The sequence below is a fragment of the Paenibacillus dauci genome (assembly GCF_000971985.1).
Classification (GTDB): domain Bacteria; phylum Bacillota; class Bacilli; order Paenibacillales; family Paenibacillaceae; genus Saccharibacillus; species Saccharibacillus dauci.
The window spans coordinates 1,499,454-1,557,124 of the sequence record NZ_LAQQ01000001.1 but is presented as its reverse complement, the minus strand read 5'-3'; the positions used below and the strand labels follow the sequence as shown (position 1 = coordinate 1,557,124).

31 protein-coding genes (1 of these 31 only partly in view) are annotated in these 57,671 nt (G+C 49.6%); 25 read left to right on the top strand and 6 right to left on the bottom strand.

Going from position 1 to position 57,671, the window contains the following annotated elements; genetic code table 11:
* The 9 genes from alaS to WH46_RS14090 form a co-directional block, all read left to right on the top strand.
* Positions 1–393: the 3' end of an alanine--tRNA ligase gene (gene alaS / locus WH46_RS14130; RefSeq protein ID WP_046227117.1), read on the top strand. Its footprint begins 2,235 nt before the window's first position; the window shows 393 of its 2,628 coding nt (coding positions 2,236–2,628); the start codon falls outside the window, past its left edge; it ends in the stop codon at positions 391–393.
* Positions 394–906: 513 nt separating this feature from the next.
* Complete coding sequence (locus WH46_RS14125) at positions 907–1,167, top strand: IreB family regulatory phosphoprotein (RefSeq protein ID WP_017813465.1); 261 nt, start codon at positions 907–909, stop codon at positions 1,165–1,167.
* A gap of 16 nt (positions 1,168–1,183) precedes the next feature.
* Positions 1,184–1,600: a Holliday junction resolvase RuvX gene (gene ruvX, locus WH46_RS14120; protein ID WP_017813466.1), complete on the top strand. Its 417-nt coding sequence runs from the start codon at positions 1,184–1,186 to the stop codon at positions 1,598–1,600.
* Positions 1,601–1,611: 11 nt separating this feature from the next.
* Entirely contained in the window at positions 1,612–1,908 is a 297-nt protein-coding gene (locus tag WH46_RS14115) for a DUF1292 domain-containing protein (RefSeq protein WP_017813467.1), read from the top strand.
* A 4-nt stretch (positions 1,909–1,912) separates the two neighbouring features.
* The gene (locus tag WH46_RS14110) at positions 1,913–2,221 is read left to right on the top strand and encodes a DUF1292 domain-containing protein (RefSeq protein WP_017813468.1); all 309 of its coding nucleotides are present in this window, start codon (positions 1,913–1,915) and stop codon (positions 2,219–2,221) included.
* A gap of 110 nt (positions 2,222–2,331) precedes the next feature.
* Entirely contained in the window at positions 2,332–3,393 is a 1,062-nt protein-coding gene (gene mltG, locus WH46_RS14105; RefSeq protein WP_269430611.1) for an endolytic transglycosylase MltG, read from the top strand.
* 215 nt (positions 3,394–3,608) lie between these two features.
* Positions 3,609–4,538, top strand: coding sequence for a peptidase U32 family protein (locus WH46_RS14100; protein WP_046227115.1), 930 nt, complete (start codon positions 3,609–3,611; stop codon positions 4,536–4,538).
* Between the two features lie 29 nt (positions 4,539–4,567).
* Positions 4,568–5,926: a peptidase U32 family protein gene (locus WH46_RS14095; protein ID WP_017813471.1), complete on the top strand. Its 1,359-nt coding sequence runs from the start codon at positions 4,568–4,570 to the stop codon at positions 5,924–5,926.
* A 253-nt stretch (positions 5,927–6,179) separates the two neighbouring features.
* Positions 6,180–8,918 carry a methyl-accepting chemotaxis protein gene (locus WH46_RS14090; protein WP_046227114.1) on the top strand — a complete coding sequence of 913 codons (2,739 nt, stop codon included), beginning with the start codon at positions 6,180–6,182 and terminating at the stop codon, positions 8,916–8,918.
* 224 nt (positions 8,919–9,142) lie between these two features.
* On the opposite strand, the gene WH46_RS14085 is transcribed toward WH46_RS14090, so the two are convergent.
* The 4 genes from WH46_RS14085 to WH46_RS14070 all read right to left on the bottom strand — a co-directional run bounded on the left by WH46_RS14085 (position 9,143) and on the right by WH46_RS14070 (position 13,930).
* Positions 9,143–10,258 (bottom strand): AI-2E family transporter, encoded by a 1,116-nt coding sequence (locus tag WH46_RS14085; RefSeq protein WP_046227113.1) that lies wholly within the window; start codon positions 10,256–10,258, stop codon positions 9,143–9,145.
* A 244-nt stretch (positions 10,259–10,502) separates the two neighbouring features.
* Complete coding sequence (ilvD, locus tag WH46_RS14080; protein ID WP_026136204.1) at positions 10,503–12,176, bottom strand: dihydroxy-acid dehydratase; 1,674 nt, start codon at positions 12,174–12,176, stop codon at positions 10,503–10,505.
* Between the two features lie 295 nt (positions 12,177–12,471).
* The gene (locus WH46_RS14075; RefSeq protein WP_017813475.1) at positions 12,472–12,720 is read right to left on the bottom strand and encodes a KGG domain-containing protein; all 249 of its coding nucleotides are present in this window, start codon (positions 12,718–12,720) and stop codon (positions 12,472–12,474) included.
* Between the two features lie 121 nt (positions 12,721–12,841).
* Complete coding sequence (locus tag WH46_RS14070; protein WP_231584338.1) at positions 12,842–13,930, bottom strand: acyltransferase family protein; 1,089 nt, start codon at positions 13,928–13,930, stop codon at positions 12,842–12,844.
* Positions 13,931–14,142: 212 nt separating this feature from the next.
* On the opposite strand from WH46_RS14070, the gene WH46_RS14065 reads away from it, so the two are divergent.
* From WH46_RS14065 to mgrA, 6 genes are all read left to right on the top strand, one after another.
* Positions 14,143–15,105, top strand: a complete 963-nt coding sequence (locus WH46_RS14065) for a sugar kinase (RefSeq protein WP_046227111.1) — start codon at positions 14,143–14,145, stop codon at positions 15,103–15,105.
* 147 nt (positions 15,106–15,252) lie between these two features.
* A complete protein-coding gene (locus WH46_RS14060) occupies positions 15,253–15,915 on the top strand; it encodes a bifunctional 2-keto-4-hydroxyglutarate aldolase/2-keto-3-deoxy-6-phosphogluconate aldolase (protein ID WP_046227110.1) in 663 nt (220 codons plus the stop codon).
* A 415-nt stretch (positions 15,916–16,330) separates the two neighbouring features.
* Positions 16,331–17,143 (top strand): alpha/beta fold hydrolase, encoded by an 813-nt coding sequence (locus WH46_RS14055; protein WP_046227109.1) that lies wholly within the window; start codon positions 16,331–16,333, stop codon positions 17,141–17,143.
* 254 nt (positions 17,144–17,397) lie between these two features.
* Positions 17,398–18,171 (top strand): HAD family hydrolase, encoded by a 774-nt coding sequence (locus WH46_RS14050; RefSeq protein ID WP_046227108.1) that lies wholly within the window; start codon positions 17,398–17,400, stop codon positions 18,169–18,171.
* Between the two features lie 91 nt (positions 18,172–18,262).
* Complete coding sequence (locus WH46_RS14045; RefSeq protein ID WP_046227107.1) at positions 18,263–19,003, top strand: NAD-dependent protein deacylase; 741 nt, start codon at positions 18,263–18,265, stop codon at positions 19,001–19,003.
* A 78-nt stretch (positions 19,004–19,081) separates the two neighbouring features.
* The gene (gene mgrA / locus WH46_RS14040; protein WP_046227106.1) at positions 19,082–20,092 is read left to right on the top strand and encodes an L-glyceraldehyde 3-phosphate reductase; all 1,011 of its coding nucleotides are present in this window, start codon (positions 19,082–19,084) and stop codon (positions 20,090–20,092) included.
* Between the two features lie 270 nt (positions 20,093–20,362).
* Here the strand turns inward: mgrA and WH46_RS14035 are convergent, their stop codons facing one another.
* Positions 20,363–21,226 (bottom strand): AraC family transcriptional regulator, encoded by an 864-nt coding sequence (locus WH46_RS14035; protein ID WP_046227105.1) that lies wholly within the window; start codon positions 21,224–21,226, stop codon positions 20,363–20,365.
* A 250-nt stretch (positions 21,227–21,476) separates the two neighbouring features.
* Here WH46_RS14035 and WH46_RS14030 point away from each other — a divergent pair, with 250 nt between their 5' ends.
* The 10 genes from WH46_RS14030 to WH46_RS13985 all read left to right on the top strand — a co-directional run bounded on the left by WH46_RS14030 (position 21,477) and on the right by WH46_RS13985 (position 56,084).
* Positions 21,477–22,649 (top strand): galactokinase, encoded by a 1,173-nt coding sequence (locus WH46_RS14030; protein ID WP_046227104.1) that lies wholly within the window; start codon positions 21,477–21,479, stop codon positions 22,647–22,649.
* A 273-nt stretch (positions 22,650–22,922) separates the two neighbouring features.
* Positions 22,923–23,915 (top strand): UDP-glucose 4-epimerase GalE, encoded by a 993-nt coding sequence (galE, locus tag WH46_RS14025; protein ID WP_017813485.1) that lies wholly within the window; start codon positions 22,923–22,925, stop codon positions 23,913–23,915.
* On the top strand, positions 23,908–25,515 hold the full coding sequence (locus tag WH46_RS14020) for a UDP-glucose--hexose-1-phosphate uridylyltransferase (protein WP_046227103.1): 1,608 nt from the start codon (positions 23,908–23,910) through the stop codon (positions 25,513–25,515). The genes galE and WH46_RS14020 overlap by 8 nt, the downstream gene beginning before the upstream one ends.
* Positions 25,516–26,449: 934 nt before the next feature.
* A complete protein-coding gene (fabI, locus tag WH46_RS14015; RefSeq protein ID WP_017813487.1) occupies positions 26,450–27,223 on the top strand; it encodes an enoyl-ACP reductase FabI in 774 nt (257 codons plus the stop codon).
* A 12-nt stretch (positions 27,224–27,235) separates the two neighbouring features.
* Positions 27,236–28,720, top strand: a complete 1,485-nt coding sequence (locus WH46_RS14010; protein WP_407944409.1) for a class I adenylate-forming enzyme family protein — start codon at positions 27,236–27,238, stop codon at positions 28,718–28,720.
* A gap of 120 nt (positions 28,721–28,840) precedes the next feature.
* Positions 28,841–30,064, top strand: coding sequence for an aldehyde dehydrogenase family protein (locus WH46_RS14005; protein ID WP_046227102.1), 1,224 nt, complete (start codon positions 28,841–28,843; stop codon positions 30,062–30,064).
* On the top strand, positions 30,061–31,764 hold the full coding sequence (locus WH46_RS14000) for a thiamine pyrophosphate-binding protein (RefSeq protein ID WP_046227101.1): 1,704 nt from the start codon (positions 30,061–30,063) through the stop codon (positions 31,762–31,764). Before WH46_RS14005 ends, WH46_RS14000 begins: the two co-directional genes overlap by 4 nt.
* A gap of 29 nt (positions 31,765–31,793) precedes the next feature.
* Entirely contained in the window at positions 31,794–33,035 is a 1,242-nt protein-coding gene (fabF, locus tag WH46_RS13995) for a beta-ketoacyl-ACP synthase II (protein ID WP_046227100.1), read from the top strand.
* A gap of 20 nt (positions 33,036–33,055) precedes the next feature.
* Complete coding sequence (locus WH46_RS13990; RefSeq protein WP_026136206.1) at positions 33,056–33,454, top strand: 3-hydroxyacyl-ACP dehydratase FabZ family protein; 399 nt, start codon at positions 33,056–33,058, stop codon at positions 33,452–33,454.
* 28 nt (positions 33,455–33,482) lie between these two features.
* The gene (locus tag WH46_RS13985; RefSeq protein ID WP_046227099.1) at positions 33,483–56,084 is read left to right on the top strand and encodes a non-ribosomal peptide synthase/polyketide synthase; all 22,602 of its coding nucleotides are present in this window, start codon (positions 33,483–33,485) and stop codon (positions 56,082–56,084) included.
* A 292-nt stretch (positions 56,085–56,376) separates the two neighbouring features.
* On the opposite strand, the gene WH46_RS13980 is transcribed toward WH46_RS13985, so the two are convergent.
* On the bottom strand, positions 56,377–57,471 hold the full coding sequence (locus WH46_RS13980) for an alpha/beta hydrolase (protein WP_046227098.1): 1,095 nt from the start codon (positions 57,469–57,471) through the stop codon (positions 56,377–56,379).
* Positions 57,472–57,671 lie beyond the last annotated feature (200 nt).

Sequence of the window (57,671 nt, the reverse complement as noted above, 5' to 3'; positions counted from 1 at the left end):
AACGAATCTCTGCAAAGCAAGCTGAGCCTGATCGAAGCCGGACAGCTGACCGACAAAGTCGAAATGATCGGCGAGACACAATTGCTGGCAACAGCAGTCAGCGTATCCAGTATGGATGCACTGCGTGGTCTGGCAGACGAGCTCAAAGGCAAATTGCCGGAAGCTGTACTCGTACTAGGCGCAGCGATCGATGATAAAGTAAACTTTGTCGTTGTTGTACCAAAATCCGGTATCGAGCGCGGACTGCATGCCGGCAAACTGGTCAAAGAAGTCGCAGCTATCTGCGGTGGTGGCGGTGGCGGCCGTCCGGATATGGCTCAAGCCGGTGGTAAAGATGCTTCCAAGCTGAACGAAGCTATCGAAGCAGCCAAGAAGCACGTTGCATCGATCTAATTTATAAGTTCTGCAATCTGCCATATAATCATCCCAAAGTACAGATATCCAATCTGTCACCAGTGATTATGGGAACAGGTGTACAAATGATCTTGTAAATGCCTAAAACATTTGAATATCTGAACGATCTATCATGTTGTATGCTTTACCCACAATTCAATTTAAAAATCTGTTGTACCACCGGCTGATGCAATAAACGCAGAGCGGAGGCAAGGGAATAGGGCAAAAGACGACATTGGAGCACAGGAATCTTCATTTCCACCTGCTCCAAAGATTCCTGTGCTCCGCCGGAGGACGTGCCCTATCCCTTTCCGCAGCGCTTGTTGCACCTAGCCGCATTTCTCTGCACAAACTTTCCAAAAAAATGTAACTTTTTGATTTGTTTTAGCGTAAATATTTCTTGTATATCCCTTGATGTGTTATGATGAGGAAGAATCAACATGATCATCAGGGGATTCCATTTTGAGGAAGCGTGTGAGCAAACACTTTTTCCGAAAAGCGAGGTGTCAGCGAGTGGACTCCATGGACAAAACAGTCAAGTTTAGCGTGAAGGGCGATGAGCACGAGAGCTCCTCACAGGAAATCCTACTCACCGTGTACGATGCACTGGTTGAGAAAGAGTACAATCCGATTAATCAGATTGTCGGCTATCTTATTTCGGGGGACCCCGCTTATATTCCCCGTCATAATAATGCACGCAGCCTGATCGGCAAAAAAGAGCGGGATGAATTAATAGAAGAACTGGTCCGTTCCTACCTGGCCAGTCATCGGTAGAGACGGAGCGTACGCAATGAAAATATTAGGACTGGATTATGGAGACCGCCGGATCGGTGTCGCTGTCAGCGACGCATTCGGTTGGACCGCTCAGGGAGTCGAAGTCATTGATCGTCAGCGCAATCCCCAGGTTGACGAGCGTATCGCTGAACTCATACAGGAATATGAGATCAGTGAGATTGTGGTTGGACTGCCCAAGAATATGAACGGTTCTGTCGGTCCCCGTGGTCAAATATGTATCGATTTTGCAGAACATCTTCGGGAATCTGTGCAGCTGCCTGTTCACCTATGGGATGAGAGGCTTACAACGATGTCAGCCGAGCGCACATTGATTGAGGCTGATGTAAGTCGCAAGAAGCGCAAGCAGGTCGTTGATAAAATGGCCGCAAGCTTGATACTACAAAATTACTTGGATTCTAAAAGTAAAAGGTGAGGGTGGTTAATATGGCGAAGGATCAAAATTTGCTTGAGGACGAACCAGAAATTATTTACATTCCTGATGATGAGGGTAATGAAGAGGAATTTGAAGTCATCATGAAATTCGAAGTCGACGGTTCGGACGCCAAATATATGATGGTCGTGCCTATGGAAGCCACAGAGGACGATACCGATGAAGTATATGCGTTCCGATATGAAGAGGAAGAAGACGATCTGAAGCTCTACATCATTGAAGATGAAGCGGAATGGCAGATTGTTGAAGAAACTTTCAATACATTAGTTGCTGAATTGGATGGTGAATAAACCGATGAGTGATCTTTCTGCGAGTAGCGTCAAGTTAACAACAAGACTGCTGGAAGCCTATGGTGTGCTGATCGAATTGACAGATGAGCAGGACCAGACAACAGTTTATCGTCTGATCAGTGAGTTTGAGACGGAGACCGGTGCTTATGCTGTACTGCAAAAAGACACAGGTCTGCCGGAGGATGAAGTAGAGATTCTCAAAATTATCGACTCCACCGAAGGTCGTCCGGAGCTGGTAACAATCGATGATGACGATGAATGGGAAGATGTAGCCGAGCTGTATGACGAACTGACATTACCGTTTGAAGATTAATCACGGCTGGTTACAGCACGCAGTCCTATCAAGTGCTCAACTCATGTACTTACCTGAAAAGAGCGGAATCTTTCCGCTCTTTTTGGCTGTCAAAGGAGATGTTATATCTATTGCGTAGGCGAGCTGGAAAATTGGGTTGTCTGTTTTTGATCATTATCGTTATTATTGTGGGAATCGTAGTATACGGCTGGAGGGCGATGCAGCCAACTGCCGCATCGGAACAACCGGTCGCTTATACACTGGAACAGGGAACCTCCAGTGCAACACTGGCCAACCAGCTGGAAGAGAAAGGCCTGATCCGGAATGCAACAGCATTCAGGCTGTATCTGAAAATGAACAGTCAAGGCAGTCAGTTCAAGGCAGGCGATTATGAATTCATACCAGGAATGACATACGAGCAGATTATTACCAAGCTGAACAATGCAGAGGTCATCGTGCCCAAAACGATGAAATTTACGATTCCGGAAGGATATACGGTCACGCAGATTGCCGATAAGCTGAGCGGCGAAGGATTTGTGGATCGTGCCAAATTCATGGCACTGGTCGATGACCCTTCCCAGTTTAAGCAGGCACGTGAATGGAATGTACCAACCGGCAAAGGAATTCTTCATCCGCTGGAAGGCTATCTGTTCCCTGCCACTTATAATCTTCCGATTGAAAGCACCGAAGAAGATGTTATTGCCAATATGCTGGCAGGTACACGTACCAATCTGAACAGCATAAAGGAACTGGATGCCAAGCTCAAAGTACGCAAAATGACCCTTCATGAACTGCTGACTGAAGCATCTCTGGTCGAACGTGAAGTGGTTGTACCGGAGGAGCGCGCTGAAGTCGCAGGGGTTATCGATAACCGTCTCAAAAAGAATATGAGATTGCAGATTGACGCGACTGTCCAGTATGCACTGGGCAAGCAAAAAGCGCGTCTGTTATACTCGGATCTTGAAATCGACAGTCCGTACAACACGTACCGGAATGAAGGGCTTCCGCCGGGGCCGATTGCCAATCCGGGGATTGAAGCGATCCGGGCAGCTTTGGAGCCGAAGACTTCCGAATACCTGTACTATGTTACCAAAAAAGATGGTACAGGCAGTCATCTGTTTGCGAAGACCTACCAGGAGCATCTGAAAAATATCGAGATCAGCAAAGCAACCAGCTCGACTAACGGTGGATAGACAGTAGATCCAGAGAATACACATACACAGGGATATAGTCCGGCAGGTCCGGGATATATCCCTGTCTGTCCGTCCTTTACTATAAATTAGACAATATATATTCACTACCCTGCAGTCAGAACCGTAGAATTACTGGTACAATGAACAATGTAGCAAGACAGGGAAACGCAGATAGGATTAATATACAGCCGCACAGGCTGGGAGGTGGGCTTTACATGAGTAACAAACCTGAACTGTTGGTGACAGTCTCCTCGATGGAGGAATTGCGCCGTCTGGCAGAAGCAGGAGCCGACGCATTTCTGGTCGGTGAGGAGCGTTATGGCATGCGTATGCCGGGGGAATTTACACGAGAAGATGTTGCCGAAGCAGCAGCCTATGTACATGCACAGGGCAAGCGCATCTATGTAGCTGTCAATAATTTGATGACGAATGATGTACTGGATGAACTGCCGGCTTATATTGCCGCACTGCGCGATGCAGGAGTCGATGGAGTCGAGTTTGGTGATCCATCGGTGCTGGCAGTAGTACGCGAAGTTGCACCGGAGATGGCGCTTCACTGGAATGCAGAGATGACGTCGACCAACTCATCCACAGCCAATTACTGGGGCCGTAAAGGGGCAACCCGAGCGGTACTGGCACGTGAGCTGAATATGGATGAAATCACAGGCATGATGGATAAAATGCAGGTAGAAGCCCAGGTACAGGTGCATGGAATGACCAATATTTATCATTCCAAACGTCAGTTGGTACAGAGCTATATGGAGCATCAGGGTAGACCGGTCAGCGGCGATCTGGGATTGCAGCGAGGATTATTCCTGATCGAGGCAGAGCGCCGGGACGAGAAATTCCCGATCTATGAAGACAGCAATGGAACCCATATTATGAGTTCTGAAGATATCTGTATTCTGGAAGATCTGCATCTGCTCATGGAAGCAGGCGTACAAAGCTTCAAAATTGAAGGTATACTAAAATCGACAGCATATAACGAAGCTGTGGTTCGTGCCTATCGTCAGGCGATTGATGCTTACGCAGCCGATCCGGATCGTTACGAGTTTGACGAAGAATGGCTGGATGAAGTACGTCGTCTGCAGGACCCCGAGCGGGAGTTGGGATTCGGCTTCTTTTATAAGGAACAGGTGTATTGATAAGCAACAAGATCAAGGGGGAGATCTCCATGAATACCATGGATAAACCAAAATATTTCGGAAAACGTCATCGTCTTGCCAAGCCGGAGCTACTTGCACCTGCAGGTAACCTGGAAAAACTCAAGTTTGCGATCCACTATGGTGCAGACGCTGTATATATTGGCGGACAAAAATACGGCCTTCGGTCCAACGCGGATAACTTCAGCTTTGAAGAGATGCGGGAAGGCGTTGAATTTGCCAATAAATATGGAGCCAAAGTATTCGTCGCTACGAATATCTATGCCCATGATGAAGATATTGATGGTATCGAAGAATACCTGCGCAATCTGGAGAATGCCGGAATCTCGGCGATCATCGTAGCTGATCCAACCATTATCGAGATTGCTCTGCGCTGTGCGCCGAAGCTGGAAGTTCATCTGAGCACCCAGCAGTCGACGATCAACTGGCAGGCCGTGAAATTCTGGAAAGAAGAAGGATTGCCGCGTGTTGTACTGGGACGCGAGACCAGTCTGGAAGAGATTGCCGAGATCAAAAAGCATGTGGATGTAGAGATCGAAGCATTTATTCATGGAGCAATGTGTTCTTCTTTCTCGGGACGCTGCGTATTGTCCAACCACTTTACCGACCGTGATTCCAACCGTGGTGGCTGCTGTCAGTCCTGTCGCTGGAAATACGATCTGTTCGAAGATGCCCGTCCACAGACCGAATGGGTATCCGAAGAAGAAGCAGCAGACAATCGTGTACTGGAGCAGTTCCGTCTGGGTGTCAATCAGAAGCCGCTGTATGAAGAGAATGATAATCCATTCTCGATGGGCTCCAAGGATCTCTGTATGCTGGAAGCGATCCCCGACCTGATCGAAGTCGGCATCGACAGCTTCAAAATCGAAGGTCGTATGAAATCGATCCACTATGTGGCAACCGTGGTGAATGCGTATCGTCAGGCAATCGATTCCTACATGGCTGATCCGGAGAACTATGTACTGAAACCCGAATGGCTGGAGGATATCAACAAAGCCGCCAACCGTCCACTGAATACCGGATTCTTTTATGATACGCCGGATAACGAAGATCATATCTATGAGCCGGAAGACAAAGCTGTACCCTATGATTTTGCCGGATTGGTACTGGATTATGATGAAGCTACAGGCATCGCTACGATTCAGCAGCGTAATAATTTCAAGCCGGGTCAAGAGATTGAATTTTTCGGTCCAGGCAATACATTCTTCAAGCAGACTGTAGGCCAGATCTGGGATGAAGAAGGCAATGAACTGGATGCTGCCCGTCATCCACTGCAAAAGATCAAAATGAAAGTGGATCAGCCGGTTCGCTACTTTGATATGATGCGCAAAAAGAATGTCAAAAAAGTCAAAATGTCAGCAGCGGTATAATATCGTTAAAGGGTATCATGATTTTTTAAACATTAGATATAGCTAAATAAATAAGGTCTTTTATACTTTATAGTATAAAAGACCTTATTTTTGTGCGAAAAAGGTTAATTTATCCTGATGCTGTACCGATAATGAAAGCATACGTATATCCATCGTACCTGTTTGGCAGTTTATGATAGTACATTTTAACTGTATAACTAACTTAGAATAACATCTTAATTAAAATGAATTCTAATGTGGTAGGTGAAGGGTCATGGGATTGGGACGCAAACGGAGCAAGTCGGGTCAGCAGCCAGCCAGACTGGATAAAAAATTATTAAAAAAAAGCAGGAAACAAAAGGAATCGCTGCAGCAAACAAACATAACCGATTCATCAACTTCAAAAGCGGATCCAAAAGCAATACATAAATGGGCTAAAGCAGCCTCCGGAATAGTGAATTCCACCTCCGGACGCAATAAATCAAGGAGAACGAGCGGCACAGAACAGCTGGACATACTACAAACTGCTCAGCAAGGAGCAGTCGTACAGCCGGAAGATAAGGTTTCCTTTGCCGATTCAGAGAACCAGTCCGGTAGGAAGCCAGTACGCCGGAAAAGAAGCAAGGAATCGAAAAGCCGCTTACGTGCTGGGGCTGGAAGATTCGTTCCTGATTGGCGAGCACTGCATCCAGCCAAATCGGTAGGGATGAAGCTGTTTTTGATTTTCTTTGTAGCGATTATGCTGTTTGTGATTTCACTGGGCAGTTTCTCGTATTTTCAAGCTAAAAGTGTAATTAAAGAGAACGCTGCAATCAGCAATGAACAGACCATTATCCAGACCGGAGAAAAGCTGGACGTAATGCTGAATCAGCTTGTTAATTCTTCGATTCAGGTATTTTTTGATCCGACTATGCAAAAGGATCTGGCTACCCTGGGAAGAAAAGATCTTAATGATTATGACAAATACCAGACAATCAATTCGATAAGCGATAATCTGCAGAATCAGATGAATTCCATGAATTCGATCGAATCTATCTACATGGTACCTCTTGATGAAACGATGAATATTATTGGTGCAGGCGTAGGTATACCACAAGGCAGTGAAGTTCGCAGTACAGAATGGTACAAGTCCCTGGCCAAAGGCGATAGCGTCATGACCTGGATACCAACTGTACAAATGGATGGAGCCAACAAAAACTTTACGTATGCACGGGCGATGCGTATATCCAGCAGTGCCAGTTCCTTTGTCTTCGTGATGAGTATTAACAGCAAATGGATCAATGACCAGATCAGCAGTCTCAAGTTGGGAGACGGCAGCCATGTGGATCTGATTGGTGGACCGGATCATACCGTAATCGCTTCCACAGAGCCGGACACTGTTGCCAAGCCTTCTGTATATGGATTCCTGAATGAGATCCAAAATGGCAGTGGACGCTTTCAGAATGATGAAGGTGCAGCGCCGATACTGGTAGCCTACAATGTACTCGACACCGTGGATTGGAAGCTGGTAGGAACCGTGCCTGTTCAGTCACTGGTTGCCAGTGCCGACCGGATTCTGACGATGACCTGGATTATGGCCATTATTGACGGGCTGGTCGCGATAGTAATCGGCATATTGATTATTCGCATGATTGGCAGACCGCTGCGCAAGCTGCTGCAGTTGATGAATCAAGGGGCACAGGGAATGCTGCATGTGCGTACCGATCATCGTTCGTCGGATGAGATTGGTCAGCTCTCGCTGGCTTTTAATGAGATGATGAGCAATATTACTGCATTGGTACAGCAGACTAATCACTCTGCCCAGCAGGTGCTGGATACTGCGACTTCTCTTAGTCAGGCTTCCAGACAGACAGCCACTTCGGCGAGTGAGATTGCTACAGCTACCGAAGAAATCGCAAATGGAGCCAGTAGCCTGGCACGTGAAGCGGAGCGGGGCACGGAACTGACAGATACGATGAATCAGCAGATGGGCAAAGTGGTAGCTGCTAATGAACAGATGGGTGCTTCTGCCCAGCAGGTAGAGAAAGTCAGTGAGACCGGGGTACAACATATGGAGCAGCTGCTTCACAAAACTACAGTGACCCAGGATATGATTCGTTCTCTGGGAGCACGCATAGGTTCACTCAAAGAAAGTACGTCTTCTGTACAGCAGGTACTGGACGCGATGCAGAATATTACCAAGCAGACGAATATCCTGTCCCTTAATGCGACGATTGAAGCCGCCAGGGCTGGAGCAGCAGGCAAAGGATTCATGGTCGTAGCCGGCGAGGTTCGGAATCTGGCGGAGCAGTCCCGTCAGTCGATTCTGATGGTCGGCGAGATTACTGCCAATATCCAGAATGAAATGGAAGAAACGGTGAAGGTGCTCAATCAGGCCTATCCTCTTTTCCGGGAACAGACCGAATCGGTCAAAGATACCACATCGATCTTCGAGACCGTACAGAGTCAGATGGTGGAGTTTGTAGAAAAGCTGAATTCGGCGACCACCTCGATCAGTGAGCTGAATCAGGTACAGCAGGTGATCAATGAAGCGATGAGCAATGTGAGTGCAGTGGCAGAACAGTCTTCGGCTACCTCCGAAGAAGTCGCTTCGCTCAGTAATGAACAGCAGAATGTCAGTGGTCAACTGGTCACACTGTCCGGTCAGCTGGAAAATGTATCGGTAGAGTTGAAAGAAACAATCTCCCGATTTACCATTGAGCAAGAGCAAGAGCAAGAGCAAGAGCAAGAGCAAGAGCAAGAGCAAGAGCAAGAGCAAGAGCAAGAGCAAGAGCAAGAGCAAGAGCAAGAGCAAGAGCAAGAGCAAGAGCAAGAGCAAGAGCAAGAGCAAGAGCAAGAGCAAGCACTGGTACAGGCACCGTATCAGGTAGATGTAGACACAGATGATGGTAAAGGAAATAAAAAGCAGGCGGATACCGCAGTGGATAATATAGACCAGTCCACTCGCGTAAGAGATTCTGTAGACCAAGAGAACAAGGAAACTGGGTTACCCATACTGGAAAAAGAAGCTTAACGTATTTCCAGAAAGTATCCATTCACTTCATGGGCAAGTCGCTGTAAATATTATTCGATCATCCATCTTTTCTGAATATTAGAACTATCCTACTAACAACATATTTCCAACAAATCTACTCAACAACAAAACCCATCGATATTCCGACTTGTATCATCTGTCAGGATATCGATGGGTTTGTTATTGTACAGGTATGTCCGAATAATGTCTGTATCTACAATCAATCAGGATCGGGGAAGATCCTCACGAATCGGTTCGAACTCTTCTTTCGGCAGACGAATCCAGCGCTTCAGATAACCCTGCTGGAACAGTTCCTTGAGCAGGATGATCAGCACAGGCGATAATACCAGACCGGCCACTCCAAAAATAGATAGTGAAATGATCATGGCAGACAGCATCAGATAGGCAGAAGAGATACCGATTGAATTGCCGGTAATCTTGGGCTCCAGCAGCTGGCGAGTCAGCATGACCACGATCAATACGATAGTCAATCCGATCGCAAGACCTGTCTGGCCTACGATAAACAGGTAAATAATCCATGGAATAAAGACGACGGGAATCCCAAGCAGCGGCAAAATATCAAAAGCTGCACTAAGCAGCGCCAGCGCAAAGGAATGATCCACACGCAAAATCAGCAATCCTATGTATACAAGTACAAATGTAATGATGACCATGATGAGCTGGGCTTTGATATATCCGCCAATCGCACGGAATACATATTGCTTCAGAAAATAATATGCTTTTTTGATCGTATTGGGCGTTTTCTCCCCGGCGACTCTTCGCCACAGATTAATCTCTGCACTCAGGAAAAAGGCCAGGATAATACCGACAGCAAAGTTCCCGATAAAAGAGGAGAACGTACCGAGCCAGCCAATCGCATAATTAAAGGTTGCTTTGACCCAGATAGCCAGTCCGGCAGTAAAGGTAGCAAAATACTCGTTGATCCGTTCGGTGAGATCGGCAGGCAGTGCATTCATTTCCCGCTGCAGTATCGTGGTAAAACTGGCGAAATGCTGCTGTACAATAACGGCATAACGTGGCAGTTCATCCGCCACCTGACTGATTTGCGATACAAAGATCAAGCCGGCGCCAAACAGCGCACCCAGAATAATGAGTACAAAGGCAAGAACGGCTATCGCGGAGCAGACCATTTTGGGCAATCCTCTGCGATTCAGGAACATGGCAAACGGCTCGATAATTGCAAAGATCAATACCGACAGGAATACCGGGGCAGCGATTCGGTAGAGCTGGCTGGAAATCAGCATCACCAGATAGACCGTTAGAATAACAATGCCGATATCAAACGCGGTTCGCCAGTACTTTTTGTAAAGGGGTAACATAAGGTAGATTAATCTCCTTTTCTCTATAAAATAAATCAGCATGGGTCAAGCTTCGCAGCATGATGCTGCGATGAAGCAGAATATCGGACTGTAGTTATACGATGTAAAGGCTACATTTGTTACAAAAAGAATGATATATCCCAATTACAGACAAAAGGCTTTCCCGCCTGATTTTCATCAGGGAGAAAGCCTGGGATGATCCGGCAAGAGACAGAAGATATTTTTGCCGGAAAATAAGGTTGGATCAGATTTTCATGATACCGCCCATGCTTGCGTTGGTCACAAGCTTGGAATAACGTGCCAGATAACCGGTTTTGACTTTTGGCTCGAATTCTTTCCATTCGGTACGACGGCGTTCAGCCATTTCTTCTTCGCTGATATGAAGTTCGATTTTGCGTTCGTTCAGATCCAGCTCGATGATATCTCCATCGTGTACGAAAGCGATTGGACCACCTTCGGCTGCTTCCGGCGAGATGTGACCGATACTGATACCACGGGAAGCGCCGGAGAAGCGTCCGTCAGTGATCAAGCCGACTTTGGCACCGAGACCCATACCGACGATCTGGGAAGTAGGAGCGAGCATCTCAGGCATTCCAGGTCCGCCTTTTGGACCTTCGTAACGGATAACGACAACATGACCTTCTTTGACATGACCATTGGCGATACCGTACAGTGCATCATCCTGGGAATCAAAGCAGATCGCAGGACCTTTGTGATAGCCGCCTACAGAAGCATCTACTGCACCGACTTTGATAATAGCACCTTCTGGAGCGAGGTTGCCGAACAGTACAGCCAGACCGCCACGTTCCGAATGCGGGTTGTCGATCGCATGGATAACTTCATGATTCTGGATCTCCTGGCCTTCGACATTCTCGCGAAGTGTCTTGCCGGTAACGGTGATACAGTTCTCATGCAGTGCACCCGGTTTTTTGAGCAGCTCGTTCAGAACGGCGCTTACGCCACCTGCGAGATGGACATCTTCAATATGCCAGTCGGATGCCGGAGCGAGTTTTGCCAGATGCGGTACACGGTTGGCTACTTCGTTGATGCGTTCGATCGGATAGTCGATCTCGGCTTCGTGTGCCAGTGCCAGCGTGTGCAGTACCGTATTGGTGGAACCGCCCATTGCCATATCCAGTGCAAAAGCATTGTCGATGGCTTCCAGTGTAACGATATCACGCGGTTTCAGATCCAGCTTAATCAGTTCCATTAGCTGCTTAGCGGATTTTTTGACGAATTCCTTGCGGTCTTCGGAGACAGCGAGGATCGTACCGTTACCCGGTAGTGCGATACCCAATGCTTCGGCCAGACAGTTCATGGAGTTGGCTGTGAACATACCGGAGCAGGAGCCACAGGTTGGGCAGCCGAACTGTTCCAGTTCCAGCAGACTCTTGTCATCGATTTTACCTGCCTGATAAGCACCTACGCCTTCAAAGACAGAAGTCAGGGAAATCGAACGGCCTGTGCTGTCTTTACCAGCTTTCATTGGTCCGCCGCTGACAAACATGGTCGGGATATTCACGCGCAGTGCGCCCATCATCATACCCGGTGTAATTTTGTCACAGTTCGGTATACATACCATGCCGTCGAACCAGTGAGCAGAGACTACCGTTTCCAGGGAATCTGCGATAATCTCGCGGCTTGGCAAGGAATAACGCATGCCGATATGACCCATGGCAATACCGTCATCAACACCAATTGTATTGAATTCGAATGGAACGCCGCCAGCTTCACGGATCGCTTCCTTAACGATTTTACCGAATTCCTGCAGATGCACATGTCCCGGTACGATATCGATGTAAGAGTTACATACCGCGATAAACGGCTTGCCAAAGTCTTCCTCTTTTACCCCTGCTGCACGCAGCAAACTGCGATGTGGCGCCCGATCAAAGCCTTTCTTGATCATATCGGAACGCATCTTTTTGTTTGTGTTGACTGCCATGGTGTCGGTTTCCCCCCAAATATATAATATAGTAGCTTTTTTGCTTTAGCGCGTTTGAACGCCAAAGGCACAAGCTGAAAAGAAGATGCATAATACGACAGGATACTACACGAATTACACAAAAGTTTTTAATAGAGTCTATCATAACTGCTATCTTTTTACTAGCTTATATTATATAACATCACAAAAAGCAGACGTCTCTGCCGATTGTGACCAGAGAAGTCTGCTTGATCTTGCATTATGACAAAGCATAATGCATCTATAGGGAGAATTAACGGCTGCCGCCCTTACGTCCAATTTCTTTGTAGAAATCTTTATCATGGGACTCTGAAGTTGCTTCTCCGCCTTTACGCCCGATCTCCTGATAGAATTCCTTGTCATGGGATTGGGAAGTGGCCTGACCACCTTTTTTACCAATTTGCTGATAGAACTCTTTGCTGTGATTTTTGGAAGTAGCCTGTCCGCCCATGCGCCCGGCTTCTTCGCGGCTCATTTTCCCAGTGCTTTTGCTGCGTGCCATAACAATATCACTCCTGTCAAAATAGATTAGGTAAAGCTACATGTAGTTGCTCTTTAATTACCCGGTCCATTTGCCATGAAACGATATTTAGCCATTTATTTAGATATCGACTGCGAATTCTTCAGCGCAAAAACGAATATCGGCGCTGTGCGTGACGGAATTTGAGACGTACATAACGCGGCAGCTCCGGTTCTACCCAGTAATGTGTCCAGTGCCGGACAGCAGGCTGGGCAAGCAGCAGCGTGATCAGAATTGCCAGTACGATCATTAGCATAACTCCGGTTGTACTGCTGATATGACCAAACATACCGGAAGCTTCCATCGTACGGACAAGCAGACCATGCAGCAAAAATACATACAATGTGCGCCGTCCAAGCTCGGTAATATAATGGGATCGCCACGGAACAAAAGCGAGAAAAGCGAGAGAGGCAATCAACTGCAGCACATACATACCCAGTCTTCCTGCCAGACCTTGCCATAGATCTACACCCAGCTGGATAAAGGTCTGGTTGCCGTAGAACCAACCGGTATTCAGCTGCCATTCTGCCAGAACGAATCCGGCAAGCAGTATTATCGACAATCCGGCGGCAAGCAGCTGACGATAACTATGGAACCAGGCTGTAAAGCGTTCAAATCTAAAGTGATAACCGATAATGAAAAAAGGAAAATAGATTAGCGTCCGCGATAATGCCAGCCATACGCCGTCTACAGGCAATGAACCTACGAGCAGCCCAAGTACAACCGACAGAGTGAGCTGCTGGGCAAAGGTGAGCTGACGCATCATGATCATCATCAGCCGCCACAAAATATGTCCGGCAAGAAACCAGAGCAGCAGATAGGGGGCAAAAAACGAATGTGTAATCCCGTGCACCCGAAATACCGTAAAATCCAGCAGCGAATAGATGCTCTGAAACAAAATATACTGCAGCCCGATAGTGCGCAGGATTTTGAGTCCTGTGCGTCCATAGAGATTGGAACGGGCAAAATATCCGGTAACCAGTACAAACAGTGGCATGTGGAATGAGAAAATCCATAGGAAAATACCATGTGCCACATCGGAATGATGAATCAATGGTTCCAGCATATTGCCGATCACCACGCATACAATTAACAGAAAACGCAAATTTATAAAGTAAGTCTCGCCTGCTGCGGAGCAGTGGGCATGAGCTGATGTACGCGGCGGTTGATAGAGATGGCTGATATTCATCATTTTCCCTCCACAAATTCTGATGATTTAAAAATAAGACAAAAAAGATTTTAATATTGTGATTAAATTCACAATAGAAAGCGTTCTCTGTCATTAAAATTGTGTATATATGATGAAGCTGCATCATTGACAACAAAGAAAGCGGTTGCGAAAATGGATAATATGACCAGCTACATACCATGGCATGAAATGATGCCGAATCAGGAGGATGGATAATGAATAATCAGAATGGTTATCCGGAAGTGGTCACTTTCGGGGAATCCATGGGTTTGCTGACTGCGGAAGACTCCCGCGGACTGGAATATGCGGCACAGCTGCGCAAATCATTCGGCGGTGCGGAGAGCAATCTGGCGATCGGTATTGCACGACTCGGTCACTCAGCCGGATGGTGCGGTCGACTCGGCGATGATCCGCTGGGTCATATGATCCAAAAATCGATCCGGGGAGAAGGCGTGGATGTATCCCGCTCGATTCTGGCAGAGGGGGAACCCACCGGGCTGATGCTGCGTGAAAATGCGTCGGGTCATGCATCCGTCTACTATTACCGCAAACTGTCAGCGGCCAGTCATATGACACCGGAAGATCTAGATGAGGATTATATCCGTAATACCCGCATCCTGCATGTGACCGGTATTACGGCAGCAATCAGTGCATCCGGACTTGCTACAGTGAACCGAGCCATGGATATTGCAAAAGAAGCCGGTGTAACCGTATGTTTTGATCCAAATCTGCGGCTGAAGCTATGGACACTGGAAGAAGCTCGTCCGGTACTGCTTGCGCTGGCGGAGAAATGTGATTATTTCCTGCCCGGGCTGGATGAACTGGCATTGCTATACGAGACAGAAGATCAGAACGAGATCTTTGCCCGTCTGCGTCAGCTGCATGCGGTCAGCATTGTCAAAGGTGGTCCTGATCTTACGTATGTGGTCGAAAAGGATAATACGCTGGAAGTTCCTTATTTCAAAGCAGATCGTGTACTCGATACAGTCGGGGCAGGTGATGGATTCTGTGCTGGCTTCATTACAGGATTGCTGCGCGGCTATACGATTGAAGAAGCGGTACGGCTGGGTAATCTGAATGGTTCCATGGTAATTCAGGCAGTCGGAGACTGGGAAGCATTACCGACAGACAAGCAGGTACAGGCCAAGCTGAGCAACAAAGTCCATGTAGAGCGTTAATTGGATGATTGCAGAGGTTGCTAATTACAGGTTATGAGATGCTGGCTTTTAAAGTTTTTGATAGACATATATCAGCAGAACATAAGTAGTTCTGACAGGTATATGGATTTATTTCTAATCTAATTTCGATAACGAAGGAGTAACGACATGAAAAAACTACAACTGCTGCAAAAAATGATGGATAATGGTGTGGTCGCTGTACTACGCGGAGATTCTGCAGATCAGGTATTCGCGATGGCTGAACAGGCAATCGCCGGAGGTATCAAAGTGATCGAAGTTACACTGACGGTACCGGGAGCACTGGGTGCCATCGAGAAGCTGAGCCGGATGTACAGCTGGAAATCGGATGGCGACAATTTTGCGATTATCGGAGCAGGTACTGTACTCGAGCCGCAAACTGCACGTGCAGCCATTATGGCAGGTGCCGAATTTGTTGTAGGTCCATCCTTGAATCCGGAAACCGTAAAAATCTGCAATCTGTACCGTGTCCCTGTCCTGCCGGGTGTAACGACACTGGAAGGTGTTCAGCATGCATTGGAACTGGGTGTAGATATTGTCAAACTGTTCCCTGGGAACCTGTATCAACCATCCATTATCAAAACGCTCAAAGGTCCTATGCCACAGGCCAACTTTATGCCAACAGGCGGAGTATCTCTGGATAATCTGGGAGAATGGATCAAAGGCGGAGCAGTAGCTGTAGGGATTGGGTCCGATCTGACGACAGAAGCTGTCAAAACAGGCAACCTCAGTCTGGTACGTCAAAGAGCCGAGCAGTACATGCAAGCTTACCGGGAAGCCAAACAGGGATAATTCCCCTTTTTAATCATTTTTGCAGACGTGTGCATAAAAAATAAAGAAAACTGCTTCAAATGAGGATGTACAACAGTGCAGATGTTGCAGGATGGATAAGCTGTATTTATCTGTAAAACACATCAAACATATCGGTGCAGTCACCGGGTCCTAATTATTACTCCTAAATAACTATTTTGATCGGAAAGACGACCGAAAGTGTATTCCGTCTCATGGAAAGTGGTATACTACACATAGAGCAGCCTGTTGTCCTGCCAAGGAAACAGGCTGCTCTTGTATATCAGCAAGGCTCCGGCGGACTATAGATCAGGGTATCTGTTCATATCGGCACAAGCAAAAAGCAAGCTGGCGTTTATGACCCGTTCCTGATCTGATACAATCCATAATGACCGGACTTGAAGTGGAAGGAGAACTTATGTTTAGACGGAAACGTAAATATGCAGGAAGTTATGGAGGCAGCCGCCGCGGCGGACGTGCCGGTAAGATTGGCAAGATTCTACTAGGTATTCTGATCGTGCTGCTTATTGTGGGTGGACTGGCTGCCTGGTATCTGTTGACGCCTTATGGGCCGACAGGAGAAGCAGAGCAGGCATTAACTGCACAGCAGCAAAAGGTAACCGTACATACGACAGAGAACTGGATAGCATTTGATGCAGCCAAGCCGAAAGGCAATAGTGTGATTTTCTATCCTGGAGCACGGGTGAAACCGGAAGCGTACAGTCTTTTTGCCAGAGATCTGGCTGCATCGGGTCATTCCGTATATATTATGAAATTCCCATTTAATTTTGCTTTTACCAAAGCGGATGCGGCCGATGCCGTAATCAGCAGCCATCCCGATGAGAAGTTCGTAATCGGAGGGCATTCACTGGGTGGCGTGTTTGCTTCACGATATGCAGTCGCTCATACAGACCGGATTGCCGGCGTCTTTTTCCTGGCATCCTATCCGGATCAAAATGGCAATCTGGCGGAGCTCGGTCTGCCGGTGATGTCGATTACAGGCTCCAATGACGGTGTCCTGCAAAAAGACAAGTATGAAGCTTCCCGTTCCATGCTGCCAGCGGATACAGCTTACTATAGTGTACAGGGCGGCAACCATGGACAGTTCGGCAGTTATGGTGAGCAGAAAGGCGATCAGCCTGCCCAAATCAGCGAGAAAGAACAGCGCGCCCAGACGGTCAATGCCTTGATCAGCTGGATGAAAGGCATCCCGGCAGACGGCAAAAAGTGATCATTCCAATCTGGAGATGGTCCAGATAAGGAAGCGGAGTCAGTCCTCTATTAGGTATAAATACTAGGCTGCAGAACTGGCCCATGGAGAATTGTGCAATGTCAGCAGATCAGCAAATAAATACCAAAGCATCATGCATCCAAGCAGTGTCTTTTTCCGTTATTTTATCCGGGGGAAGACACTGCTTTTTGTATAGGTGGTTTTGGGGGTAAACTAATAAGGAAGATCATAGAATCACGGAAAGGAGATAATCAGTGGCAATTATCACGTATCAGTCGCGTCAGATTCACTGTGATGCCATACTATGGGACAAGGATGGAACACTGCTTGATTTTATGCAGCTGTGGGGCAAATGGGCGGAGCTGCTGCTTGGTCATATGGAAAATTATTTACATGCGCGTGGTGATTCTTTTACAGGCAGCCGTGAAAAGGTCATGGGAATGATCTATGATCATTCCGGCCGCTTGGTTGGTTATGATCCACGGGGGCCGATAGCCATAGCTTCTGCACCGGAAACGGTAGCCATTCTGTCCTGGCAGCTGTACAGCGCCGGTGTACCTTGGGACGAAGCGGTGCAGCATATTACAGACTTCAGTCGTCAGGCGATGGAGCATATGGAACAATCGAGGCCTGTTCAGCCGCTGCCCGATCTGGTACCGCTGCTGGACAGTTGCCGCCAGGCTGAAGTGCCGATGGCAGTCGTGACTTCGGACTATACTTCCGAAGCAATCAAGCATCTTCGCTGGAGCGGGCTGGAGACTTACTTTACCGAGATTATCGGCAGTGATCAGGTAGCGACAGGCAAGCCTGCACCGGATCTTGCTCTGCTGGCCTGTCAGCGTCTGGGAGTTCTGCCGGAACGAACCGTATTGATCGGAGACAGTAACGCCGATATGCAGATGGGCCGCCAGGCAGGCTTGGATTGCTGTATCGGTATTTCGCCGACTGCGGGAATTTCTGGACATTTGCCGGATGCAGATATTGTTATTGAGCATTACGGGGAGCTGCAGATGTTATCAATGAGATAGCCTGTCTTGCTGGTCCTGCAATAGAGGGAGATGAATTCTCTCCTGTTACATGGATATAGATCACAATTAGCAAATAAGGAGTGATTAATAGATGGATAAAGTAAACCAGCTGGCTCAGTGGATCAGGGAATCCGACCGAATCGTCTTTTTTGGCGGAGCAGGAACATCAACCGAGAGTGGAATTCCGGACTTTCGATCGGCTGCCGGACTGTATCAGGAAATGGGACAACGTGGATATTCGCCGGAAGAAATGCTGAGCCGCCGATTTTTTGACCGGGAGCCAGAGCTGTTTTATGAATTCTACCGGTCCAAAATGCTCTACCCGGATGTACAACCCAATCCGGTGCACACGATTCTGGCTGAGCTGGAACAGCAGGACAAGCTGCTAGCCATCATTACGCAAAATATTGACGGACTGCACCAGAAAGCAGGTAGCCGCAATGTGCTGGAGCTGCATGGTTCGGTACACCGCAATTACTGCATAGACTGCGGACAGGAATATACGCTGGCAGATGTGTTGGCGCAGTCCGGCGTACCACGCTGTCCGGTGGATGGAGGCATTATCCGTCCGGATGTAGTGCTGTATGGAGAGTCACTGGATGCGGACGTGATCGACCGCGCAGTAGCAGCACTATCCTCTGCCGATCTGCTCATTATCGGTGGGACTTCGCTAACAGTGTACCCGGCTGCCGGATTCATCTCTTACTTCAAAGGCAGACATACAGTACTGATGAATGCCTCGACTACAGCGCATGATCGTCATGCTGATCTGCTCATTACCGATCCAATGGGACAGGTGATGAAACAAGTGCAGCAACTGTTGGCAGAATGAAGATTGCATAATGATAACGCTTCCGGTATGATTTGTGAGGATATATGGATTTTATTCAGCTGAAGGGTGGGAATTACTTTGGTATATGTAGCTGCGGAAAATCGTTATGAGAATATGAAGTATAATCGTACCGGTCGGACCGGTCTGAAATTGCCTGCGATCTCGCTGGGGTTGTGGCATAATTTTGGAGGAATCAATTCCTATGAGAATTCCAGAGAGATGCTGACACGCTCCTTTGATCTAGGGATTACTCATTTTGACCTGGCGAATAACTATGGACCACCGGCAGGATCGGCAGAAGAGACATTTGGTCAGGTGCTCAAACATGATCTGGCTGCTTATCGGGATGAGATGATCGTCTCGACCAAAGCCGGTTATTATATGTGGCCCGGTCCATATGGCGAATGGGGCTCCCGCAAAAATCTGGTAGCCAGTCTGGACCAGAGCCTGAAGCGGATGGACCTGGACTATGTGGATATTTTCTACTCTCACCGCTTTGATCCGGAGACGCCGCTTGAAGAGACAATGATGGCGCTGGATCATATCGTACGCTCCGGTAAAGCATTGTACGTCGGTATCTCCAGCTATAATGCAGAGCAGACCCGTGAAGCAGCACGTATTCTCAAAGAGCTCGGTACGCCGCTTGCGATTCATCAGCCGCGTTATTCCATGCTGGATCGCTGGATCGAGAACGGTCTGCAGGATACGCTGGATGATGTGGGAGCAGGCAGTATTGCTTTTTGTCCACTGGAACAGGGTGTACTGACCAGCAAATATCTGAATGGCGTACCGGAAGATTCCCGTGCTGCCGGTTCTTCGGTCTTCCTCAAGCAGGATCAGATCAAGCCGGAGACAATCCGCAAAGTGCGTGCACTGAACCAATTGGCTGCAGCTCGTGGACAGAGTCTGGCACAGATGTCACTTGCCTGGGTGCTCCGTCATGGCCGTCTGACTTCCGCATTGATCGGAGCAAGTCGTGTATCCCAGATTGAAGAAAATATCGTCGCGCTGAACAATCTGGAATTCTCCGCAGAAGAACTGCAGCGCATTGACACCATTCTCAAATCATCGTCCGACCACAGCGAATAAATGGATACGATAATAGCAGCATAGCTTCCGATATGGACTTGACCAGACAAACTTGTTCAATCAAGTATAAAAGGGTCTGTAGATTCGTAACATAAGGGTTATACAGGTGACCTTACCATGATTCTGTCGGAGGCTGTACCTGCCATTATCGACCCTGCTATTGGCTGAATAGACGATAACACATACCAGAAAAGGCTCCCTTGATTAAGGGGGCCTTTTTATTTGTTTTGCAAGGAGTAGACAGATCGTATTCGATCAGGCATATCCACCTCACATTCGGGGCTGGATCGAGGCACGGTACTGGCTTGGAGAGACCCCATAGAAGCGCCGGAATTGCTTGGAGAAATACAGCGCATCGGTCAGTCCTACCGAAGCGGCGATCTGCTGGGTGGATAATTCCGGTCGTTCCCGCAGCAGCTGACGTGCTTTGTCGATCCGGAGCTTGAGCAGGTAGGTAACAGGCGTCATCCCGGTTTCTTTTTTGAAAATACGGGACATGTAGGCGCGGTTATAACCGATACTGCTGCACATATCCTCGATCGATACCGGATGGGCATACTGGCTGGACATATAATGGATCATCTGCTTGACGGTTCGCCGGGTGATGGATTCGGCTCCAGGCAGCGCCGCCTGACGGGTAAGGCGTTCGCTGGCTTCCGCCATAATCAGATGCAGGTAACCCAGAGCAGCCAGATCGGAGCTTTCCTTTTGGGTATAAAAGGCCTGTAGCATGGACTGCAGATACGAACCGATCGGACCCGGATCTTCGTGCTGTTCCGAGCGTGCAACTGGCGAACCGGCATGAAATCCGGTTTGCTCGGCCAGAGCATCCGCCTGTTCACCAGCGAAAGCGACCCAGTGATAATGCCAGGGCTGCTGCCGATCGGATACATAGCTGACGAGCTGGCCGGGATGAATCAGAAAGGAATCACCTGCGCTCAGCTTGTATGTGTGATCTTCGGTAATAAACTGCCCCTGTCCATTGTCGATGTAATGATACAAATAATAGTCGTAGATTTTGGGACCCAATCGGTGGGATGGTGGGGTCTGGCTCTCTCCGGTGAACAGTACATATAATGTACCCTCATCATGGAAGATTGGATTGGGAGCGACCTGATAGGTTTTTTCCGGCATCAATGCAGTGACCTCCTCGCTTGAAATAGGGCAGAAGAACATCTGTAGAAGGGGTGAAGCTAAATGAATATGAGTATGCCTTGTGAATAGATGTCGTTTTATAATAGAATTATACAATAGTGAAGTCACATTTATCCATATACATAGCACATCTGTTCATTACATATCATAACGCTTTCAGGATATACTGGGATCAGAACAAAAGAGAACTGATAGCAGATTGAATTTATGAATAAGGTGGAATCAACCCATGAATCAGGAACAGATGAAACAGGCATTTACAGATAAATACGGTGCAGCTGGCGATATCCGCGTCTTCCATGCTCCCGGTCGCGTAAACCTGATCGGTGAACATATAGATTATAACGGCGGCTATGTACTGCCGGCAGCGCTGGAGTTCGGTACGGCGCTGGCTGTAAGAGCCAATGAAGATGGCAAGGTACGTCTGGCATCAGTGAATTTCCCGGAGCTGGCAGGAGAGTTTGCAGTCGAGACGATTGGTACGGAACGTACCGGTGAATGGATGGATTATCCGCTGGGTGTTATCACAGTACTGAAGCAGCAAAATCAGTCGCTGACCCGTGGATACGATCTGCTGTTCTTCGGTAACATCCCGAATGGTTCGGGATTATCCTCTTCCGCATCGATCGAGGTCGTTACCGGCTATGCATTGATTAGTATGGAGCAAGGTCACATTGACACTGTCGAAATTGCAGTTATGTCCCAAAAGGCAGAAAATGAATTTGTCGGCGTTAACTGCGGTATCATGGATCAATTTGCTGTTGCCAACGGGGTCAAAGATCATGCGATTCTGCTTATGTGCGATACGCTGGAGTATGAACGTGTACCTTTCCGGACGGGTCAGTACAAGCTGGTAATTGGTAACACCAACAAGCGCCGCGGACTGGTGGATTCCAAGTACAATGAACGCCGTTCCCAATGTGAAGCTGCTCTAGCTGCCCTTCAGCCGCATGTGGATAACCTGAATTACCTTGCCCAGCTGACACCCGAGCAGTTCGGTCTGCTGGAAGAACAAATACAGGACAGCATTGTGCGTGATCGTGCCCGTCATGTCGTAGAAGAGAATGCCCGTGTGCTGGCTTCGGTAGAAGCGCTGAGACAGGATGATCTTCAGCAGTTTGGACAGCTGATGAACGCTTCACATGAATCTCTGCGTGATCTGTATGAAGTAAGCTGCACAGAGCTGGATGTGATGGTAGAGGAAGCGCGCCGGATTCCCGGCACACTCGGCTCCCGTATGACAGGCGCGGGATTCGGCGGCTGTACGGTATCACTGGTGCATGAGGGTGATACCGATCTATTCGTACAGCAGGTAGGTCAGGCTTACCGCGAACGTACCGGACTGGAAGCGGACTTTTACATTTGCGGCGTCGGTAACGGCGTAGAGGAATGGAACGGATAACAGGAAGCGCACAGATAAACGAATAACAAGAAGCATACAGATAATGGATGCATCAACGTAATCGAAGCAACAACGTCGCATTCATAATTCATCCAAAGTTAAAATTCAGACGGTATAATAAAACAGTAGATGCGAACAGAGCATTAGGAGCGCATAGAGCAATTTAATTATAATAACAGCCATCCGTCATACGGACTGACCGGTACATTATGAGAACGATGTATTCGGAACAGACAGATCTTATGGCGGAAGGACTGACAGGAGGAAGAAAACATGGCTATTTTGGTAACAGGTGGCGCAGGATATATTGGATCGCATACGGTAGCGGACCTTTTGGAACGCGGCGAAGAGGTAGTGGTAATTGATAATCTGATGACAGGTCATCGTGAAGCCCTGCTCGGAGGCAAATTATACGAAGGCGATCTGCGCGACAAGGAACTGCTGGCTCGTATTTTCAGTGAGAACAACATCACGGCGGTAATCCACTTTGCAGCCAGCTCGCTCGTCGGCGAGAGCATGCAGAATCCATCCAAGTATTATGATAACAATGTGTACGGCGCAATGTGTCTGCTGGAAGAAATGCAAAAAGCCGGCGTCAAAAACATCGTCTTCTCTTCCACAGCTGCTACCTATGGCGAACCGGAAAAAGTGCCGATCGAAGAAAGTGACCGCACCGAGCCTGCCAATGTGTACGGCGAGACCAAGCTGGTTATGGAGCGCATGATGGCCTGGTTCGATAAAGTACATGATATTCGCTATGTAGCCCTGCGCTACTTTAATGCAGCAGGTGCACATGCCAGCGGCAAAATCGGTGAAGACCACCGTCCGGAATCTCATCTGGTACCACTGGTACTGCAGACAGCACTGGGTCAGCGTGAACATATCTCCGTCTTCGGCGACGATTATCCGACAGAAGATGGCACATGTATCCGCGACTATATCCATGTCAGCGATCTGGCGGATGCGCATGTCAAAGCGGTAGAGTATCTGGGAGCCGGTGGCGGCAGTAATGTATTCAATCTGGGTAACGGACTCGGCTTCTCTGTAAAACAGGTTATTGAAACAGCCAAAAAAGTAACCGGACGCGATATCCCGACGAACTATGAACCACGCCGCAGCGGCGACCCTGCCGTACTGGTCGCTTCTTCGGACAAAGCACGCAGCGTGCTCGGCTGGAAGCCTTCACGCGATCAACTGGAAGATATCATTGCCAGCGCATGGCAGTGGCATGAATCTCATCCACAGGGATATGGTAACCATGAATAATATGACCGAGCGTACAACCGAACAAAACAGCGCATTGCTGGCTATCGATGAACTGATCAAGTTCGCGTTTGCCAAGCAAATGATCAAAATAGCCGACCTGGATTATAGTCGTAATCTGCTGCTAAGCAAGTTCCGGTTTGATGAGCCATATAATCCCAATGTGGCGATCTTGAGTATGGTAAATGAAGGGCAAGCAGCTGCAGAGCCGCAGATCATGATCGATACACTGATCGATTATGCATATAGCATTGGCCAGCTGCAGGAGAATACCGATACGTACCGGGATCTGATGGATGCCGAGATTATGGGGCTGCTGATGGCACGCCCGTCGGAAGTAACGGCTGACTTTTACGATACGCTGGACCGGGAGGGAATTGAAGCAGCGACAGACCAGTTCTATCAGCTGTCGATTAATTCCAACTATATTCGTATGGATCGTATCTCCAAAAATGTATACTGGAAGCAGCCGACAGGCTACGGCGATCTGGAGATGACAATCAATCTATCCAAGCCGGAGAAAAGCTCGGCCGAAATCGCACAGGCCAAGCTGATGCCGCCGCCATCCTATCCGAAATGCCTGCTGTGCCGGGAGAATGTTGGTTATGCCGGACGGATCAACCATCCGGCTCGTCAGAATCTGCGTGTTATTCCGCTGCAGCTCAGCGGGGAATCCTGGTTCCTGCAGTATTCGCCATATGTGTATTATAACGAGCATTGTATCGTGTTCCATCATGATCATGTACCGATGCAGCTTACCAGTCAGACGTTCCGCCGTCTGCTTGATTTTGTGGATGAGTTCCCGCATTACTTCCTCGGCTCCAATGCCGATCTGCCGATCGTGGGCGGTTCGATTCTGACCCATGATCATTTCCAGGGTGGTCGTCATACATTCCCGATCGAAAAGGCAGCTGTCGAGCAGGTCTATCAGCATCCGGCTCGTGAAGGACTGACACTCGAACTGGTGAACTGGCCGATGAGCGTCGTGCGTCTGCGTGCCTATAATGACTCGCAGCTGCTGGAAGCGGCGAATGATATCTATGAACAATGGAAAGTGTACAGCGATGAACAGGTAGATATTCTGGCTTCATCGGAAGGTCCGGATGGTGTACCTGTGCGTCATAATACGGTTACACCGATTGTACGCCGCCAGGGCGAGCAGTACGAGATGGATCTGGTGCTGCGCAATAATCGGACGAGTGAGCAATATCCCGATGGCATTTTCCATCCACATCCGGAGATGCATCATATCAAGCGGGAGAATATTGGCCTGATCGAGGTCATGGGTCTGGCGATTCTGCCGGGCCGTCTAAAAGAAGAACTCGATCTGATCGCTTCCATTCTGACTGGCGATGCTGCCCTGCTTGAAGCGGTACGTGCGCAGCCGGATCATCAGCTGGCTCTGCATGGACCATGGATTGAAGAGATGGTCGATCAGTATGGAACCGAGCTGGAACATGATCAGGCGACTCTGGCTGTACAGGACGAAGTGGGTCGCAAATTTGCCCATATTCTGGAGCATGCCGGCGTATACAAAAAAGATGCTGCCGGTCGTGAAGGGTTTGCACGCTTTATGACACATCTGGGATATCGCTTAAAATAATATTATATTAAACCGCGTTAACCTGACGGGTACATTCTGTTAACACTGTCTCTGTTTTTTTATATGATGACCAAAGACGATTCCTTTGTATACAAAGGGTCGTCTTTTTTTGATGTAATTTTATAAAGAATACGCAGGTAACAAGATAGATCGTACAACAGGGATGCTCCTGCAACATCCCGATTATCAAGCTGAATGATAGCAGGCAATCCATATATAAAATAGACTCTTCTTCATCTGTACTTAAATACGTACAAATATCGAATTATGGCAGTATGTCACAAAAACCGAAAAACAGGTGGATATCGTTGCGACCTGCTGCAGTACGCAATTTCTGTAAGCTGAATGTTAAGAATCAGGAAGGATAGGAAAATAAGGAAGTGAAGTTGAAACTGGTAATAAGTGGTGGTTATAATACAAGAAAACATACCAAATCTTCCCAAATGAAAAGAGTCTACACAAAACACTATACCTAAACTCTGTATTTCGAAAACAGGATGCCTGTCTCTGTTATTGATCTGGTAACCAAGAGGATAAATGACTCTATACAGCAGCGGTAGCTTTAGAGGGTTCTGGTACATAATGGTATAACGCTGCGCTTTTGTTCCAGCGACCCAGGCACAATGAGGGGAAAAGGAATGCATACTTAAAAGCGTATCCGCTGCATAATCTTTGAGGATTCTTGGGAGTCAGCCAGATGTAGGAGTCACCAGCGTCTTTTGCAAAACGACGAATATGGTGCTTTTCGTGATGCCCTTTTTAAATAGGATTAATTAACATATATACAATAATTGTTATTTTTGAGTTATTTTTTGTTAAATTTTCGAAAAACGTATTTACAGCTCCCTCTGGATGTATTAAGGTAGCCTTGTAAGTTCGATACACATTATTATTTTTTTTATTTTAACTATCAAAATTTAAAAAAGGAGAGAGTATGGGATTAAAATTGCTGGCAAATAAAAATATCTTGATTATGGGGGTGGCCAATAACCGCAGCATTGCCTGGGGGATTGCCCAATCGCTCGCTGAACAGGATGCACGGCTCGTTTTTACATACGAGAATGAACGCGTGAAGAGCCGTGTTGAGAAGCTGGTAGAGTCTATTCCCGGAGCTGTTTTGCTGCCCTGTGATGTGCAAAACGAATCGGAGATCGATCAGCTGGCCGCTTATTTGTCTGAACATATAGGTGTACTGCATGGATATGTTCATAGTATCGCTTATGCACGTCCGGAAGATCTGGATGGGAACTACGTGGATACATCGCGTGAAGGGTTCGGTCTGGCGCAGGAAATCAGTGCCTATTCGCTGGTTGCTGTAGCCCGCCGTATTTATCCGCTGATGACCGAAGGCGGCAGTATCATGACCATGACCTATATCGGCGCAGAGCGTGCTATCCAGAACTACAATGTAATGGGCGTAGCCAAAGCTACGCTGGAAGCTTCGGTACGTTATCTGGCCAATGATCTGGGTATGCATGGTATCCGCGTCAATGCGATTTCTGCAGGTCCTATTCGTACACTGGCTGCCTACGGAATCAAGGATTTTAACGGCATGCTCAAAAAAATCGAAGAAACTACGCCGCTGCGCAAAACGGTAGATACGGCCGAAGTCGGAGATACTGCCGCTTTCCTGATGTCAGACTGGTCCCGCGGTATTACGGGCGAAGTGATCCATGTGGATGCCGGTTATCATATTACTGGAATGTAAGGAGGAGCCCTTTTGCTGACCGCACAGATGAAATGTCAGATTATTTCAGTGGACGGCAGATCGAGTCGGGAACAGCTCGAACAGGATGCAACCGGGATTAGCCGGTTATTGTCGCTCCGAGGATTATCCTCAGACAGCAGGGTCATTCTGAAATCCGCCAACTCGTACTTGTTTATCGCTGCGTTGTTTGGTCTGTGTCATCACGCTGTATCGATAGTTGTCGTTGATCCGCAGATTGGTCTGGATGAGCTGCTGCATATTCATGGCGAGACCGAATCGGATCTGCTGCTTGCGGATATCGATCCGCAGCTACCAGGATTGGAAACTGTGCTGCTCTCCGAGTTGGCAGATAGTATGGCGGTGTCGCATCGAATGGCAATCCAGTCTCCACAGGAGACCCTTTCGCTGGATGCCTGGTGCGCCCGGCGTGATGCACTGATTCTGTATTCATCAGGCACCACCGGCAAGCCCAAAGGCATTGTCAAATCAGGACAGCTGTTTATGGACAATATCGTACATTCGATCCGGGCGATGGGCTATCAATCTTCGGACTGTATGCTGCCGGTTGTGCCGTATTCTCATTTTTATGGAATTTCATTAATCTTCTCATGGTGGTTAACCGCCTGCTCCCTCATCGTATGTAACCCACAGAATCTACGGAGCGTGATTACCAATATTACTCGTGAACGAGCTACGATCGTAGATGCCAACCCCTCTGCTTATTACACCTTGTTACGCATGTTAGCCCGTAAACCAAGACAGCTGGAAGCCCTGCAACATGCTCCGGTTCGGATGTGGTGCGTGGGCGGATCTCCTCTGACGAGAGACCTTGAAGAAAAGTTTGATGCTTTGTTCCACAAGCCGCTGCTCAATGGCTACGGATTGTCGGAACTGGGAAATGTAACCCTTGGAACGCCCGGTAATCCGCATGGCTGCGGTGCTCCGCTGCCCGGTATAGAAGTTCGAGTACTGGATAACCAGGGGAATCCACTACCCGATCAGGAGATCGGTGAAGTATGGATACAGACGCCTGGTTGTATGGAAGGCTATCTCCATCGCCCGGATCTGACCGAAGCAGCCATTATTAACGGCTGGTTCCGCACCGGTGATATGGGATTTACCGATAATGGCAATCTTCATGTTGTCGGACGCACAGGCAAAACGGTAAACCGGATGGGCTACCTGGTCTCGCCTGCCTATATCGAGAGCCGCATCAGTCTGTTGGGCTGTCGCTCATGTGTTATCGCACTGGAAGATGAACTCAAAGGCAGTCTGCTGATCACCTTTGTGGAAGACGAAGCTGTTCTGACGCTCGCCGAACTGCGCAGGGAAATGAACCAGATTCTGCCGACCTATATGTATCCGGATCTGCTGATTCCACTGCCAGGATTTCCACTGAATCGTAACGGTAAGGTAGACCGGCTGGAATTAGAGAAACTTGCTATAACCAAAACTACAGAGCGTAGTGTGCGTAAATCCGCCGAAACATTAGTATGAAGCAGATAACAACGATTTAATAAACTACAATTTGTAGTTTTTAGACTGACCTTTCTTCGGTTTTAAACAAGAAAACGATGAAAGATCAGAACCAATTCAAGAGAGAAGGGATGATTAATAATGAGTATGGACCAGAAGCTGACGGAGGATTTGTTGTTGTTGGAAAGGCACGGAGCGGTACTGAAATGCCTGAATTATCTGATGACACAACGTCAGGAAGTACTGGATATCCTGTCACAAATCTCGTCGTATCGTGCTGCGAATGCCGAGATTGATTCCACGATCATGACACTGCAGGGGGCACTGGAAGAAGTACGCAACAACAAACCGGGCTGGCAGCAGTCGATGGCGGTATTTATGCCTTCGAACGTTATTCTATACTCCTATGCGCTGTATCTGCTGATTCCTTCGCTGTATGTAAACGAGATTGCGTTCCGCCCGGCTTCTTATGTGGCTGAACATGTAGGTCTGCTGCATGAGAAGCTGCAGGCAGTACATGGTCTGCCTATCCATCATCAGAAGGTCAGCCAGAAAGTATTCGTAAATGAATATGTCAAACCGGCTGATATCGTTGTTTTCACTGGTGGATACTCCAATGCAGAGCAGATCAAAAAACAGTTGCGCAAAGAACAACTGTATATTTTCTTCGGTCAGGGAATCAATCCATTCATTATCGGTCCGGATGCGGATCTGGCACTGGCAGTAACCGATGTGATCCGTATGCGTCTGTTCAACTCCGGTCAGGATTGCCTCGGACCCGATATTATTCTCGTTCATCAGGAAGTTGCAGATACATTCAAGAATTTGCTGATCGAGCGTGTGCAGGGATTGACCTATGGACACAATCAGGACCCGGATGCACACTATACGCCTATTTTCTACAAAGACACGCTGTATAGCGTATCCGAATATTTCAATACGCATGATCAGTTTATCGTGTATGGGGGCGGGATTGATTTCCGTACCAAAAAGATGGATCCAACGGTTCTGTACAGCACGCTGGATGAAAACCTCGACATTATCGAGTATTTCTCGCCAGTGTTTAACGTAGTGAGTTATCGGGATGATGAACAACTGATCCAGCGTATCTCTTCCAGCTACTTCAGCGAGCGGGCGATGGGCTGCAGCCTGTATGGCTCCGAGCATCTGAGTGATATTTTGCGCCGCAAGCATACGCTGACGATCAACGAAACACTGGAAGATGTGGATCAGGGTAACAAAGCATTCGGCGGCTACGGAACCATGTCCAACTATATTTTCCACAATAACAATCTGGTCTCCAAACCGATCCTGATCTCGGCAGTTGTTGCAGAGTACCTGCAGGACAAGAGGACTCTGGTATGACCGCTTCACTACCTGCCTGGGATATCGTCGTACGCTATCTGGAATCTGTGGGTGTGAAGCATCTGTTCGGACTGCCCAGTGATGATCTGAAAATTCTGGAGCCGTTATCCAAAGCCGACATGGAATTTGTTATCTGCAAGGATCAGCGCAATGCGGTATTTATGGCTTCCGGATATTCACTGGCTACCAGTCGTCTCGCCGTCTGTGTGGTAGGGAAAGGACCGGCGCTCAGCAATACGCTGACCGGTCTGCTGGAAGCGCAGAACCTGAGCGTTCCGCTGCTGTTGTTGGCGCTCGGAACCGGTGGAGACAAGCTGGGAACACGCTCTTTTCAGGAAGCTGATCAGATGTCAATGGTGAAGCCACTGGTCAAATGGGCTTACCGGGTTGAGCATGGTGAGCGGCTGCAATGGGCGCTCGAAAGAGCTGCCTTTATGGCAGTCAATGGCGCTCCCGGTCCAGTGTATATCGAACTACCAGAGCAGCTGGTTGATCAACTGTCACCGGTACAAGAGCCTTTTGCTCCACTGGAAAGACTGAGTGTACTGCCAGGACGTGATCAGCTGGAAGCAGCAGATATACTGCTGCGAAATGCACGTCGTCCGCTTATTCTCACCGGTGGTGGCATGAAAAATGGAGACGGCAGCAAGCTGGAGCAGCTGGCTTCCAAGTATGGAGCAGCCGTATTTGCAACAGCATCAGGCCGCGGGACAGTGGATGAATATCATCCGCTGTTCGGCGGAGTCGCTGGATTATATACGGATGTCAGCTGCCGGGCGCTATGGGAAGAAGCCGATCTGGTCATTGCGCTGGGCAGTCGCTTGGAAGAGACAGCAACTTTTGAATGGGAATCGTGGCTGGAGCAGAAGCCTTTGATTCAGGTCAATATGGAGCTGAATGATCTGGCCCATCAGTACAAAGGACTCAAGCTGCTGGGTGATGGATATGCCGTCCTGGATCACTGGCTGGAGCAGCCGCTTCGTCCGGCAGATTCGGACTGGGTACAGCGGATTGCCGATTGCAAAGCGGCAGCGGTAGAACGCCGGGAAGCTGCAATGATCGAAATCGCTGCAGAACCTGGCTTGCATGTACCGGAGCTGCTGAAGATGATCAATAACCAGTGCGGCGAAGATCTGGTGCTGGTACAGGAGAATGGGCTGCAGGATATGTGGTCATATTTTTACCCCTATTTTGCTTTTGGCAAGCAGGCATGGTCGATTGTACCGAGTGATCAGACAAGTCTCGGATTCGGAGCCGCGGCAGCGCTTGGAGCCGCAGTAGCCGGGCAGCGTCCGGTAGTAGCACTGGTGGGAGATGGTGCATTCAACCTGTTCCGCTCGGATCTGATTACAGCAGCGGAATACCGTATTCCTGCACTGTATCTGGTACTTAACAATGGCGGATACGGATGGCTGCAGAATCAGCTGGGTTATCAATCTTCTACACTGAATGGTTCCTATCCATTCGTATCCGGTCAGGAGCAGCTAGATGTGAGCAGTATTACTCACGAATTTGTGGATAACCGGGTCATTCGCAGCCGCGAAGAAGCGGAACAGCAGCTGGCTGCAGCCTGGGAATCCTATCGCGAAGGCCGCTTGGTCATCGTCGATGTTCAGGTCACGCTGACGGATATCCATGAGAAAATCCGCCATGTATATGGAGACTTCCCGCTGCCGGAACGGTCGGCAGTTACGAAATAATCTCAACAACAATAAAGGACGTGAACCTATTGAAAAGGCGTGTAGTGGTGACCGGTCAAGGTGTAATCACACCGGTCGGACTGAATACCGAAGACTTCTGGAAATCACTGGTTGAAGGTCGTAGTGGAGTAGGTCTGGTAGATCATTTTGATGTATCCGATATCCCGACCAAGATTGGAGCTCAGGTCAAAGACTTCGATCCCCTAGAATATATGAGCAAAAAAGAAGCCAACAAAATCGCACAATTTACCCAATTCGCACTGGCTGCCGCCCATCAGGCGATGAAGCAGTCCGGCCTGGTCATCAATGAAGAAAATGCGTCCCGTGTCGGTGTTGTCATCGGCTCGGGAGCAGGCGGTCTGGATGTGGTGGAAGAGAATTATCGCAAGCTGACCGAGATCGGTCCTAAGCGGGTGTCCCCTCATTTTGTAACAGCCATGATGATTAATTCGGCACCGGGTGAAGTTGCGATTGCTTTTGGCGCCAAGGGCCCTTCGTTTGGAGTGGTTACGGCATGTGCAACCGGCAGTAATTCTATCGGCGAAGCGCTGCGCACGATTCAGTATGGTACCGCCGATGCAGTAATTGCCGGAGGCGCAGAAGCGAACTTTAGCCAGCTTGATCTGGCGGGATTTGCCAATATTCATGCGCTGTCCAGACGCAATGAAGAACCGCAGCAGGCCAGTCGTCCATTTGACTCGGCGCGTGACGGGTTCGTCATCGGCGGGGGAGCCGGCGTAGTGATTCTGGAAGAACTGGAACATGCACTCAAGCGGAATGCGACCATTCTGGCAGAAGTGGTCGGCTATGGTTGTACAACCGATGCCTATCATATTACAGCTCCGGATCTGAGCGGCGAAGGCGCAGCCGATGCGATCCGATTGGCTCTGCAAGACGGCGGACTTCAGCCGGAAGATGTGAATTATGTGAATGCACACGGAACCAGTACTCCATTTAACGATCAGATGGAAGTGAACGCCTTACGCAAAGTATTCGGCGAACATGCACCGAATCTGGCGATCTCTTCGATCAAGTCGATGACCGGTCATCTAATGGGCGGTGCAGGAGCGGTAGAACTGATCGCTACCGTGCAAAGTATGCTGCACAGTACCGTTCCGCCAACGCTCAACTGTGACGATCCGGATGACAAGGAACTGAATTTTGTACCGAATGTAAGCCAGGAAAGGGAAGTTAATGCAGCCATCAGCAACTCTTTTGGTTTTGGTGGACATAACGTATGCATCGCTGTACGCAAATGGAAGGGAGAGTAACTCCTTTGGATTTGACCAAGATTCATATTCCTGACGTACTTCCTCACCGCTATCCATTTCTGATGATTGATGAGGTATCCGGCTACGAGACATCCGGCTGGGCCAGGGGGTACAAGCTGGTCAGCTGGAACGAATGGTATATCAGTGAAACCCAGCCTTATATGCCGTCTACACTCATTGTGGAAGCACTGGCACAGCTGCTGGCTTTTGCCACGATTGACGAAGCAGGTATTTCCTTTTTGACCACATTAAAAGGAGTGCGTGTCCATGGGCAGGCTGCTGCCGGAGATCGTATTGATCTATATGTGGAAGTGCTTCGCCGCCGCAAAGGTTATGTACTTGGCAAAGGAACAGCTTCTATAGGAGAACGAATTATCCTCGAAGCGGATGAGATCGTGTCCTACGATCTGAAGCGTTAAGACCATCATAGAAAGGGAGTTAACAGAAATGCAGCTATATTCCTTAACGAATGCCCAACAACGGATATGGTATACAGAACTGCTGTATCCAGGCACTTCCGCATCCCAGCTCTCTGCGACGATCCGAATGACAGGGAAACTGAATCTGCCTACTTTTATGAAAGCAATCAATCTGGTTATTCGTCAGTATGATGCTTTTCGCCTGCGCATTACTACCGTGGAAGGGGAACCGCGCCAATACGTGGTTCCTTATGAAGAACAGCAGTTCGAATGCGTAAGTCTTGAAGACTTTGACAGCATGGAACATCTGGAAGCCTGGCTGGAAGAGCAGAAACGCCAGCCGCTGCCGGTAATGGATTCCTGTATGTTCCGCTTCCTGTTCGTACGGATCAGTGAAGAGGAATACTGGCTGAATATCAAGGTTCATCATATCATTTCCGACGGAATCTCGATGGTGCTGTTCGGTAATCAGTTTACCGATTATTATATCGAGCTGATGCAGGGCAAAGAGCCGGTGATCCCGGAAGACTGTTCCTATATCGATTATCTGACAGCCGAGGAAGAATATGTAGAGTCCGAGAAATATGCCAAAGATCGCGCTTACTGGATGGATAAATTCGCCGATATTCCCGAAGTGACCGGCTGGAAATCGTATAACCCGATGACAGTTAGCACGGCGGCAGTGCGGGAACATTTTGAAGTACCGGGTTATCTCAAGGACGAGATTCATGCCTTTTGCCGGGAAAACCGGATCTCGCTGTTCCAGCTGTTCATGAGTTCCATGTACGTCTATATGCACAAAATGACCAATCAACAGGATATTGTGATTGGTACGTCCCTGGCCAACCGTCGTACCAAAAAAGAAAAGCAGACGATGGGGATGTTTGTCAGCACGATTGCCGAGCGGGCACTTGTAGACAAGGATATCCAGCTGCTTGATTTTGTCAAAGGGGTTGCCCGGGGACAAATGTCGGTACTGCGGCACCAACAGTATCCATATAATCAGCTTATTCAGGATTTGCGGGATGCGCATCACCATAATGATCTGCAGCGGTTATTCGGTGTATCGATGGAATACCGTCCGATCAGCTGGGTTGATCTAGAAGGAATCCGTATTTTGACGGATTATGACTTCTGTGGAGACGAGATCAATGATCTGGTGCTGCATATTACGGAGATGCTGGATGAGGACCGGATGATGCTGCATGTCGATTATCGCAAAGAGCTGTTCGATCATGCGGAAATTGCCAATATGGTCGATCATCTGGGCATGATCACCGCACAGATTGTACGCTATCCGGAGATGACTATCGGGAATGTATCCCTGCTGAGTGAAGTAGAGAAACAGCAGGTACTGTCCTTTTCCCAAATGGCTGAAGCGGATTATCCACGGGAGCAGAATATTCATGGTCTGTTCGAACAGCAGGTGCAGCGCACACCGCAGCATATCGCTGTACAAATGGATGAACAATCTCTTACATATCAGCAGCTGAATGAGCAGGCGAATCGTGTATCTCATCAGCTGCGCGCTCGTGGAATCGGTGCGGATTCTCTGGTAGGTGTGATCGCGGAACGCTCGCTGGATATGGTCGTCGGTATGCTGGCTGTACTCAAAGCCGGCGGTGCCTATGTGCCGGTCGACCCGGAATACCCGGAAGAGCGCATTCGCTATATTCTGGAAGATTCCGGTGTGGAAGTGGTGCTGAGTCAGGTACATCTGCAGGAACAGATTCCGTTTGACGGGATCTGGATCAATATCCGCGAAGCGGCGGCTGAGGGGGAGACCGTCAATCTGCCGCATGTATCGGGACCGCGCAATCTGGCATATGTCATCTATACATCAGGCACCACCGGCAAGCCCAAAGGCACACTGATCGAACACAAAAACGTTGTTCGACTGCTGTTTAATGATCGGAACCGTTTTGACTTTGATGATCGTGATGTATGGACGATGTTCCACTCGTTCTGTTTTGACTTCTCGGTCTGGGAAATGTACGGGGCGCTACTGTATGGCGGCAAGCTGATCATTGTCCCATCGATGGTTGCCAAAAGTCCCGAATCGTTCCTGCAGCTGCTCAAGCAGGACGGCGTGACCATTCTCAATCAGACACCGACCTATTTTTATCAATTAATGCAGGCGGAGCTTGCACATACAGGCAGTGAACTGAACCTTCGCAAAATTATTTTCGGCGGTGAAGCCCTTAGTCCTTATTTGCTCAAAGACTGGCATGATCGCTATCCGCGTACCCAGCTGATCAATATGTACGGTATCACCGAGACAACGGTCCATGTCACGTACAAGGAAATCGGAGCAGCCGAGATTGCTGCAGGCAAAAGCAATATCGGTGTCACGATTCCGACGCTCAGCGCCTATATTCTGGATGAACAGCGTCGTCTGCAGCCGGTAGGTATTCCGGGCGAACTGCACATTGCCGGAGATGGTCTGGCACGGGGATATCTGAATCGTCCAGAGACCACTGCCGAGAAGTTTATCGAGCATCCTTTCCAGCCGGGTGAGCGCATGTATCGTACCGGCGATCTGGCGCGTTGGCTGCCGGACGGCAATCTGGAGTATCTGGGACGGATTGACCATCAGGTCAAAATTCGTGGCTACCGGATCGAACTGGGTGAAGTGGAAGCGCAGATTCTGCGTATTCCGTCTGTACTGGAGACCATTGTACTGGCACGTCCGGATGAGCAGGGACAGGATCTGCTCTGTGCGTATTACACCGCCTCCGCAGAACTGCCTGCGGCAGAGCTTCGTCAGCAGCTGACTGCAGCGATGCCGGCTTATATGGTGCCGTCCTACTTTATCCAGCTGGATCGTATGCCGCTCACATCGAACGGCAAGCTGGATCGTCGCGCACTGCCTGAACCGGTGACCGGTGTGCAATCTGCTGTAGAATATGTGGCTCCGAATACGCCGGAAGCTATGGCACTTGCTGCATTATGGCAGGATATACTCGGTGTGCAGCGTGTAGGTATGCTGGATAATTTCTTTGAAGCAGGTGGACATTCCCTACGAGCTGCACAGCTGTCTTCGCGGATTCAGCAGGAATTCGGCTGCACGATTTCGCTGCGAGATATTTTCCAGGCACCGACGCTTGAGAATATGTCCCTGCTGCTGCAAAGCCAGATTCCGGTGCTGTACGAATCGATTGCTCCGGCAGCGAAGAAGGATTACTATCCGGTATCCTCGGCGCAGAAGCGGCTGTATGTGCTGAGTCAGCTGGAAGGCGGCGAGACCAGCTACAATATGCCGGGTGCCTTTATGATTGAGGGAGCGCTGAATACAGAACAGCTGGAAGCTGCTTTCCGTACATTGATCCGTCGTCATGAATCCCTGCGTACCAGCTTTCATTTACAAAATGGAGAACCGGTGCAGCAGATCCATGAACAGGTAGCGTTCGCTCTTGATCATATTGAAGCGGATGAGAAGCAGCTCGGTCAGGTCATTGAACAGTATGTACGTGCATTTGATCTGAACCAGGCTCCGCTGCTGCGTGCTGGTCTGGTATCGCTGGGTGCAGAGCGTCATCTGCTGCTATTCGATATGCATCATATCGTATCCGACGGGATCTCGATTGCGATTCTGACTGAAGAACTGTCGGCGCTGTATGAAGGCGAGACACTGCCTGAACTGCATATCCAGTACAAGGATTATGCGGTATGGCAGCGCGAACAGCTGGAGCAGGACCGGATGAAGGAAATGGAAGCCGCATGGCTGCGCGTTTTTGAAGAAGAGATTCCGGCTCTGGATCTGCCAACGGATTATGTCCGTCCGGCGGTGCGGCATTTTGCCGGTAACCGGATCGACTTTGCCGTAGGATTGCAGGAGAGTGAAGCGATCCAGCAGTTGACCCGTGAGACAGGAACTACGCTGTATATGGTGCTGCTGGCTGCGTATTCCGTACTGTTGCACAAATATACCGGGCAAAATGATCTGGTTATCGGTTCTCCGGTAGCGGGTCGTCCGCAGGCCGAGCTGGAAGGCACCATCGGTATGTTCGTTAATACGCTGGCAATGCGTGTACGTCCGGAAGGCACTGTTACTTTCCGTGATTATCTCGCAGAAGTGCGCGAGACCGTACTGCACGCTTTTGACCATCAGGAATATCCATTTGATCTGCTTGTGGATCGTCTACAGCTGGATCGTGATTCCAGTCGTAACCCGGTTTTTGATACCCTATTCGTTCTGCAAAATATGGATCGCAGCGAACGGGGAATGGGCGATCTGCGCTTTACGCCATATCCGCAGGAGGCCCATATTGCCAAATTCGATCTGTCGCTCAATGCAGCAGAGGAAGCGGATGGACTTGCTTTTAGCCTGGAGTATGCAACTTCACTGTATCGCCGCGAAAGTATCGAACGTTTGGCTGCCCATTTCCTGAAAGTGATGGAGTCCATCAGTGCCAATCCTTCGATCACACTGAATGAGATTGAAATCATTACACCGGCAGAGAAGCAGCAGATTCTGGAGCAATTCAATGATACGCAGGTTCCTTACCCGCATAACAGTACGATTCATGAACTGTTCGTGGAGCAGGTTAAGCGTACACCGGATCAGATTGCACTGGTCAACGGAGACCGTAGAATGACCTATTATGAACTGGAACAGCGCTCTGCTGCTCTGGCCCGTACTTTGCTAGCTCAGGGAATGCAGCCGGAAGAACCGGTAGCGGTCATGAGTACCCGCAGTATGGAAATGGTCGTGGCTCTGCTCGGTATTCTGCGTGCAGGAGGTGCCTATGTACCAGTCGATCCGGAATATCCGGAAGATCGCGTACAGTATATGCTCGGCGATGGCGGCGTCAAATTGATGCTTGTTCAGGATTGGGAAATGGCCCAGGGAGATTTTGGTGTTACGGTACTGAATCTGAATGACAAACATGCCTATACGGATGGTCATTCCCTCCCGCAGTCTGCAGGACACGCCGGATCACTTGCCTACCTGATGTACACATCAGGTACAACCGGTCGTCCCAAAGGTGTTATGATCGAACACCGCAATGTAGTTCGTCTGGTAAAAAATACCGATTATGTTCAACTCGATGCATCAACGCGGATTCTGCAGACCGGATCGGTTTCCTTTGACGCTTCGACCTTTGAGATCTGGGGAGCACTGCTTAACGGCGGACGACTCTATCTGGCTGATAACGATGTGATTCTCGTCGCCGAACAGCTCAAGGAAGCGATCCGTTCATGGGAAATTAATACCATGTGGCTGACTTCACCACTGTTCAATCAGCTGACCCAGCAGGATGATCAGCTGTTCACAGGTGTACATACACTCATCGTCGGTGGCGATGTATTGTCTGTACCGCATGTGAATCGTACACTTGCCAATCATCCGCAGCTGACAATTGTTAATGGCTATGGTCCGACCGAGAATACAACTTTCTCTACAACACATCGCATCACAGGCCCAATTCATGGCAGTGTGCCAATCGGACGCCCGATTCACAACTCTACTGCCTATGTGGTGGACAAAGGGTTCCACCTGCAGCCGGTAGGCACATGGGGAGAACTGCTGGTCGGTGGAGATGGCGTAGGACGCGGCTATCTGAATCAGCCAGAAATGACAGCAGACAAATTCCTTCAGGACATTATTCGTCCCGGCGAAATCTGCTATCGCACCGGCGATATGGCGCGCTGGCTGCCGGACGGTACAATCGAATACAAAGGGCGGATTGACGAACAGGTCAAAATTCGCGGCTACCGGATCGAATTGCCGGAGATTGAAGCACAGATTCTTAAGCTGGATGCCATCCATGAAACAGCGGTTATCGTGCATCTGGACGAAAATGGACAAAAGCAGCTTTGTGCCTATTATGCCGCTGACAGCGAATGCTCACCTGCAGATGTCCGTCATCTGCTCAGTCAGCAGTTGCCGGGATATCTGATTCCGTCCTACTTTGTCCAGGTAGACCGAATTCCGCTGACCGTCAATGGTAAAGTGGATCGTCGCGCCTTGCCTGCACCGCAAACCGGAGTGCAGCAGAGCGGACGTACCTATACAGCACCGCAGACTCCGGCCGAACAGGCACTGGCCCGTGTGTGGCAGGAAGTGCTGGGAAGCGGTCCGGTGGGCGTGCATGATCATTTCTTTGAACTCGGCGGCGACTCGATCAAAGCGATCCAGGTATCTTCCCGTCTGCTTCAAGCCGGCTACCGGATGGAAATGAAGCAGCTGTTCAAATATTCGACGATTGCCCAACTGGCTCCACTGCTACAATCGGCAATACAGCATATTGATCAGAGTACGGTGGAAGGCGAGATGATACTCACTCCGGTACAACGTTGGTTCTTCGGGCGAAATCTGCAGGAACCGCAGCACTTTAACCAGGCCGTCATGCTGTATCGTGCCGAAGGTTTTGACGAATCCTTGCTGGAACAGGCTGCTGCTGCACTGGTGGCTCATCATGATGTACTGCGTGCAGTATTTACTGCCGGTGCAGAAAATTATACCGCATGGAATCGCGCTTCCGATGCAGAGCAATTGTATAGTCTGGTTGTTCATGATCTGCGTGGACAGCAGCAGTCTGCCGATCAGATCGAGCATCTGGCTACCGATATTCAGTCGGATATGAATCTGTCTGAAGGACCGCTGGTGAAGCTGGCAATTATGCGCTGTGATGATGGCGATCATCTGCTGATTGCTATTCATCACCTGGTCGTGGATGGTGTATCCTGGCGGATTTTGCTGGAAGATCTGGCTGCAGCCTATGAGCAGGCAGCACAGGGACAACAAGTACAACTGCCTCTGAAAACTCATTCATTCCGTGAATGGAGTCAGGCGCTGACCGAGTATGTCCGCAGTCCGCAGATGAGTACACATCGGAATTACTGGCTTTCCCTGCAGACGGAGCAAATAGCGACTCTGCCTGCCGATCACCAGCCACAGTCGCTGGAACGCAGCGGCAGTCAATCCGAGACGATCCGCTGGAATGCAGAAGAGACCGATCAGCTGCTTCGTCAGGCGCATTATGCCTATCAGACCGAGACCAATGATCTGCTGCTCGCTGCTCTCGGTATCGCCCTGAACAACTGGTCCGGACAGAATCGCTTCCTCGTGAATCTGGAAGGACACGGACGTGAGCAAATTATCCCGGATATGGATATTACGCGTACAGTCGGCTGGTTTACAACCCAGTATCCTTTCCTGCTGCAGCATGCGGGTGCAGGTACAACAGCCGACTGGATCAAAGGAATCAAGGAAGGACTACGCCGTATTCCAGGCAAAGGCATCGGCTACGGACTGCTGACCCGGATGGATGATCAGCTGCCAGCCGATTATCAGCCACTGATGCCGGAGATTTCCTTTAACTATCTTGGTCAATTCGATCAGGATCTAAGCAGTAATGGACTGGCATTGTCACCATATTCTACTGGTGAAGCACAAAGCTTGCAGGATCAGCTGGAATACAAGCTGGATCTGAATGGAGCAGTAGTTGATGGACAACTGGAACTGACCATTACGTATCATGGTGACCAGTATGAGTCTTCTACCATCCGTCAGCTGGCAGATCAATTGGAAAATAGTCTGCGCGACGTTCTGCAGCATTGTCTCACCCAGGAATATCGCGAGCTGACACTGAGCGATATTATGGCCAAAGGCATTTCCAATGAGGAACTGGAAGAACTGGTACAGCATACCCGTCACATCGGGGAGATCCAGAACATCTATAATCTGACGCCTATGCAAAAAGGGATGCTGTTCCATCATCTGCTGGAGCCGGAAGATGGAGCTTACTTCGAACAGGCTGCCTTTGATGTGAACGGCAGCTTCCAACCAGAAGTATTTGGCCGTAGTCTGAATCTGCTGGTGAGCCGTCATGATATTCTGCGGACTAATTTCCATACCGGATGGGGCAGCGAACCGCTGCAGACCGTATTCCGTGATCGTCCTGCCGAGCAGATCTACGAAGATCTGCGGGGAATGGATGAAGAGGCACAAACAGAATATATGCAGACTTTTGCCAACCGGGACAAAGCACGCGGATTTGACCTTGCCGAAGGCAGTCTGCTGCGTATCTCTGTTCTGCGTACAGGCGAAGAAAGCTTCCGGCTGATCTGGAGCTTCCACCATATTATTATGGATGGCTGGTGCATTCCGCTGATCACGCGCGAAGTGTTTGATTATTACTTTGCTTATATAGAAGGAAAAGAACCGGAACTCCATGATGCACCGCCATACAGCGAGTATATTCAATGGTTGGAGCAACAGGATCATGAGGAAGCGGCGGGTTACTGGAGCCGTTATCTGGAAGGATATCGTTCTCTGACAACACTGCCAGCGATTGCAGATGCAGCAGTGCAAACATCTACAGGAACAGAATCCACATCGTCTGCGACAGCACAAGCATCTGACGCGGGAACCAGCTATATTGCCGAACAGATGAAGTACAGTGCTGGTGAGTCGTTAACTGCACAGCTGGAGCAAGTAGCTCGCGAGCATGGCGTGACTATGAATATTCTGATGCAGTCGGTATGGGGCGTAGCTCTGCAGCGTTACAATCATACCGATGATGTTGTATACGGTACAGTCGTATCAGGCCGCCCTGCCGAAATTCACGGGGTAGAGCAGATGATCGGATTGTTCATCAATACGATTCCGGTTCGTGTGCAGACGGCACCAGGCATGACATTCCCGCAGCTGATGAAGCAGCAGCAGGAGCAGTACGTGGATGCCCAGCCGTACAGCACACACCCATTGTTCGAGATTCAGGCAGCTACTTCACAGAAGCAGGAACTGGTATCGCATATTCTGGTATTTGAGAATTATCCGGTCGAGCAGGAGATGGAGCAGGCTGGTGGCGAAGCGTCTTCCTTTGAGATCAAAGATGCGGAACTACAAGAGCAGACCAACTATGACTTCAACCTGGTCGTACTGCCCGGACGTGATATGCAGCTGATGTTCCAGTACAATGCGGCTGTATACAGCACCCACGATATCGAGCGGATTCAGCAGCATGTAGTCTGTCTGCTGGAGCAGGTAGCGAGCCAACCGCAGATTGCTGTCGATGAGCTGACACTGATTGATACAGAACGTTATCAACTGCCTGCCTGGAAACTGGTTGCAACCTATCCGCAGGAATCGATCCTGTCCCGTCTGGCCGAATTGGAGCAGAATGCCGAACAGGAGCAAGCGTATGAGATTGTGATTGTAGATCGTCAGCTGCATCATCAGCCGGTAGGCATTATGGGTGAACTGTGCATGGCTGTTGGATCCCTGAGTGATACTGTAATCAATCAGCAGATCGGAATGATGACATCTTCCAGTCATCCGCTGCGTGATGGAGAGCAGGTGTATCATACCGGTGAACTTGCCCGTCTGCTGCCGGATGGAACGATTGAATATATGGGCCGTCTGACAGATCTGGAACTGGCTGGATCGGTATCGCAGGCAGATACGGTATTCCAGGCACCACGTACAGCGACTGAGCTGACACTGGCAGCGATCTGGCAGGATATTCTTGGGGTAGACAACATTAGTGTGACGGATAATTTCTTTGATCTTGGCGGTCACTCGCTGCGCGTAGCTCTGATGGCCTCACGCATCCGCAAAGAATTGAATCGTGAGATCAAGCTGCGCGAAGTTTTCGAAGCACCGACGATCACCGAACTGGCACAGCTACTGGATAGCCAGGCAGAAGATCAGAATGAACAGATCACTACAGATATTACAGCTGCGGAAGTGCGGGAATACTATCCATTATCCTCGGCACAGAAGAGATTGTTTATTCTCGGACAAATGGAGAATGGCAAAGTCAGCTACAATATGCCGGGTGTGATGCAGGTGGATGGTCCACTGGATTCGACTCGTCTGGAGGAAGCATTCCGTGATCTGATTCAGCGCCATGCTGCTCTGCGTACCACTTTTATCACGGTAGAGGGTGAGCCGGTACAACAGATTCTGGAGCAGGTTCCGTTTGCTATCCATCATGAGGTGGCAACTGAGGAGCAGGCAGAGCAGGCAATCAGCCGGTTTGTACGTCCGTTTGATCTGGCACAGGCTCCGCTGCTGCGTGTGGGTCTGATTCAGCTGGCAGAAGAGCGTCATCTGCTGTTGTTCGATATGCACCATATCATTTCCGATGGTGTGTCCATGAATATTCTGATCGAAGAAGTAGTTCGTTACTATCATGGTGAACAACCTGAGCCGTTATCGATTCAGTATGTAGACTATGCCGTCTGGCAGCAGGAACATATCCGCAGTGAGGCCATGCGTCAGCAGGAAGCCTACTGGCTGGAGACATTCCGCGGCAGTCTGCCGGTGCTCGATCTGCCGACAGATGAAGTGCGACCGGCGGTGCGTGACTTTGCCGGTCATACGATTTCTTTCCGTATGGATTCGGAACTGAGCAAATCGCTGCATGAACTGGCAGCACGTACAGGCTCCACGCTGTTCATGGTACTGCTGGCAGCCTACAAGACCATGCTGCACAAATATACCGGTCAGGAAGATATCGTAGTGGGTTCGCCGGTAGCTGGCAGACCGTACGATAGCCTGCAGGAAATGATCGGAATGTTCGTTGGTACGCTGCCACTGCGTACATATCCAGCGGGCGAGAAGAGTTTCGAAGAGTATGTGCAGGAAGTAAGAGATATTGCGCTGCAGGCTTTTGACCATCAGGAATATCCATTTGAAGAACTGGTAGAGAAGCTGAATATTCCGCGTGACCTGAGCCGGAATGCACTGTTTGATACGATGTTTGTTCTGCAAAATATGGAGCAGACCGAGCGTACGATTCAGGGCTTGCAGTTTACACCATACGAGCTGTCCCATCCGGCAGCCAAGTTTGATCTGACACTCACCGTCACTGAGCTGGATGATGCACTGGAATGCACACTGGAATATGCAACTTCCCTGTACAAACAGGAGACAATCGAGCGCATGGCTGGTCATTTCGTACAGCTGATCCAGTCGGCGGTACAGCATCCGGCAGCTCCACTGGCCGAGCTGGATATGGTTACACCGCAGGAGAAAGCGGCATTAATGCTGCAATCAGCAGGGTTACCTGCAGATTATCCAAGGGAAGCAAGTATCCACAGCCTGTTCACCGCGCAGGCGGCGCGTCATCCGGAAGCAGTAGCCGTACGACTGGATGATCAGTTCCTAACTTACCGTGAATTGGATGAACGCACCAATGCACTGGCACGCAAATTACGTCAGCAGGGCGTACAGCGTGATCATCTGGTAGCTGTTGTCGCCGATCGTTCACTGGAAATGATCGTCGGTATGCTGGCTATTCTCAAAGCCGGTGGAGCTTACGTACCGGTAGATGCCGATTATCCGGAGGAACGTATCCGGTTTATGCTGGAGGATTCCGGCAGTCAGCTTCTGCTGCTGCGCGGCGAGCTGCGTTCGCAGTTTGACCATTTCACTGGAACGATGATTGAGCTGGATCATGCAGCATCGTACAGCGAATCCGCTGCACCGCTCGAATCGTACAATCATCCGGAAGATCTGGCTTATGTCATTTATACATCCGGTACAACAGGCAAGCCAAAAGGAACATTGATCGAGCATCGCAATGTAGTACGACTGCTGTTCAATGATCGCAATCTGTTTGACTTTGGACCGGGAGACACATGGACACTGTTCCACTCCTGCTGCTTTGACTTCTCGGTCTGGGAAATGTACGGAGCGCTGCTGTACGGTGGCTGTCTGGTAATTGTACCGGCGATGACTGCCAAGAGTCCGGCGCAATTCCTGCAGCTGCTCAAGGATCGTCAGGTGACTGTACTCAATCAGACACCAACTTATTTCTACCAGCTGATGCAGGAAGAGCTGGGTCACGAGGGCAGTCATCTGGGACTGCGGATGATTATTTTCGGCGGAGAGGCACTCAGCCCGGCACTGCTCGGCGAATGGAGAAGCCGTTATCCGCATGTACAGCTGATCAATATGTATGGTATTACCGAGACAACGGTTCACGTTACGTACAAAGAAATTACCGAGACCGAGATTGCACTTGGCCGCAGTAATATCGGAACAACGATCCCAACACTCGGCGCTTATATTCTCAATGAACAGCGTCATCTGCAGCCAATCGGTATTGCCGGGGAAATGTACATTACCGGCGATGGTCTGGCACGCGGCTATCTGAATCGTCCGGAGACGACTGCCGAGAAGTTTATCGAGCATGCCTTTGTACCGGGTGAGCGGATGTACCGTTCCGGTGACCTGGCGCGCTGGCTGCCGGATGGCAGTATCGAGTATCTGGGCCGGATCGACCATCAGGTTAAAATCCGTGGCTACCGGATCGAGCTGGGTGAAGTGGAATCCAGATTGCTACAAATAGACGGTATCCGGGAAGCGGTCGTGATCGCACATACCGAAGCTTCCGGACAAAAATCGCTGGCTGCCTACTTTACAGCCGATATCCAGCTGACTGCCAGCACGCTGCGCAGTGAGATGGCAAGCGAACTACCGGGCTATATGATTCCGTCTTATTTTGTGCAAATGGAACAAATGCCACTGACACCAAACGGCAAGCTGGATCGCCGTGCGCTGCCGCAACCGGAAGCTGGGGTATGGACAGGTGCTGTCTACGAAGCACCGCGTACACCGGCAGAGCAGGCACTTGCCGAAGTATGGCAGGGTATTCTCGGATCGCAGCAGATTGGTATTCATGATCATTTCTTCGATCTGGGTGGAGATTCGATCAAAGCGATTCAGATTTCCTCCCGCCTGTTCCAGGCTGGGTACAAGCTGGAGATCAAGGACCTGTTCAAATATCCGACGATTGCCGAACTGAGTCCGTATCTCCAGCAGGCAGGACGTACCGCCGAACAGGGCGAGATTATCGGAGCGACCGAATTGCTGCCGATCCAGCACTGGTTCTTCGAGCGTCATCTGGCAGAGCCGCATCATTACAACCATGCGATTATGCTGCATCGTGCCGATCGTTTTGAAGAGCAGGCACTACGCAGCACGATGGATGCGGTAGTTAGGCATCATGATGCACTGCGTATGATTTTCCGCAAAGGTGAACATGGATATACCGCATGGAATCGCAGCACGGAGGAGGGCAAGCTGTATACGCTGGATATTATGAATATCCGCTCCGCTGTAGATCCGGAAGCTGTTATTCGTCACGAAGCGGATCGTGTACAGGCAAGCTTCAATCTGGCGGATGGACCGCTGGTGCGAATGACACTATTCCAGACAGCTGATGGCGATCATCTGCTGATTGTTATACATCACCTGGTGGTCGATGGCGTCTCCTGGCGAATTCTGTTTGAAGATATCGCAGCAGGATATGAACAGGCATTGTCCTTACAGCCGGTTACCCTACCGCAGAAGACCGACTCCTATCGTCTGTGGGCAAATGAGCTGGCTGAATATGCAGCAGGTTCTGCACTGGAGCAGGAACGGAAATATTGGAATTCGATCAGCGGTAGCTATATTGCACCACTGCCAAAAGATCATGATGTGGCAGCAGGGACAGTGGCTGACAGTGAATCGGTACAGGTATCCTGGTCTTCCGAGGATACGGAACTGCTGCTGCGTCAGGCAAACCGAGCCTATTACACTGAGACCAATGATCTGCTGCTGACTGCGCTGGGTATGGCACTGCGCGACTGGGCAGGAACCGAACAGGTACTGATTAACCTGGAAGGTCATGGACGCGAGATGATTCTGCCGGATATGGATATTACCCGTACCGTCGGTTGGTTCACGACCCAGTATCCGGTTCGTCTGGATATCCCGGTTCATTCCGATATCTCACCGCTGATCCGTCAGGTCAAGGAAACCTTGCGGGCCGTCCCGGAAAAAGGCATTGGGTATGGGCTTCTGAAATATATGAACAGTACCGGACTGACAGCAGGTGCTGCCGAACCGGAAGTATCCTTTAACTATCTGGGACAGTTTGACCAGGATCTGGACAACAATGCACTGAGCATGTCTCCATATAGTGTAGGCCAATCACTGGGCGGTCAGACACCACTGCATTATGCACTGGATCTGAACGGCATGATCGCGGATGGACAGCTGTCGATCTCTATCATGTACAGCCGCAATCAGTATGAGCCGGAACGCATTCACCAACTGGCCGATATGCTGAAATCCCGTCTGACCATGGTGATCCGTCACTGTGCTGTTCAGGAACAGCCGAAGCTGACACCAAGTGATCTGTTATTCAAAGGACTGACGATTCCCCAGCTTGATCGTCTGCTGGAACGTACTGCTTCCACAGGTGAACTGGAAGATGTATATCAGCTGACACCGATGCAAAAAGGAATGCTGTTCCATAGTCTGATGGAGCCGGACAGTGTTACGTATTTTGAACAGGCAAGCTTTGAACTGCGCGGACAAGTCAATATCGAAGCATTCAAAGGCAGCCTGCAGGCGCTGATGAGCCGGCATGCCATTTTGCGGACCGGGTTCTACAGTGATATTCATGACGAGCCGCTGCAGGTGGTATTCCGTCACAGAGAGATGCCCGTCGATTATGTAGATCTGCGCTCCCTGTCTTCCGAGCAACAGCAAGAGCGGATGCAGAAGTATGAAGAGCAGGATATGACACGCGGATTCCGTTTGGATACCGATCCGCTGATGCGAGCAACAATTTTCCATCTGGATCATGGCTGCAGGGTGCTGTGGAGCTTCCATCATATTATTATGGATGGCTGGTGTATCCCGATTGTGACCGGCGAGATTTTCACACATTATACAGCGCTGTGTCAGAATCAGCAGGCACAGTTGCCACCTGCACCGCAGTATGGCACGTATATTGAATGGCTGAACCGGATGGATCAGGATGCCGCTTCTTCCTACTGGAAGCATTATCTGGCGGATCACGAGGGACACACCATTTTACCGGAGACAGCCAAAAAATCCGGTGGTGCCTATGTGCTGGAAGAACAGACTCTTCAGCTGGGTCATGAACTGACAGCGCGTCTGGATCAGATTGCAAGACAGCATCAGGTAACGGTGAATACCCTGCTGCAATCGGCATGGGGAATTATGCTGCAGCAGTACAATGGCAGCCGGGATGCCGTATTTGGCGGCGTCGTATCCGGTCGTCCGGCCGAGATTCCGGGGATCGAGGATATGGTGGGTCTGTTTATTAACACTGTGCCAGTTCGGGTTCAATCTCAGACGGATGATACTTTTGCCGGCGTTATGCGTCGCGTACAGGAGCAGTCGCTGGCCGGTGGTGCCTATGATACGTATCCATTGTACGAAATCCAGAATTATACCGAGCAGAAGCAGGATCTGATTTCGCATATTATGATCTTTGAGAATTATCCGCTGGATGAGCAGGTAGAGCAGTCGGGCAGTGAAGATGCGGATGCACTGGAAGTCACGGACTTCCGCATGTTCGAACAGACCAACTACGACTTTAACCTGATCGTTATTCCGGGACAGGATATACGGATTTGCCTACGCTATAATGCTTCTGTCTATCAGGAAGATACTATCGCACGCACCCGTGGTCATTTGTTGCAGCTGCTGCAGCAGATTACGGATCAGCCGGAAATGCCGGTAGACCAACTGGCCCTCGTGACGCCTGCTGAACAGCAGATGCTGCTGGAAACATGGCATGGCATGATCGCAGATTATCCGCAGGATCGCTGCATTCATCATCTGTTCGAAGAACAGGCACAGCGTTCACCGGATGATTTGGCTGCTGTCTGCGGCGAGCGGAGTATGACTTTCCGCGAGCTGGATGAGCAGTCGAATCGTCTGTCCAATCATCTGGCAGCCCGTGGACTGGGTAAAGGAGATACAGTTGGTCTGCTGATGGATCGTTCACCGGAACTGATTGTATCGATTCTGGCGGTATTGAAGCAGGGCGCAGTATTTATTCCGATAGATCCGGAATATCCACAGGATCGCACCGAATATATTTTACAGGATTCTGGTGTACAGATTTTGTTAACCCAGCGTCATCTGAATGGAACGGTAACCTTTGACGGTCTGACCCTGGAAGTGGATCAACCGGAAAGCTATAGCGATAACGCACAGCGTCCAGATGTAGAAGTAGTTCATCAAGATCTGATCTACATGATCTATACTTCCGGTACAACGGGCAAGCCAAAAGGAACCATGATTACCCATAAAGGTCTGCTCAACTATATCTGGTGGGCCCAAAAAATGTATAGCAATGGCTCAACCATGAGCTTCCCGCTGTATTCATCGATTTCCTTTGACCTGACGTATACGTCGATCTTCACCCCGCTTATTACCGGCGGTCAGATTGTGATCTACGATGCGGCAGACAAAATTGGTGTGATCCAGCAAATTGTGCGGGAGAATGCAGTCGATATTCTCAAATTAACACCGACACATCTGAGCATTTTCAAGGATATCCAGCTGCCGGAGCAGTGCCGTATCCGCAAGTTTATCGTCGGCGGGGAGAATCTGAATACCCAGCTGGCTCATGCCATATATGATCTCTACGATGGCGATGTAGATATTTATAACGAATATGGTCCGACAGAGACGGTGGTCGGCTGTATGATTCACCGCTACGATCCAGCTACGGATCAGGGCGAGTCGATACCGATCGGACTGCCGGCGGATAATTTCAATATTTATCTGCTAAACGAACAGATGCAGCTGGTACCGGTAGGTGTAGCCGGAGAAATGTATATCAGTGGCGATGGCGTAGCGCCGGGTTATCTGAATCGTCCGGAATTGACTGCAGAGCGGTTTATGGACGATCCGTTTGTACCGGGCAGACGCATGTACCGTGCAGGCGACCTGGCCAGAAGGCTTCCATCCGGAGCGATTGAATATCTCGGACGGATGGATCATCAGGTCAAGATTCGGGGCTACCGGATAGAGCTGGGCGAAATCGAAGCCCGTCTGCTGGATCTGCCGGCAGTTGAAGAATCGATTGTTGTCGCCTGGAAAGATCCGGCGGGTCAGACCTCGCTGTGTGCTTACTTCGTTGCAGACCGCGAGTGGACGATCAGTGAACTGCGTGAGCAGCTGGCTCGTGAGCTGCCGTCATATATGATTCCATCGTACTTTGTACAGCTGGAACAGATGCCGCTGACACCAAATGGCAAGCTGGATCGCAAAGCACTGCCGGAACCGGATCTGAGTACACTGTCCAGCAGTAGCGCCTATGTGGCGCCGCGCACCGAGGCAGAGCAGACACTCGCAGAAGTATGGCAGAGCACGCTAGGTACTGCCGCTGTCGGTATCCATGATCATTTCTTTGAACTGGGTGGCGATTCGATCAAGGCGATTCAGGTTTCTTCCAGACTGCTCAACCTGGGCTACAAGCTGGAGATCAAGAACCTGTTTACGTATCCGACGATTGCCGAGTTGGCTCCTCAGCTGGGTCAGGTTCGTCATCAGATTGATCAATCCGAAGTGAGTGGACAGGTCAGACTGACACCTGCACAGCAGTGGTTGTTCGAACATCAGCAGCAGGATCTGCATCATTTCAACCAGTCAGTCATGCTCTATCATCCGGGACGAATGGATACCTATGCACTGGAAAAATCCATCGTTCGAATTACCAGTCATCATGACGCACTGCGTACGGTAATTCGTATGGAGGAAGATTCAATGACTGCATGGAACCGCAGCATTCAGGAAGGTCCTTTCCATACAGTGGATATTATGGATCTCACTGCAGAGGCGAATCCGGTACCACTCGTAGCTACACATGCACAGCGTATTCAGGAGAGTCTGTCCATTACCGAAGGACCGCTGATGAAGCTGGCGCTGTTCCAGTGTGAAGACGGGGATCATTTGTTGGTCGTGATTCATCATCTGGTTGTCGATGGTATTTCCTGGCGCATCCTGCTGGAAGATCTGGAAAATGGCTATGAGCAGGCTTGCCGCGGCGAAGATATCAAGCTGCCACAGAAAACAGATGCCTATCGTACATGGGCAGATCAGATTGCCCGTTATGCAGACAGCGAGCAGGCAGAGATCGATCGTCGTTACTGGTCACAACTGCCGGATCAATTTGCTCAACTGCCGAAAGATGAACATCATTCGGTGCTGCATGTACAAGACAGCGAATCCGTTACGATCGAATGGAACCGGGAGATCACTGCCCATTTCCTCAAAAAAGCTTATCGTGCCTACAATACGGAAGCCAATGATCTGCTGCTCACCGCCCTGGGAATGGCGGTACGTCAGTGGAGCGGACTGGAACAGGTAGCGATTATTCTGGAAGGTCATGGACGGGAAGAACTGGTGCCGGATCTGGATATCAGCCGTACCGTAGGCTGGTTCACCAGCCAGTATCCGGTAGTACTGGACATGTCCACCCTGGAGCCGGGAACAGCGATCAAGACGGTCAAGGAAGGACTGCGTCGTATCCCGAACAAGGGTGCAGGCTATGGCATTCTGAAATACATGTCTTCGGATGCCGGAACATGGGCGCATCGTCGCGAGCCGGAAATTGCCTTTAACTATCTGGGACAATTTGACGATAGTCAGGAGGACGGAGTACTGCAAATGTCCAGCTATCCGACCGGACGCGAAGTCAGCGGACAGATGATCCAGCATCAGGCACTGAATATGAACGGTCTGATTGCGGATGATGTACTAAAACTGACGATCAGCTACAATCAACGCCAGTTCCGCAAGGAAACGATCGAAAGGCTGGCCGGACTGCTGCATGAGTGCTTCAGCCAGATTATCGAGCATTGTGTATCCAGACAACGTACATCGCTGACACCGCATGATGTACTGCTTCAAGAGGCAACACTGGAACTGATCGAAGCTTTGGAAGCACAGACCGCTTCGATCGGCGATATGGAGAATATGTACTCCCTGACGCCAATGCAAAAAGGGATGCTGTTCCATAATCTGCTGGATTCGCGCTCGGAGGTTTACTTTGAGCAGGGACGATTCGAGTTGAAAGGCAGCTTCGATATTGTCGACTTTGAGCGCAGCTTCAAGCATATGATTCAGCGGCACGCCATTCTGCGTACCAATTTCTACAGCGGTTATCATGACGTGCCGGTGCAGGTTGTATTCAAGGATCGTCCTTTCCGGATTGCCTACGAAGATTTGCGCAGTTGGAGCGGACATGAACAGCAGCTGCAGATTGATGCACTGATGACCAAGGACAAGCAAAAAGGATTTGATCTGGCCCGTGACCCACTGCTGCGCGTAACGGTCATGCAGACGGCAGATGATTGCAATCTGCTGCTGTGGAGCTTCCATCATATTATTATGGATGGTTGGTGTATGCCGCTCGTGATCCAGGAGGTATTCGATACGTATGCGGCGCTGCATGAAGGTCGTACACCGGAACTGCCGGATACCGTACCTTACAGCCGTTATATCCAGTGGCTGAATGAACGCGGGGAAGAGGAAGCATCTGCCTACTGGAAACAGTATCTGTCCGGTTATGATCGTCAGACTCTGATTCCGCAGGCACGCCTGCAGGGTCAGGCCAAGCAGTACGAATCCGAGAAAATGGAATTTGCTCTGGGTACTGTGCTGACCGAACGTCTGGAACAGCTGGCCCGTCGCCACCGGGTGACGATGAATATCCTGATGCAGTCTGCGTGGGGATTGGTACTGCAGCGGTATAATGCCAGCCGTGATGTTGTGTTTGGCAGTGTCGTCTCCGGACGTCCGGCCGAGATTCAGGGAATCGAAAGTATGATCGGTCTCTTTATCAATACCGTGCCGGTTCGTGTCCAGGCGATGGAAGAAGACAGCTTTGCCGATTTGCTGGCTCGTCAGCAGCAGCTCTATGTACAGGGACATGATTATGACTTCTATCCATTATATGAAGTGCAGGCACAGAGCGATCAGAAGCAGGAGCTGATCTCGCATATTATGGTATTCGAGAATTATCCGGTTCAGGAAGAACTGGACGAGCGTCAGGTTGGCGGAAAATCGGGCTTTGAGATTACCGATGTACAGATGTTCGAGCAGACCAACTATGACTTCAACCTGATTGTGATGCCGGGACATAATCTGCAAGTACTGTATCGTTATAACGGTACGGTATACGACCAGGAGAGTATTGAGCAGATTCAGGCTCACCTGGTACAGATTCTGGAAGAAGTGGCTGCCAAACCGGATCAGCCGGTGAACCGTCTGGATATGATGACAGAAGCAGAGCAATCGATGATTCTGGAACAGTGGAACGATACGGTCGCACCTATCCGTAGCGAGAGTACTTTGTACAGCGTGCTGGAAGAGCAGGCAGCCCGCATACCGGATCAACCGGCACTGATCAGCGGCAATCATCAGCTAACCTATGATGAACTGAATCGCAGAGCCAATGCACTGGCGCGTACACTGCGAGCCAGAGGAATCACACCGGATCAGCCGGTAGCGATTATGCTGGAGCGTTCCCTGGAGATGATGATTGGTATCCAGGCTATCCTCAAAGCCGGCGGTGCCTATGTACCGGTCGATCCGGAATTCCCGGAAGAACGTATTCGGTATATGCTGGAAGATTCGGGAGCACAGCTGATGCTGACACGCAGCGCTTGGCAGAATCTGATTCCACTGCCTTATATCCAGCTGGTCGATATTGAGGATGAAGCCAACTATGATGCTGACGAATCTAATCTGGAGCCATTGTCCGGACCGGAACATCTTGCCTATATCATCTATACATCCGGGTCAACAGGCCAGCCAAAAGGCGTTATGATTGAACATCGTTCGGCAGTCAATCTGCTGGATCAGCTGCAGGCGGAGTATCCGATGCAGCAGGGAGATCGATTCCTGCAGAAGACGACGATTACGTTTGACTTCTCTATTCCGGAGTTGTTCAGCTGGTTCTTCGGTCCGGGCACCCTGGTTATTCTGCCGCCGGGCGATGACAAGAATCCGGCTGCTCTGCTGGAAGCCATCGACAAGTATCGGATTACGCATCTCAATCTGGTACCGTCCATGCTGCAAATTCTGGTACAGCAGCTCAAAGTCAGCGGACGTGACAGTATGAGCAGTCTGAAATACCTGTTCGCCTGTGGTGAAATCCTGCCATCGCGTCTGGTTGGAGAATATTATAAAGTGGCTCCATATAGCCGCCTGGAAAATATTTATGGACCAACAGAAGCGACGGTATACGCAACACGTTATACAACAACACCGGATACGGCTGCATTGCCGCTTGTACCAGTCGGCAAACCATATGGCAATATGGAAGTGCTGATTGTCGATGAACATGCAAGACTTGTACCGGTCGGCGTACCGGGCGAACTGGTCATTGGCGGGAAAGGTCTGGCGAGAGGCTATCTGAACAAACCGGAGCTGACCACTGCCCAATTCACTGCTCATCCGTACAAGCCGGAAGAACGCATTTATCGTACCGGTGATATGGCCAGATGGCTGCCGGATGGTAATATCGAATATCTGGGACGAATGGATCATCAGGTCAAAATCCGCGGTTATCGTATTGAGCTCGGAGAGGTAGAGTCTCAGCTGCTGCGTATTCCGGCTGTACAAGAAACAGTAGTGCTGGCTCTGCAGGATGCTGGTGGAAGTGCACAGCTATGTGCTTACTTTGTCGCCAGTCAGCCGCTTGGCACGGTTGAACTGCGCTCGGCATTGGCAGAGGAACTGCCTGCCTACATGATTCCGAGTGCATTTATCCAGCTGGATCAGATGCCACTTAATGTAAACGGCAAGCTGGACCGTAAAGCGCTGCCTGCACCAGAGCAGCTGCAATCGTCGGCAGACTATGTAGCACCAGCGACTGCGCTGGAGCAGCAGCTGGCGGATATCTGGAGCGATGTGCTTGGTGTAGAGCATGTAGGCATGAACGATAACTTCTTTGAACGGGGCGGTCATTCTCTCAAAGTGCTTACACTGATTCAGCGTATTCAGCACGAGCTGAACGTAGAAGTCGGCCTGCAGACCGTATTTGCCCATCCGGTACTGAAAGATCTGCTGTTGCAGCTCGATCAGACTGCGTCCGGAAGCCCTAGTACCGATGAGATGGAGATTATTCGTTTCCACAGCAGCAGTGACCGCAAAGTCTTCTGCTTCCCGCCACGTGTCGGTTACTCGCTGGGTTATTACGAAATGGCAAAAGAACTGCAGCAGGATGCCGAAGTAATCGGTCTGGAATTTATCGGGGATCGTCTGCAGGGTGAAGACATGCTGGAACAGTATGTAGATACCATTACAGGTATTCAGCCGGAAGGACCGTATTTGTTCCTTGGGTATTCGCTCGGAGGCAATCTTGCCTTTGAAGTAGCCAGAGCGATGGAAGCACGCGGTTATGCCGTGAGCGATGTGATTATGGTCGATTCGATGCGCAAAACAGCCAAAGACGAGATGACTCCAGCAGAAATGGAGAATATCGTTGATACCGTACTGAACAGCGTAGCAGATCAATACCGCGAATTCCTGGGTAATCCGGATGATCGCGAAGCCGTCCGCAATAAAATGCTGGTCTACTCCGCTTACCGAAATGATCTGATCAATGCAGGCGAGATTCAGGCCAATATTCATGCATTGATTGCCGAAGTCGACTGCAGTGGTATGAAGCCTACTGATCATCTGCAATGGCAACGTTCCACAGCCGGTCAGTATGCAGAATATCCGGTACAGGGAACCCATGATGTACTGCTGGATGCGGAATACGTTGGACCGAATACATCAGTCATTCGCCGTATCCTGATAGAAGCTGGTATATTTGAAGGACAGCAAAAGCCAATTTTATCTTGATATCCGATCCAGGATCGATTCGATCAGATCACAAGTCGATCCTGGATCGCCCAATTTAAGCTTGACCTCACGCTGCCGCTTCAACAAAATCTGGTAGAGCAACAGAGCAACAGAGCAACAGAGCAACAGAGCAACAGAGCAACAGAGCAACAGAGCAACAGAGCAACAGAGCAACAGAGCAACAGAGCAACAGAGCAACAGAGCCAGGGATATAGATACCCTGGCTCTGTTGCTTTTATTTTTGTTAATTAAGCTCGTATCTGTTTGGCTGTATACAGGTTGTTCAGATTGATCAGGAGGATGCAGAAGAGTTAGTCTTCGGACTTTTACCATCATCAGAAGATTTCTGCCGAATCTCGGTCAGCAGTTCTTCGATAACCCGGATCACCAGCTTGGGCTGATCATGAATAATCATATGTTCACTTCGCTTGGCTATAATCAACTTGCTGTTATTTGAAATAGAAAGCATCTCGCGCTGTCCAATCTGCCAACTTAGCTCAATCTTGTTATTCGCTTCTTCACTGATTCCAAAACGTGTCAGATCCTGTTCCTGTCCTCGGGCAATAATGCGCACAGGCAGGTTGCCGAGCTTCTGACCACGAATTGCATCTTCGGTCGTACTGGCGAGCTTGCCTTCTTCAGCTACAGCTTTAAAATATTTCGGCGAAGCGACCACATTTACAAAATCCTGCCGATCTTCCGGTTCGACTCGCCCGGTCAGCATAAAATTGGGGAATAGTCGAAATGCACCTATTTCATCCAGAAAAATCGAGATATACGGTGAAGGGGTAGAACTGCCTGCGTGTTCTTCCTTGTAAATCTCTTCTGTACGCTCGGCATCATTTTCCGGTCGTGCATCGATCAATACCATACCCGCAATCTCATCCGGATACGTTTGTGCGAATAAACGGGAGTACATACCACCGAGAGAATGACCGGCGAGCAGATATGGACCCGGAATATCCGCTTTTTGTAGAGCAGCATGCAGTTCTTTGACAATGTTCTGCCCGGTTCGAGGCAGTGGACTGGTATCGCTCCAGGCGTAACCTGCCCGGTCGTAGGTCACGACAGTAGCTCCTGTAGATGCTGCCAGCTGCTCCGGAATTTTCCGCCAGGAGAGACTGGATTCTCCACTGCCGGCCTCCAGCAGAATCGTCGGTGATCCTTTCCCATAGGTATGGACATGCAGACGATAGCCATTGATGTCGATCATTTTACCCGGCGGTGGATAGGCAGATTGGGAGTGACGAGAAGCCACATTTTCATAAATAAATCCTGCTGCCAGCAGAAGGACGACGACTCCGACCAGTGAACCGGCAGTGCGGAGAATGATCTTTTTCCAGGAATGTCCGCTTTTGTGGTGCTCTTCAGAGTGGGGTGTTTTCATAAGTAGGGTAATCCTTTCTTCAATAGTATGAACGGATGGAGTAGATCAATAGGATACGGATAGTACAAGTCAGAGGAGAGACTGCAGACAGATTAGTCTGATTTAAGTAGAAATTGGTAAATCCTCTACACGTATATTGGACACGGAAGAGGCAATTTTAACTACCTAGCAGGTAAAACGGACCAAATTCAATCTATGGG

Excerpts from the sequence above, each read along its gene's own strand:
- ruvX (WP_017813466.1), top strand. The coding sequence starts at position 1,184 with ATGAAAATATTAGGACTGGATTATGGAGACCGCCGGATCGGTGTCGCT.
- WH46_RS14115 (WP_017813467.1), top strand. The coding sequence starts at position 1,612 with ATGGCGAAGGATCAAAATTTGCTTGAGGACGAACCAGAAATTATTTAC.
- WH46_RS14110 (WP_017813468.1), top strand. The coding sequence starts at position 1,913 with ATGAGTGATCTTTCTGCGAGTAGCGTCAAGTTAACAACAAGACTGCTG.
- WH46_RS14100 (WP_046227115.1), top strand. The coding sequence starts at position 3,609 with ATGAGTAACAAACCTGAACTGTTGGTGACAGTCTCCTCGATGGAGGAA.
- WH46_RS14095 (WP_017813471.1), top strand. The coding sequence starts at position 4,568 with ATGAATACCATGGATAAACCAAAATATTTCGGAAAACGTCATCGTCTT.
- WH46_RS14090 (WP_046227114.1), top strand. The coding sequence starts at position 6,180 with ATGGGATTGGGACGCAAACGGAGCAAGTCGGGTCAGCAGCCAGCCAGA.
- WH46_RS14085 (WP_046227113.1), bottom strand. The coding sequence starts at position 10,258 with ATGTTACCCCTTTACAAAAAGTACTGGCGAACCGCGTTTGATATCGGC.
- ilvD (WP_026136204.1), bottom strand. The coding sequence starts at position 12,176 with ATGCGTTCCGATATGATCAAGAAAGGCTTTGATCGGGCGCCACATCGC.
- WH46_RS14075 (WP_017813475.1), bottom strand. The coding sequence starts at position 12,720 with ATGGCACGCAGCAAAAGCACTGGGAAAATGAGCCGCGAAGAAGCCGGG.
- WH46_RS14070 (WP_231584338.1), bottom strand. The coding sequence starts at position 13,930 with ATGATGAATATCAGCCATCTCTATCAACCGCCGCGTACATCAGCTCAT.
- WH46_RS14065 (WP_046227111.1), top strand. The coding sequence starts at position 14,143 with ATGAATAATCAGAATGGTTATCCGGAAGTGGTCACTTTCGGGGAATCC.
- WH46_RS14060 (WP_046227110.1), top strand. The coding sequence starts at position 15,253 with ATGAAAAAACTACAACTGCTGCAAAAAATGATGGATAATGGTGTGGTC.
- WH46_RS14055 (WP_046227109.1), top strand. The coding sequence starts at position 16,331 with ATGTTTAGACGGAAACGTAAATATGCAGGAAGTTATGGAGGCAGCCGC.
- WH46_RS14045 (WP_046227107.1), top strand. The coding sequence starts at position 18,263 with ATGGATAAAGTAAACCAGCTGGCTCAGTGGATCAGGGAATCCGACCGA.
- WH46_RS14035 (WP_046227105.1), bottom strand. The coding sequence starts at position 21,226 with ATGCCGGAAAAAACCTATCAGGTCGCTCCCAATCCAATCTTCCATGAT.
- WH46_RS14030 (WP_046227104.1), top strand. The coding sequence starts at position 21,477 with ATGAATCAGGAACAGATGAAACAGGCATTTACAGATAAATACGGTGCA.
- galE (WP_017813485.1), top strand. The coding sequence starts at position 22,923 with ATGGCTATTTTGGTAACAGGTGGCGCAGGATATATTGGATCGCATACG.
- WH46_RS14020 (WP_046227103.1), top strand. The coding sequence starts at position 23,908 with ATGAATAATATGACCGAGCGTACAACCGAACAAAACAGCGCATTGCTG.
- fabI (WP_017813487.1), top strand. The coding sequence starts at position 26,450 with ATGGGATTAAAATTGCTGGCAAATAAAAATATCTTGATTATGGGGGTG.
- WH46_RS14005 (WP_046227102.1), top strand. The coding sequence starts at position 28,841 with ATGAGTATGGACCAGAAGCTGACGGAGGATTTGTTGTTGTTGGAAAGG.
- WH46_RS14000 (WP_046227101.1), top strand. The coding sequence starts at position 30,061 with ATGACCGCTTCACTACCTGCCTGGGATATCGTCGTACGCTATCTGGAA.
- WH46_RS13985 (WP_046227099.1), top strand. The coding sequence starts at position 33,483 with ATGCAGCTATATTCCTTAACGAATGCCCAACAACGGATATGGTATACA.
- WH46_RS13980 (WP_046227098.1), bottom strand. The coding sequence starts at position 57,471 with ATGAAAACACCCCACTCTGAAGAGCACCACAAAAGCGGACATTCCTGG.